The sequence below is a fragment of the Streptomyces sp. TBY4 genome (assembly GCF_024213195.1).
Taxonomy (GTDB): Bacteria; Actinomycetota; Actinomycetes; order Streptomycetales; family Streptomycetaceae; genus Streptomyces.
Genome location: NZ_JANAVF010000006.1, coordinates 399,931 through 455,330 on the forward strand (window position 1 = coordinate 399,931; position 55,400 = coordinate 455,330).

At 72.8% G+C, this 55,400-nt stretch carries 55 protein-coding genes and 1 riboswitch (2 of these 56 only partly in view); of the genes, 31 read left to right on the forward strand and 24 right to left on the reverse strand.

Going from position 1 to position 55,400, the window contains the following annotated elements; translation table 11 throughout:
- Nucleotides 1-800: the start of a transketolase gene (tkt, locus tag NLX94_RS17645; RefSeq protein ID WP_254383805.1), read on the reverse strand. It extends 1,288 nt beyond the left edge of the window; the window shows 800 of its 2,088 coding nt (coding positions 1-800); its start codon is at nt 798-800; the stop codon falls past the left edge of the window.
- A gap of 279 nt (nt 801-1,079) precedes the next feature.
- On the opposite strand from tkt, the gene NLX94_RS17650 reads away from it, so the two are divergent.
- The 3 genes from NLX94_RS17650 (at nt 1,080) to NLX94_RS17660 (ending at nt 3,748) form a co-directional block, all read left to right on the forward strand.
- Entirely contained in the window at nt 1,080-2,027 is a 948-nt protein-coding gene (locus NLX94_RS17650) for a heme o synthase (RefSeq protein ID WP_254383973.1), read from the forward strand.
- 65 nt (nt 2,028-2,092) lie between these two features.
- Complete coding sequence (locus tag NLX94_RS17655; protein ID WP_254383807.1) at nt 2,093-2,443, forward strand: hypothetical protein; 351 nt, start codon at nt 2,093-2,095, stop codon at nt 2,441-2,443.
- Nucleotides 2,444-2,632: 189 nt separating this feature from the next.
- Complete coding sequence (locus NLX94_RS17660) at nt 2,633-3,748, forward strand: amidohydrolase (protein WP_254383808.1); 1,116 nt, start codon at nt 2,633-2,635, stop codon at nt 3,746-3,748.
- A gap of 36 nt (nt 3,749-3,784) precedes the next feature.
- Here the strand turns inward: NLX94_RS17660 and NLX94_RS17665 are convergent, their stop codons facing one another.
- The 4 genes from NLX94_RS17665 to NLX94_RS17680 form a co-directional block, all read right to left on the reverse strand.
- Nucleotides 3,785-4,774 carry a heme A synthase gene (locus NLX94_RS17665; protein ID WP_254383809.1) on the reverse strand — a complete coding sequence of 330 codons (990 nt, stop codon included), beginning with the start codon at nt 4,772-4,774 and terminating at the stop codon, nt 3,785-3,787.
- A gap of 4 nt (nt 4,775-4,778) precedes the next feature.
- A complete protein-coding gene (locus tag NLX94_RS17670) occupies nt 4,779-5,915 on the reverse strand; it encodes a hypothetical protein (protein WP_254383810.1) in 1,137 nt (378 codons plus the stop codon).
- 79 nt (nt 5,916-5,994) lie between these two features.
- The gene (locus NLX94_RS17675) at nt 5,995-6,762 is read right to left on the reverse strand and encodes an ABC transporter permease (RefSeq protein WP_254383811.1); all 768 of its coding nucleotides are present in this window, start codon (nt 6,760-6,762) and stop codon (nt 5,995-5,997) included.
- Nucleotides 6,759-7,685, reverse strand: a complete 927-nt coding sequence (locus tag NLX94_RS17680) for an ABC transporter ATP-binding protein (RefSeq protein ID WP_254383812.1) — start codon at nt 7,683-7,685, stop codon at nt 6,759-6,761. The genes NLX94_RS17675 and NLX94_RS17680 overlap by 4 nt, the downstream gene beginning before the upstream one ends.
- A gap of 133 nt (nt 7,686-7,818) precedes the next feature.
- Between NLX94_RS17680 and NLX94_RS17685 the strand changes: the two genes are divergently transcribed.
- The 11 genes from NLX94_RS17685 (at nt 7,819) to NLX94_RS17735 (ending at nt 18,339) form a co-directional block, all read left to right on the forward strand.
- Nucleotides 7,819-8,610, forward strand: coding sequence for a formate/nitrite transporter family protein (locus NLX94_RS17685; RefSeq protein WP_254383813.1), 792 nt, complete (start codon nt 7,819-7,821; stop codon nt 8,608-8,610).
- 119 nt (nt 8,611-8,729) lie between these two features.
- A complete protein-coding gene (locus NLX94_RS17690) occupies nt 8,730-9,491 on the forward strand; it encodes a metalloregulator ArsR/SmtB family transcription factor (protein WP_254383814.1) in 762 nt (253 codons plus the stop codon).
- Complete coding sequence (sufB, locus tag NLX94_RS17695) at nt 9,488-10,903, forward strand: Fe-S cluster assembly protein SufB (RefSeq protein WP_254383815.1); 1,416 nt, start codon at nt 9,488-9,490, stop codon at nt 10,901-10,903. Before NLX94_RS17690 ends, sufB begins: the two co-directional genes overlap by 4 nt.
- A gap of 59 nt (nt 10,904-10,962) precedes the next feature.
- Nucleotides 10,963-12,141, forward strand: coding sequence for a Fe-S cluster assembly protein SufD (gene sufD / locus NLX94_RS17700; RefSeq protein ID WP_254383817.1), 1,179 nt, complete (start codon nt 10,963-10,965; stop codon nt 12,139-12,141).
- Nucleotides 12,141-12,458: a bifunctional 3-phenylpropionate/cinnamic acid dioxygenase ferredoxin subunit gene (locus NLX94_RS17705; protein ID WP_214952732.1), complete on the forward strand. Its 318-nt coding sequence runs from the start codon at nt 12,141-12,143 to the stop codon at nt 12,456-12,458. Before sufD ends, NLX94_RS17705 begins: the two co-directional genes overlap by 1 nt.
- A gap of 7 nt (nt 12,459-12,465) precedes the next feature.
- Nucleotides 12,466-13,242: a Fe-S cluster assembly ATPase SufC gene (sufC, locus tag NLX94_RS17710; RefSeq protein ID WP_254383819.1), complete on the forward strand. Its 777-nt coding sequence runs from the start codon at nt 12,466-12,468 to the stop codon at nt 13,240-13,242.
- Entirely contained in the window at nt 13,239-14,510 is a 1,272-nt protein-coding gene (locus NLX94_RS17715; RefSeq protein ID WP_254383820.1) for a cysteine desulfurase, read from the forward strand. The genes sufC and NLX94_RS17715 overlap by 4 nt, the downstream gene beginning before the upstream one ends.
- Nucleotides 14,511-14,539: 29 nt before the next feature.
- Complete coding sequence (gene sufU / locus NLX94_RS17720) at nt 14,540-15,001, forward strand: Fe-S cluster assembly sulfur transfer protein SufU (RefSeq protein ID WP_243338411.1); 462 nt, start codon at nt 14,540-14,542, stop codon at nt 14,999-15,001.
- Entirely contained in the window at nt 14,998-15,342 is a 345-nt protein-coding gene (locus NLX94_RS17725; RefSeq protein WP_030009139.1) for a metal-sulfur cluster assembly factor, read from the forward strand. The genes sufU and NLX94_RS17725 overlap by 4 nt, the downstream gene beginning before the upstream one ends.
- Before the next feature lie 184 nt (nt 15,343-15,526).
- Nucleotides 15,527-16,951, forward strand: a complete 1,425-nt coding sequence (locus NLX94_RS17730) for a hypothetical protein (protein ID WP_374683971.1) — start codon at nt 15,527-15,529, stop codon at nt 16,949-16,951.
- Nucleotides 16,948-18,339, forward strand: a complete 1,392-nt coding sequence (locus NLX94_RS17735) for a hypothetical protein (protein WP_254383822.1) — start codon at nt 16,948-16,950, stop codon at nt 18,337-18,339. Before NLX94_RS17730 ends, NLX94_RS17735 begins: the two co-directional genes overlap by 4 nt.
- On the opposite strand, the gene NLX94_RS17740 is transcribed toward NLX94_RS17735, so the two are convergent.
- Nucleotides 18,326-19,216 carry a hypothetical protein gene (locus NLX94_RS17740; protein ID WP_254383823.1) on the reverse strand — a complete coding sequence of 297 codons (891 nt, stop codon included), beginning with the start codon at nt 19,214-19,216 and terminating at the stop codon, nt 18,326-18,328. The genes NLX94_RS17735 and NLX94_RS17740 overlap by 14 nt on opposite strands.
- Before the next feature lie 172 nt (nt 19,217-19,388).
- Here NLX94_RS17740 and NLX94_RS17745 point away from each other — a divergent pair, with 172 nt between their 5' ends.
- Nucleotides 19,389-19,712, forward strand: coding sequence for a multidrug efflux SMR transporter (locus tag NLX94_RS17745; protein WP_254383825.1), 324 nt, complete (start codon nt 19,389-19,391; stop codon nt 19,710-19,712).
- Complete coding sequence (locus tag NLX94_RS17750) at nt 19,712-20,260, forward strand: TetR/AcrR family transcriptional regulator (protein WP_254383827.1); 549 nt, start codon at nt 19,712-19,714, stop codon at nt 20,258-20,260. Before NLX94_RS17745 ends, NLX94_RS17750 begins: the two co-directional genes overlap by 1 nt.
- A gap of 75 nt (nt 20,261-20,335) precedes the next feature.
- Here the strand turns inward: NLX94_RS17750 and NLX94_RS17755 are convergent, their stop codons facing one another.
- Nucleotides 20,336-21,208: a winged helix-turn-helix transcriptional regulator gene (locus tag NLX94_RS17755; RefSeq protein ID WP_254383828.1), complete on the reverse strand. Its 873-nt coding sequence runs from the start codon at nt 21,206-21,208 to the stop codon at nt 20,336-20,338.
- 136 nt (nt 21,209-21,344) lie between these two features.
- On the opposite strand from NLX94_RS17755, the gene dapD reads away from it, so the two are divergent.
- Nucleotides 21,345-22,325, forward strand: a complete 981-nt coding sequence (gene dapD, locus NLX94_RS17760; RefSeq protein ID WP_254383830.1) for a 2,3,4,5-tetrahydropyridine-2,6-dicarboxylate N-succinyltransferase — start codon at nt 21,345-21,347, stop codon at nt 22,323-22,325.
- A gap of 111 nt (nt 22,326-22,436) precedes the next feature.
- Here dapD and NLX94_RS17765 read toward each other — a convergent pair whose 3' ends face one another.
- The 3 genes from NLX94_RS17765 to NLX94_RS17775 all read right to left on the reverse strand — a co-directional run bounded on the left by NLX94_RS17765 (nt 22,437) and on the right by NLX94_RS17775 (nt 25,241).
- Complete coding sequence (locus NLX94_RS17765; protein WP_250742297.1) at nt 22,437-22,691, reverse strand: hypothetical protein; 255 nt, start codon at nt 22,689-22,691, stop codon at nt 22,437-22,439.
- A 164-nt stretch (nt 22,692-22,855) separates the two neighbouring features.
- Nucleotides 22,856-23,317, reverse strand: a complete 462-nt coding sequence (locus NLX94_RS17770) for a GNAT family N-acetyltransferase (protein ID WP_254383832.1) — start codon at nt 23,315-23,317, stop codon at nt 22,856-22,858.
- 76 nt (nt 23,318-23,393) lie between these two features.
- Complete coding sequence (locus NLX94_RS17775; RefSeq protein WP_254383834.1) at nt 23,394-25,241, reverse strand: endonuclease/exonuclease/phosphatase family protein; 1,848 nt, start codon at nt 25,239-25,241, stop codon at nt 23,394-23,396.
- A gap of 331 nt (nt 25,242-25,572) precedes the next feature.
- On the opposite strand from NLX94_RS17775, the gene NLX94_RS17780 reads away from it, so the two are divergent.
- Nucleotides 25,573-27,114, forward strand: coding sequence for a hypothetical protein (locus NLX94_RS17780; protein WP_254383836.1), 1,542 nt, complete (start codon nt 25,573-25,575; stop codon nt 27,112-27,114).
- Between the two features lie 166 nt (nt 27,115-27,280).
- Complete coding sequence (locus NLX94_RS17785; protein ID WP_254383838.1) at nt 27,281-28,744, forward strand: alkaline phosphatase PhoX; 1,464 nt, start codon at nt 27,281-27,283, stop codon at nt 28,742-28,744.
- 88 nt (nt 28,745-28,832) lie between these two features.
- On the opposite strand, the gene NLX94_RS17790 is transcribed toward NLX94_RS17785, so the two are convergent.
- The 3 genes from NLX94_RS17790 to NLX94_RS17800 all read right to left on the reverse strand — a co-directional run bounded on the left by NLX94_RS17790 (nt 28,833) and on the right by NLX94_RS17800 (nt 30,676).
- Nucleotides 28,833-29,000: a hypothetical protein gene (locus NLX94_RS17790; protein WP_243338429.1), complete on the reverse strand. Its 168-nt coding sequence runs from the start codon at nt 28,998-29,000 to the stop codon at nt 28,833-28,835.
- A 102-nt stretch (nt 29,001-29,102) separates the two neighbouring features.
- Nucleotides 29,103-30,365, reverse strand: a complete 1,263-nt coding sequence (locus NLX94_RS17795; protein ID WP_254383840.1) for a TerD family protein — start codon at nt 30,363-30,365, stop codon at nt 29,103-29,105.
- An 83-nt stretch (nt 30,366-30,448) separates the two neighbouring features.
- Nucleotides 30,449-30,676, reverse strand: a complete 228-nt coding sequence (locus NLX94_RS17800) for a hypothetical protein (RefSeq protein ID WP_254383842.1) — start codon at nt 30,674-30,676, stop codon at nt 30,449-30,451.
- Between the two features lie 126 nt (nt 30,677-30,802).
- Here NLX94_RS17800 and NLX94_RS17805 point away from each other — a divergent pair, with 126 nt between their 5' ends.
- The gene (locus NLX94_RS17805; protein ID WP_254383844.1) at nt 30,803-31,249 is read left to right on the forward strand and encodes a DUF6325 family protein; all 447 of its coding nucleotides are present in this window, start codon (nt 30,803-30,805) and stop codon (nt 31,247-31,249) included.
- A 12-nt stretch (nt 31,250-31,261) separates the two neighbouring features.
- Complete coding sequence (locus NLX94_RS17810) at nt 31,262-31,624, forward strand: SHOCT domain-containing protein (protein WP_254383846.1); 363 nt, start codon at nt 31,262-31,264, stop codon at nt 31,622-31,624.
- Between the two features lie 29 nt (nt 31,625-31,653).
- Here the strand turns inward: NLX94_RS17810 and NLX94_RS17815 are convergent, their stop codons facing one another.
- Nucleotides 31,654-33,177, reverse strand: a complete 1,524-nt coding sequence (locus NLX94_RS17815) for an aldehyde dehydrogenase (NADP(+)) (RefSeq protein ID WP_254383847.1) — start codon at nt 33,175-33,177, stop codon at nt 31,654-31,656.
- Between the two features lie 157 nt (nt 33,178-33,334).
- Between NLX94_RS17815 and NLX94_RS17820 the strand changes: the two genes are divergently transcribed.
- From NLX94_RS17820 to NLX94_RS17850, 7 genes are all read left to right on the forward strand, one after another.
- Complete coding sequence (locus tag NLX94_RS17820; RefSeq protein WP_254383848.1) at nt 33,335-34,120, forward strand: IclR family transcriptional regulator; 786 nt, start codon at nt 33,335-33,337, stop codon at nt 34,118-34,120.
- Between the two features lie 115 nt (nt 34,121-34,235).
- Nucleotides 34,236-35,225: a hypothetical protein gene (locus NLX94_RS17825; RefSeq protein WP_254383849.1), complete on the forward strand. Its 990-nt coding sequence runs from the start codon at nt 34,236-34,238 to the stop codon at nt 35,223-35,225.
- Between the two features lie 74 nt (nt 35,226-35,299).
- The gene (locus NLX94_RS17830; protein WP_254383850.1) at nt 35,300-36,580 is read left to right on the forward strand and encodes a histidine kinase; all 1,281 of its coding nucleotides are present in this window, start codon (nt 35,300-35,302) and stop codon (nt 36,578-36,580) included.
- Between the two features lie 41 nt (nt 36,581-36,621).
- Nucleotides 36,622-37,245 carry a response regulator transcription factor gene (locus tag NLX94_RS17835; RefSeq protein WP_302169832.1) on the forward strand — a complete coding sequence of 208 codons (624 nt, stop codon included), beginning with the start codon at nt 36,622-36,624 and terminating at the stop codon, nt 37,243-37,245.
- A gap of 62 nt (nt 37,246-37,307) precedes the next feature.
- Entirely contained in the window at nt 37,308-38,762 is a 1,455-nt protein-coding gene (locus tag NLX94_RS17840; RefSeq protein ID WP_254383852.1) for a penicillin-binding transpeptidase domain-containing protein, read from the forward strand.
- Nucleotides 38,747-39,340: a GNAT family N-acetyltransferase gene (locus NLX94_RS17845; protein WP_308402446.1), complete on the forward strand. Its 594-nt coding sequence runs from the start codon at nt 38,747-38,749 to the stop codon at nt 39,338-39,340. Before NLX94_RS17840 ends, NLX94_RS17845 begins: the two co-directional genes overlap by 16 nt.
- An 81-nt stretch (nt 39,341-39,421) precedes the next feature.
- The gene (locus tag NLX94_RS17850) at nt 39,422-40,132 is read left to right on the forward strand and encodes a DsbA family oxidoreductase (protein ID WP_254383854.1); all 711 of its coding nucleotides are present in this window, start codon (nt 39,422-39,424) and stop codon (nt 40,130-40,132) included.
- 85 nt (nt 40,133-40,217) lie between these two features.
- Here NLX94_RS17850 and NLX94_RS17855 read toward each other — a convergent pair whose 3' ends face one another.
- On the reverse strand, nt 40,218-41,306 hold the full coding sequence (locus NLX94_RS17855; RefSeq protein WP_254383856.1) for an aminotransferase class V-fold PLP-dependent enzyme: 1,089 nt from the start codon (nt 41,304-41,306) through the stop codon (nt 40,218-40,220).
- A gap of 115 nt (nt 41,307-41,421) precedes the next feature.
- Between NLX94_RS17855 and NLX94_RS17860 the strand changes: the two genes are divergently transcribed.
- Nucleotides 41,422-42,537, forward strand: a complete 1,116-nt coding sequence (locus tag NLX94_RS17860) for an amidohydrolase family protein (RefSeq protein WP_254383857.1) — start codon at nt 41,422-41,424, stop codon at nt 42,535-42,537.
- A gap of 37 nt (nt 42,538-42,574) precedes the next feature.
- Here NLX94_RS17860 and NLX94_RS17865 read toward each other — a convergent pair whose 3' ends face one another.
- Nucleotides 42,575-43,123, reverse strand: a complete 549-nt coding sequence (locus tag NLX94_RS17865) for a hypothetical protein (protein WP_254383859.1) — start codon at nt 43,121-43,123, stop codon at nt 42,575-42,577.
- Between the two features lie 369 nt (nt 43,124-43,492).
- On the opposite strand from NLX94_RS17865, the gene NLX94_RS17870 reads away from it, so the two are divergent.
- Nucleotides 43,493-44,416 (forward strand): SCO1860 family LAETG-anchored protein, encoded by a 924-nt coding sequence (locus tag NLX94_RS17870; protein WP_254383860.1) that lies wholly within the window; start codon nt 43,493-43,495, stop codon nt 44,414-44,416.
- 15 nt (nt 44,417-44,431) lie between these two features.
- On the opposite strand, the gene NLX94_RS17875 is transcribed toward NLX94_RS17870, so the two are convergent.
- Together NLX94_RS17875 and cobC are read right to left on the reverse strand one after the other, a co-directional pair.
- Entirely contained in the window at nt 44,432-45,661 is a 1,230-nt protein-coding gene (locus tag NLX94_RS17875; protein ID WP_254383861.1) for a CapA family protein, read from the reverse strand.
- 206 nt (nt 45,662-45,867) lie between these two features.
- The gene (cobC, locus tag NLX94_RS17880; protein WP_254383862.1) at nt 45,868-47,292 is read right to left on the reverse strand and encodes an Rv2231c family pyridoxal phosphate-dependent protein CobC; all 1,425 of its coding nucleotides are present in this window, start codon (nt 47,290-47,292) and stop codon (nt 45,868-45,870) included.
- Nucleotides 47,293-47,426: 134 nt separating this feature from the next.
- Here cobC and NLX94_RS17885 point away from each other — a divergent pair, with 134 nt between their 5' ends.
- Complete coding sequence (locus NLX94_RS17885) at nt 47,427-48,173, forward strand: ZIP family metal transporter (RefSeq protein WP_254383863.1); 747 nt, start codon at nt 47,427-47,429, stop codon at nt 48,171-48,173.
- Between the two features lie 26 nt (nt 48,174-48,199).
- Here the strand turns inward: NLX94_RS17885 and NLX94_RS17890 are convergent, their stop codons facing one another.
- The 6 genes from NLX94_RS17890 to NLX94_RS17915 all read right to left on the reverse strand — a co-directional run.
- Nucleotides 48,200-49,621: a cobyrinate a,c-diamide synthase gene (locus NLX94_RS17890; RefSeq protein ID WP_254383864.1), complete on the reverse strand. Its 1,422-nt coding sequence runs from the start codon at nt 49,619-49,621 to the stop codon at nt 48,200-48,202.
- Nucleotides 49,615-50,214 (reverse strand): cob(I)yrinic acid a,c-diamide adenosyltransferase, encoded by a 600-nt coding sequence (gene cobO / locus NLX94_RS17895; protein ID WP_254383865.1) that lies wholly within the window; start codon nt 50,212-50,214, stop codon nt 49,615-49,617. Before cobO ends, NLX94_RS17890 begins: the two co-directional genes overlap by 7 nt.
- Nucleotides 50,214-52,307: a putative cobaltochelatase gene (locus tag NLX94_RS17900; RefSeq protein ID WP_254383866.1), complete on the reverse strand. Its 2,094-nt coding sequence runs from the start codon at nt 52,305-52,307 to the stop codon at nt 50,214-50,216. Before NLX94_RS17900 ends, cobO begins: the two co-directional genes overlap by 1 nt.
- Nucleotides 52,308-52,389: 82 nt before the next feature.
- Nucleotides 52,390-53,913 (reverse strand): cobyric acid synthase, encoded by a 1,524-nt coding sequence (locus NLX94_RS17905; RefSeq protein WP_254383868.1) that lies wholly within the window; start codon nt 53,911-53,913, stop codon nt 52,390-52,392.
- Nucleotides 53,910-54,872, reverse strand: a complete 963-nt coding sequence (locus tag NLX94_RS17910; RefSeq protein ID WP_254383869.1) for a cobalamin biosynthesis protein — start codon at nt 54,870-54,872, stop codon at nt 53,910-53,912. Before NLX94_RS17910 ends, NLX94_RS17905 begins: the two co-directional genes overlap by 4 nt.
- 58 nt (nt 54,873-54,930) lie before the next feature.
- Nucleotides 54,931-55,019, reverse strand: a riboswitch (cobalamin riboswitch).
- Between the two features lie 164 nt (nt 55,020-55,183).
- On the reverse strand, nt 55,184-55,400 hold the 3' portion of the coding sequence (locus tag NLX94_RS17915; RefSeq protein WP_254383871.1) for a hypothetical protein. Its footprint extends 5 nt past the window's final position; the window shows 217 of its 222 coding nt (coding positions 6-222); the start codon falls outside the window, past its right edge — the gene reads right to left on this strand; it ends in the stop codon at nt 55,184-55,186.

Sequence of the window (55,400 nt, forward strand, 5' to 3'; positions counted from 1 at the left end):
GCGATGATCGAGCGGGCCGCGATGAAGGAGGGGCGCTCCGTCTCGGCCTTGGCGGCCTGCAGGGCGGCGAACAGCGCCTTCGGGTCGAGGTCGCCGTTCTCCTGCTGCGCGACGCGCTGGACGTGCCAGCCGTACGCCTCGTAGCGCTTCAGGGTGTCCTCGGAGACGGCCGTCTCCGTGTCGCCCTCGATGGAGATGTGGTTGTCGTCCCACAGCAGCACGAGGTTGCCGAGCTTCTGGTGGCCGGCCAGCGCGGACGCCTCGTGGGAGATGCCCTCCTGGAGGCAGCCGTCGCCCGCGATCGCGTAGACCATGTGGTCGAACGGGGAGGCGCCCGTGGGGGCCTCGGGGTCGAACAGGCCGCGCTCGTAGCGGGCGGCCATGGCCATGCCCACCGCGTTGGCGATGCCCTGGCCCAGCGGGCCGGTGGTGGTCTCGACACCCGCGGTGTGGCCGTACTCCGGGTGGCCCGGGGTCTTCGAACCCCAGGTGCGGAAGGCCTTCAGGTCGTCCAGCTCCAGCCCGAAGCCACCGAGGTAGAGCTGGGTGTACAGGGTCAGCGAGGAGTGACCCGCGGAGAGCACGAAACGGTCGCGGCCGACCCACTCCGGGTCCGCCGGGTCGTGCCGCATCACCTTCTGGAAGAGGGTGTACGCGGCGGGGGCCAGGCTCATCGCCGTACCGGGGTGGCCGTTACCGACCTTCTGGACCGCGTCGGCGGCCAGGATCCGGGCGGTGTCGACAGCACGCTGGTCCAGTTCGGTCCAGTCGAGCTCTGTGGTCGTCGGCTTGGTGCTCACCGTGGGTCAGGGCTCCTCTCCACATGTCTGGTTCCCGGTGACGAACGGTGCACCGGCGCGATTCCGAGCCTACCCCCGCCACAGCGTGCAGCTATTCGAGTACCCGCGGTCCGCGCGTGACGTCTCAGCGCCGATCGGACCAACACGGGGCGACGGGGGGTGACCCCCGCGCGGGGCGAGCCAATGGCTACGTCTAGAGTGGCGTGGTACGCGCAAGCCTTTACGCGACCTTCATGTTTAAAAGGTTCACGTCGGAGCTTGCTGGATTCTCTGTCAGGGGTGTGCGTGACGGCCGTCGAATCCCGTCCAGCGGGGGTGCTCGGGACGAGCCCCGGTCACCGGCCGTTCGGGGCCCGGGCCATGGCTTTCGTGGCACTGACCAAGCCGCGGATCATCGAGCTTCTGCTCATCACGACCGTGCCGGTGATGTTCCTCGCCGAGCAGGGCGTGCCCTCGCTGTGGCTGGTCCTCGCCACCTGCTTCGGCGGTTACCTGTCCGCGGGCGGCGCCAACGCGCTGAACATGTACATCGACCGCGACATCGACGCGTTGATGGACCGGACCTCCGGACGCCCGCTGGTGACCGGCATGGTCAGCCCGCGCGAGTGCCTGGTCTTCGGCATCACCCTCGGGATCGGGTCCACCCTGTTCTTCGGGCTGCTGATCAACTGGCTCTCCGCGGCGCTCGCGCTCGGCGCGCTCCTCTTCTACGTCGTCGTCTACACGATGCTGTTGAAGCGGCGCACCTCGCAGAACATCGTCTGGGGCGGGATCGCCGGCTGCATGCCGGTGCTCATCGGCTGGTCGGCCGTCAAGAACGAGGTCTCCTGGGCCGCCGTCATCCTCTTCCTCGTCATCTTCTTCTGGACGCCGCCGCACTACTGGCCGCTGTCGATGAAGGTGAAGGACGACTACGCGCGGGTCGGCGTGCCGATGCTGCCGGTCGTGGCGGGCAACAAGGCCGTGGCCAAGCAGATCGTCCTCTACAGCTGGGTGATGGTGGCGGTCTCGCTGCTGCTGACCCCGCTGGGGTACACCGGCTGGTTCTACACCTCGGTCGCCCTGGTGGCCGGCGGCTGGTGGCTCTGGGAGGCGCACGGGCTGAGCGCGCGCGCCAAGGCGGGCGTGACGGGCGCGAAGCTCAAGGAGATGCGCCTGTTCCACTGGTCGATCACCTACGTGTCGCTGCTCTTCGTCGCCGTCGCGGTGGACCCGTTCCTCCGCTGATCCTCCGCGGTGATCCTTTGCCGGTGAAGCTTCCTCCGTTCATTACCGGCCGGTAGCATGCCCTCATGGCAGACACCGAGGAGACCGCCGCCACGGCGGACAAGAAGCAGGAGCGCCGCGCCGCGAAGCTGGCCAAGCAGATCGGCGCGTTCGCCGGGCAGCACGGCGGCGTCGAGGGCCACCTCGCGCACATCGGCCAGGCCGGTACCCGGATCGTCCTCGTCGGCACCGACGGCGAGTGGGGCGACCTGGTGGCCCCTACGTACGACACCGCGCGGCTCGCGGCCGAGAAGGCCGGGCTGACCCTCCACGATGAGTTCGACGGCGAGTTCGCCGCGCGGGTGCGGACGGGGCCGTACGAGTGGACCCGGATGGCGGGCATGCAGCTCGGCGGAACCGCGAACCCGGCGGCCTGATCGAGCTGCCTGGTCCGACCGGTCGACGCGGCCGCCCGGCCCGGTCGATCTTGGCCTGATCATTGGCTCGATCGTTTCCGTGTCGTGGGCGTCACCCGCTCGGTCAACAGCGCGAGCAACACCTCACACCCCGCTCACCCGTTAGGACGTGTGGAAGCCCCTTCCTCACGTCCGCAACGGGATGCCCGGATGATCGAAACGCCGCCCCTGGTGGACCAGTACTGCCAGGGAGTGCTCCGCACGGAGCTGGGCCTCGCCACCTTCGAGGCCCAGCTGATCCCCACGGCCGGCCCGCCCGCCGCCGGCACCACCCTCTTCGACACCCAGGCCGGCTTCGCCGTGCGCCGCTGGTGCCCGCCGCTGCTCGGGCTCGAACCGCACTGCACCCCCGTCCGCTACCTCGCCCGGCGGCGCGAACTGGGCGGCGCCGAGTCGGCCCGCCGGCTGCTGCGCGGCTGCGGGGTCGGGACCAGGCTCGTCGACACCGGGGTGCCCGGGGACCTCACCGGGCCCAAGGAACTGGCCCTGGCGGGCGGGGCGGAGGCCTTCGAGCTGGTGCGGCCGGAGCTGCTGGCCGAGCAGGCGGCGGACACCTCCGGGACCGTGGCCGCCTTCCTGGCCAACCTCGCCGGGGCGGTCCACCAGGCCGCCGCCGGGGCCGTGGCCTTCACCTGCGGGGCCGGAGCCGGGCCGGGGGCCGGGGCCTGGGTGGCGGCCCTCGAAGCCGCGCCCGAGCCGCCCGGCCCGGGCGAGGTGCGGGGCGCGGCCGGGCGCTGGCTGGCCGGACGGGCCGCGGGCGGGGCCGTACGGGACCCCGTACTCCTGCGGCACCTGGCGTGGAGCGCGGTGTCCCGCGGGCTCCCGCTCCAGCTGCACACGGGAGGGGAGTCGGGGGAGCCGGAGCGGCTGACCGGGTTCCTGCGGGCGACCGGGGGGCTGGGGGCGCGGCTGGTCCTCCTGGGCGGGTACCCCCACCACCGGCAGGCTGCGCTGCTGGCCGCGGCCTTCCCGCACGTCCACGCCGACCTTGGTGCGGCGCTGGGGCACACGGGGGCGCGGGCGGCCGCCGTGCTGGCGGAGTGCCTGGAGGCTGCGCCGTTCGGGAAGCTGATGTTCTCCGGCGGCGGACGGCAGCTGCCCGAACTGCACGCCGTGGGCGCGCTGGTCTTCCGCGAGGCGCTCGGCCGGGTGCTCGGCGGCTGGGTCGCCGAGGGCTCCTGGTCCTGGCGGGACGCGGAGCGGGTAGCGGCGATGGTCGCGGCGGGCAATGCCCGCCGCGTCTACCGGCTGGACGAACGGGGCTGACGGCCGGGCCTCCCGCGCGGGACCCGGCCGGCGGGGCTAGACCGCGGCGAGCCGGGCGTCGCCCTGGGCCGGGATCCCGGCCTGGTCGGCCGGACGCTCGCGCAGGCTCAGCGCCACCCGGAGCACCGAGATCCACACCAGGCAGGAGCCGAGCATGTGGGCCGCCACGAGGAGCTCGGGCACCTCGGAGAAGTACTGGACGTAGCCGATGCCGCCCTGGGCGAGCAGCACGATCAGCAGGTCGCGGGCGCGCGCCCGGGTGTCCAGGGGGGCGTCGACCACGCGCAGCACCAGCCACATCGCGACGGCGAGCGCGCACACCAGCCAGGCGGTGATCGCGTGGACGTGGGCGGTGGCCGACCAGTCGAACGGCATCCGCTTGATCTCGCTGCTGTCACCGGCGTGCGGGCCGGAGCCGGTGACCACCGTGCCCGCCGCGATCAGCACGACGGTGGCCGCGAGCAGCGCCCACGAGAGCTTGCGCACCGGAGCGGGCACGCGCGGCCGGGCCGGGCCGTCACCCTCGCGGGTGCGCTGCCAGGTGATCACCGTCACGGTGATCAGCGAGGTGGCGAGCATGAAGTGCCCGGCCACGCTGTAGGGGTTGAGCCCCGTCAGCACGGTGATGCCGCCGAGGACCGCGTTGCCCATCACGATGGCGAACTGGAGCCAGCCGAGCCGGGTCAGCGAGCGGCGCCACGGCTTGGCGCAGCGGGCGGCGGTGATCGCCCAGCCAACGGCCGCGCAGAGCACGTACGTCAGCATGCGGTTGCCGAACTCGATGGCGCCGTGGAAGCCCTGCTCCTGGGTCACGATCAGGCTGTCGCCGGTGCACTTGGGCCAGGTGTCGCAGCCGAGACCGGATCCGGTCAGCCGCACCGCGCCGCCGGTGACGACGATGACGACGCTCATGAGCACCGCTGCGAACGCGGCCCGCTGGACGGTCCGGGGTGACGGCGTCCAGCGGCTGGCGAGATAAGAGAGGGGGGTCAACACGGCCCTTATCGTACGCGGACACTTGTGCAAAGTTTCACGAGGGGGTGGCGCCGACTCCCTCCGGGCCGATGACCAGCCGGAACCGGGCCCCGGCGGGGTCGCCTTCGGCGTGCCACCACACGCGGATCCGCCAATGCGCCGACGCGCCCGGGTAGTCGGCCGAGGCCGCGAAGCCGTGTACCAATTCGGCCCCTACGTCCTCGGCTGTCCTGTTCCGCACTTCCGCCCCGCTGTGCCAGGGATGTGGCTGTACGTTCCACAGTCCGTCGGCGCCGCGCACCTCGACGCGCCACACCGCGACCCAGGGGGTCACCTCCAGCATCGTGTGGACCTGGTCGGGATCCAGCCCCAGCAGAGCGGCGATCTCCACCTCCGGGAGGCCCTGGATCCGGGCGGCCACCACGGCCTGGGGCAGCAGCCGTTCGGGCAGCAGTCCGCGCGTGCGCAGGCCGGCCAGGGAGGTGAAGGAAAGGAAGCGCAGCCGCAGTTCGAGCTGGCGGCCGATGTGGTCCAGGGCCTCTTCGGCCTCCAGTGACTCCTCGGCGCCGGGATCGGTGAGGAGCAGCCGCCGGAAGGAGCCCTCCGCGTCGACCGCCCAGGCCACGGACTCCTCGGCCAGGCCCAGCTCGGCGAGCCGGTCGCCGAGGAACACCTTCGCCTGCGCGAGGCCCCGCTGATTGACCGGATCCTCCTGGTCCAGGGCCGCCCAGACCTCCACCGCGCCGAGCGTCAGGTCCCGGGCCCGCTCGCCCGCGGCCCGCTCCATGGGGCTCGGGCCGCTCTCGGCGCCGGGGCCCAGCGGGTGCTTCGGCAGCCGGTCCCCGTCACTGAGGGGCCAGGCCAGCCAGACCCCCTGGTTGATCAGGCCCCGGGCGTACCAGCGGGCGTACTCGGCTGCGTGCCCGGCCGCCTGCTGCGCGAACCGCAGCCCCTCCTCGATGGCGGCCAGGGCCCCGGCCCGGTCCCCGCCGGCGAACCGGCGGGCCGCCAGGTCGCCCAGGCGCAGACCCAGCCGGGCCGCGCACTCGGCGTCGGCGTGGGCCGGCTCGCGCAGGGCTCCGATCAGCTCGGCCAGCAGGGCGTCGGCCTCCGCGGGCTCCGCGTGCGCCGCGCCCGACCGGATCCGTGCCCACTGTTCGTCCAGCCGCAGAACGGCCTCCCGCTGCGCCATGCCGCCCCCCGGCGTCTGTGGTGCGCTCCCCTGTGGAGGCGTCCATCCTCCTGCCAGGCCAACGCTCGGGGGAAGGGATTCACTCCCAGCGGAACCAGCGCGCCGCGGCCCCCAGACCGAGTACGGCCCAGGCCGCCAGGACCGCCGCGTCGCCCCAGGGCAGCGCGGCGCCGTGCTGGAGCACCTCGCGCAGCCCGTCGGAGAGCGCGGAGATCGGGAGCAGGCCGAGGACGGACTGGACGGCTCCGGGGAACTTGTCCAGCGGCACGATCACCCCGCCGCCGACCAGGAGCAGCAGGAAGACCAGGTTGGCGGCGGCCAGCGTGGCCTCCGCCCGCAGGGTGCCGGCCATCAGCAGGCCGAGCCCGGAGAAGGCGGCGGTGCCGAGCAGGATCAGCAGGGCCACGGAGAGCGGGTTCCCGTGCGGGGACCAGCCCAGGGCGAAGGCGATCACCGTCAGCAGCGCGATCTGGAGCACCTCGGTGACCAGCACGGACAGCGTCTTGGCGGCCATCAGCGCCCAGCGCGGCAGCGGGGAGGCCCCGAGCCGCTTGAGGACCCCGTAGCGCCGGTCGAAGCCGGTGGCGATGGCCTGGCCGGTGAAGGCGGTGGACATCACGGCCAGCGCCAGGATGCCGGGGGCGAGGAAGTCCACGGACTTCCCCGTGCCCACATCGATGATGTCGACCGCGGAGAACAGCACCAGCAGCAGCGCCGGGATGATCACCGTCAGCAGCAGCTGCTCCCCGTTGCGCAGCAGCATCCGCGTCTCCAGCGCGGTCTGCGCCAGGATCATGCGGGACACGGGCGCGGCCCCCGGATTCGGGGTGAACGTACCGGCGCTCATGCGCGCAGCTCCTTACCGGTCAGTTCCAGAAAGACGTCTTCGAGGGTGTGCCGCTCGACCGCGAGGCTGTCGGGCATCACCCCGTGCTGCGCGCACCAGGAGGCGACGGTGGCCAGCAGCTGGGGGTCGACGTCGCCGGTGACCCGGTAGACGCCGGGGAGGAGCTCGGCGGCCTGGGTGCCGTCGGGCAGGGCCTTCAGCAGCGAGGCGAGGTCGAGCGCGGGGCGGCCGGTGAAGCGCAGGGTGTTCTCGGCGCCGCCGCGGCACAGCGCGTCGGGGGTGCCGTGGGCGATGACCCGGCCCGCGTCGACGATGGCCACCTCGTCCGCGAGCTGCTCGGCCTCGTCCATGTGGTGGGTGGTGAGGACGACGGAGACCCCGTCGGCGCGCAGTTCCCGTACGAGGTCCCAGGTCGCGCGGCGGGCCTGCGGGTCGAGGCCCGCGGTCGGCTCGTCCAGGAAGACCAGCTCGGGGCGGCCGACGACGGCCATGGCGAGGGCCAGGCGCTGCTGCTGGCCGCCGGAGAGCCGGCGGTAGGAGGTGCGGCCGCAGCCGCCGAGGCCGAGCCGTTCCACCAGGGTGGGGACGTCCAGGGGGTCGGCGTAGAGCTTGGCCATGTGGCGCAGCATCTCGACGGCGCGGGCGCCGGAGTAGACGCCGCCGGACTGGAGCATCACGCCGATGCGCGGGCGCAGCGCCTCGGCCTGCGCCACGGGGTCGAGGCCGAGGACGCGGACGGATCCGGCGTCGGGGCGGCGGTAGCCCTCGCAGGTTTCCACAGTGGTCGTCTTGCCCGCGCCGTTGGGACCAAGGACTGCGGTGACCGAGGCCCTCCGGACGGTGAGGTCCAGGCCGTCCACCGCTGTTTTGGGGCCGTACCGCTTCACCAGTCCGCGGATTTCCACGGCGGGGTCGTTGCTCATGGGGAGTGAGTCTACGGAGCCGTGGGGGGTGACCGGGGTGGGGTCGTAGGTCCCGCCCCCGAAGGGTCACGGACCTGCGCTTTCGTGACTTTATCGTCCGCTCGGGGAAGCGGCCGGAACCTAACGTCGAATGGTGAACAGCATCGCTCAGAACGTCGAAGCCACCTCGGGGCAGGCCGAGCACAAGGCCCATGACCTCGGGCATCCGCCGCGCTACTTCGTCTCGGCGATGCTCGCGGGCGCTTACATCGCCATCGGTGAAGTGCTGCTCCTGGTGGCCATCTCGCCGTTCGTGGCCAAGGGCTCGCCGGCCGTGAAACTGCTGGAGGGCGCGGTCTTCCCGATCGCCCTGACCATCGTGATGTTCGCCGGCGCCCAGCTCTTCACCAGCAACGTGATGGTGATGCTGGTCGGCGCCCTGTCGGGGCGGACCGGCCCCAGGGACCTGATCCTCTCCTGGACGCTCTCGCTGGCCGGGAACCTGGTCGGTGCCTTCGCCTTCGGGGCCATGGTGCACGCCTCGGGCGTGGCCTCCTCGGCCTCGGCGCGGTCCATGCTCACCGAGATGGTGCACGGGAAGATGGCGCTGAGCGGCGGGCAGCTGTTCTGGCGCGCGGTGCTCTGCAACATGCTCGTCTGCCTGGCCATCTGGATGTTCACCCGGGCCCGCGGCGATGCCGCCAAGATTTTCGTCCTGTGGCTGCCGGTGGCTGTTTTCGTCGCCGTCGGATTCGAGCACTGCGTGGCGAACATGGCAGTTTTCAGCCTCGCGATCCTGGATGGCTCAGCCGGGTTCGGTGATCTTTTCCGGAATCTGATGTTCACGGTGCCGGGGAACATCGTGGGCGGGGGATTGCTGGTCGGAGCCGTTTACTGGTTCACCGGAGGGGCTCTTCGCGAGGCCGGAGCGTCGGCTTCCGTATAACGCTCCGTAGATAAATAAGGTAACCCTTAGTGATGGAGGCCACCAGAGGTGGCCTCCATCACGGCTTGTCGGAGCCAGGCTAATTACGCAACAATGGCGTTGTGAAATACGGCGAACGGATGAGCGAGGCCCCCCAGGGCGAACTCGCGACCGGGGAGCGGTCAACCCGCAACCGGGTCGCGCGGTCGATCCTGGACCACGGTCCTTCCACCGTCGCCGACCTCGCCCAGCGCCTCGGCCTCACCCAGGCCGCCGTTCGCCGCCACCTCGACACCCTCGTCGCCGACGACGTGGTCGAACCCCGTGAGCAGCGTGTGTACGGTGCGCGGACCCGAGGGCGGCCCGCCAAGGTCTTCGCGCTGACGGCCTGTGGCCGTGATGCCTTCGACCAGTCCTACGACTCGCTCGCCGCCGACGCCATGCGCTGGATCGCGCAGGCCGCCGGGGGCGGGGAGCAGGGCGAGGCGGCCGTGGCCGCCTTCGCGAAGGCCAGGCTGACGGCGCAGGCGGAGACCTACCGCGCAGCCGTGGAAGCGGCCGACCCCGCGGAGCGCACCGAGGCCCTTGCCCGGGCGTTGACCGGGGACGGGTACGCTGCTACGGCGAAGAGCGCTCCCGGTCCGCACAGCGGTGAACAGCTCTGCCAGCACCACTGCCCGGTCGCACATGTCGCCGAGCAGTTCCCGCAGCTCTGCGAGGCGGAGACCGAGGTCTTCTCCCGCCTGCTCGGGACGCACGTGCAGCGTCTCGCCACGATCGCCCACGGCGACGGGGTGTGCACGACGTTCATTCCACGCAGTGGAACGGGCGCCGGTGCCGCAGGCGCCTCACAACCCGACATTTCAGTATCTGCAAGTACGGCCGGGAGGAACCCCGCATGACCACGGAGACTGCTCACCCTGAGCTCGATGGCCTGGGCACCTACGAATACGGCTGGGCCGACTCCGACGCGGCCGGTGCGGCTGCCAAGCGGGGTCTGTCCGAAGAGGTCGTCCGCGACATCTCGGCGAAGAAGTCCGAGCCGGAGTGGATGCTGAACCTCCGCCTCAAGGGCCTCAAGCTGTTCGGCAAGAAGCCCATGCCCAACTGGGGTTCCGACCTCTCGGGCATCGACTTCGACAACATCAAGTACTTCGTGCGCTCCACCGAGAAGCAGGCCGCTTCGTGGGAGGAACTGCCGGAGGACATCAAGAACACGTACGACAAGCTCGGCATCCCGGAGGCGGAGAAGCAGCGCCTCGTCGCCGGTGTCGCGGCCCAGTACGAGTCCGAGGTCGTCTACCACCAGATCCGTGAGGACCTGGAGGAGCAGGGCGTCATCTTCCTCGACACGGACACCGCGCTCAAGGAGCACCCGGAGCTCTTCCAGGAGTACTTCGGCACGGTCATCCCGGTCGGCGACAACAAGTTCGCCTCGCTGAACACCGCCGTGTGGTCGGGCGGCTCGTTCATCTACGTCCCCAAGGGCGTCAAGGTCGACATCCCGCTCCAGGCCTACTTCCGCATCAACACGGAGAACATGGGCCAGTTCGAGCGGACGCTGATCATCGTCGACGAGGACGCCTACGTCCACTACGTCGAGGGCTGCACCGCCCCGATCTACTCCTCGGACTCGCTGCACAGCGCCGTGGTCGAGATCATCGTGAAGAAGGGCGGCCGCTGCCGCTACACGACCATCCAGAACTGGTCGAACAACGTCTACAACCTGGTCACCAAGCGCGCCGTGGCGTACGAGGGCGCGACCATGGAGTGGATCGACGGCAACATCGGTTCCAAGGTCACCATGAAGTACCCGGCCGTCTACCTGATGGGCGAGCACGCCAAGGGCGAGACCCTCTCCATCGCCTTCGCGGGCGAGGGCCAGCACCAGGACGCCGGCTCCAAGATGGTCCACATGGCGCCGAACACCTCCTCCAACATCGTCTCGAAGTCGGTGGCCCGTGGCGGCGGCCGCACCTCGTACCGCGGTCTGGTCGAGATCGGCGAAGGCGCCCACGGCTCCAAGTCCAACGTGCTGTGCGACGCGCTCCTGGTCGACACCATCTCCCGCTCGGACACCTACCCCTACGTGGACGTCCGCGAGGACGACGTGTCCATGGGTCACGAGGCCACCGTCTCCAAGGTCTCCGACGACCAGCTCTTCTACCTGATGAGCCGCGGTCTGACGGAGTTCGAGGCCATGGCGATGATCGTGCGCGGCTTCGTCGAGCCGATCGCCCGTGAGCTGCCGATGGAGTACGCGCTGGAGCTGAACCGGCTGATCGAGCTGCAGATGGAAGGCTCGGTCGGTTAGTCCCGGCCCGCCAGACGTCCCGCAGCAGATTCTTTAAGGAAGAGAGCAACACGACAGCCATGGCTGAGGCTCAGAACATTCCGGCGGGTTCCACCACCGCCGGCGCGATCGCGGTGGCCGCCGAGTCCACCGTCGCCACCCGGATGAGTGCACCCCCGTCCTTCGACGTGGCGGACTTCCCCGTGCCCAACGGCCGCGAGGAGGAGTGGCGCTTCACGCCGCTCGCCCGCCTCAAGGGCCTGCACGACGGCACCGCGGTCGCCGACGGCACCATGAAGGCCCAGATCGACGCGCCCGACGTGGTCACGATCGAGTCCGTGGAGCGCGGCGACGCGCGCATCGGCAAGGCCGGCACCCCGGTGGACCGGATCGCCGCCCAGGCGTTCTCGTCCTTCGCCAAGGCCACGGTCGTGACCGTGCCCAAGGAGGCCGTGCTCACCGAGCCCGTGCGCGTCTCGCTGCACGGCGAGGGCGGCACCACCTTCGGCCACACCGTCTTCGACGTGCAGGCCTTCGCCGAGGCCGTCATCGTCATCGACCACACCGGTGACGGCGTGCGCGCCGCCAACGTCGACTTCCTCGTCGGCGACGGCGCCAAGCTCACCGTCGTCTCCGTGCAGGACTGGGACGACACCGCCGTCCACTGCTCCCAGCACAACGCCCTGGTCGGCCGCGACGCGACCTTCAAGTCGATCGTGGTCACCTTCGGCGGAGACGTCGTACGCCTCCACCCGCGCGTGAACTACGCGGGCCCCGGTGGCGAGGCCGAGCTCTTCGGCCTGTACTTCACGGACGCCGGCCAGCACCAGGAGCACCGCCTCCTGGTCGACCACAAGGCCCCGCACTGCAAGTCGAACGTGGTCTACAAGGGCGCGCTCCAGGGCCAGGACGCCCACGCCGTCTGGATCGGTGACGTGCTCATCGAGAAGACCGCCGAGGGCACCGACACCTACGAGATGAACCGCAACCTCGTCCTCACGGACGGCGCGCGGGTCGACTCGGTGCCGAACCTGGAGATCGAGACCGGCGAGATCGTCGGCGCCGGCCACGCCTCCGCGACCGGTCGCTTCGACGACGAGCAGCTCTTCTACCTCCAGGCCCGCGGTATCCCGGCCGACGAGGCCCGCCGCCTGGTCGTGCGCGGCTTCTTCGGCGAGCTGGTCCAGCAGATCGGTGTCCCCGACATCGAGGAGCGGCTGCTCGCGAAGATCGAGACCGAGCTGCAGGCGTCCGTCTGATGACCTACGTCAAGGCCTGTGCGCTGAGCGAGCTGGAGGAGAACACCCCCAAGCGGGTGGAACTCGACGGCACGCCGGTGTCCATCGTCTCCGCCGAGGGGGAGGTGTTCGCGATCAACGACATCTGCTCGCACGCGAACGTCTCCCTCTCGGAGGGCGAGGTCGAAGACTGCATGATCGAGTGCTGGCTGCACGGCTCGGCCTTCGACCTGCGCACCGGCAAGCCTTCCGGTCTGCCCGCGACGCGCCCCGTCCCCGTATACCCCGTAAAGATCGAAGGGGACGACGTGCTCGTCTCCCTCACCCAGGAGTCCTGAGGTATCCATGGCAACGCTTGAAATCCACGACCTGCACGTCTCCGTCGAGACGGGCGACTCGGCGAGTGGCACCCGCGAGATCCTCAAGGGCGTCAACCTCACCATCAAGCAGGGTGAGACGCACGCCATCATGGGTCCGAACGGCTCCGGCAAGTCCACCCTCGCGTACGCGCTCGCCGGTCACCCGAAGTACACCATCACCAGTGGCACCGTGACCCTCGACGGCGAAGACGTCCTGGAGATGTCCGTCGACGAGCGCGCCCGCGCCGGCGTCTTCCTCGCCATGCAGTACCCGGTCGAGATCCCCGGCGTCTCGGTCTCCAACTTCCTGCGCACCTCGGCCACCGCGATCCGCGGCGAGGCGCCGAAGCTGCGCACCTGGGTGAAGGAGGTCAAGTCCGCGATGGAGCAGCTCCAGATGGACCCGGCCTTCGCCGAGCGCAACGTCAACGAGGGCTTCTCCGGCGGTGAGAAGAAGCGCCACGAGATCCTCCAGCTGGAGCTCCTGAAGCCGAAGATCGCGATCCTCGACGAGACCGACTCCGGCCTCGACGTCGACGCCCTGCGCCAGGTCTCCGAGGGCGTCAACCGCGTCCGCGACACGGGCGAGGTCGGCACCCTGCTGATCACGCACTACACGCGGATCCTCCGCTACATCAAGCCGGACTTCGTCCACGTCTTCTCCGAGGGCCGCATCGTCGAGTCCGGCGGCGCCGAGCTCGCCGACAAGCTGGAGGCCGAAGGCTACGAGTCCTACAGCACGAAGGGTGGCGCGACCGCGTGACACAGCTGCCTGGCCTCCTCACTGGGTCCCAACTGCTTGGCGAGGCGATCCGCAAGGACTTCCCCCTTCTGGATCGTGTGGTCCACGACGGGAAGAAGATCGTTTACCTGGACAACGCGGCGACTTCGCAGAAGCCCCGCCAGGTGCTCGACGCGCTGAACGAGTACTACGAACAGCACAACGCCAACGTCCACCGTGGCGTGCACGTGCTGGCGGAGGAGGCCACGGCGCTGTACGAGGGCGCCCGCGACAAGGTCGCCGCCTTCATCAACGCGCCGAGCCGCAACGAGGTGATCTTCACCAAGAACGCCTCGGAGTCGCTCAACCTGGTCGCGAACATGCTCGGCTGGGCGGACGAGCCCTACCGGGTCGACCGCGACACCGAGATCGCCATCACGGAGATGGAGCACCACTCCAACATCGTGCCGTGGCAGCTGCTCTCGCAGCGCACCGGTGCGAAGCTGAAGTGGTTCGGTCTCACCGACGACGGCCGGCTCGACCTGTCCAACATCGAAGAGGTCATCACGGAGAAGACGAAGATCGTCTCCTTCACGCTGGTCTCCAACATCATGGGCACGGTCAACCCGACCGAGGCGATCGTCCGGCGCGCGCAGGAGGTCGGCGCGCTGGTGCTGATCGACGCCTCGCAGGCCGCTCCGCACATGCCGCTCGACGTGCAGGCGCTCGGCGCCGACTTCGTGGCCTTCACCGGCCACAAGATGTGCGGCCCGACCGGCATCGGCGTCCTCTGGGGCCGCCAGGAGCTGCTCGAGGACCTGCCGCCCTTCCTGGGCGGCGGCGAGATGATCGAAACCGTCTCGATGCACTCCTCCACCTACGCCCCGGCGCCCCACAAGTTCGAGGCCGGTACGCCCCCGATCGCCCAGGCCGTCGGCCTCGGCGCGGCCGTGGACTACCTGACCGCGATCGGCATGGACAAGATCGCCGCGCACGAGCACGCGATCACCGAGTACGCGATCAAGCGGCTCTCGGAGGTCCCGGACCTGCGCATCATCGGCCCCACCACGGCCGAGGACCGCGGCGCAGCGATCTCCTTCGTGCTCGGCGACATCCACCCGCACGACGTCGGCCAGGTACTGGACGAGCAGGGCATCGCGGTCCGCGTGGGACACCACTGCGCCCGCCCGGTCTGCCTCCGGTACGGAATTCCGGCGACGACGCGAGCGTCTTTCTATCTGTACTCCTCTCCGGCGGACGTCGACGCACTGATCGACGGGCTGGAGCACGTACGGAACTTCTTCGGATAAGACGAAGCGACGAGGGCGACGAGGGCGCAGTGAAGCTGGAATCGATGTACCAGGAACTGATCCTGGACCACTACAAGCACCCGCGCGGGCGAGGCCTGCGCGACGGCGACGCCGAGGTGCACCACGTCAACCCGACGTGCGGTGACGAGATCACCCTGCGCGTGAAGTACGACGGCGAGACCCTTACGGACATCTCGTACGAGGGCCAGGGCTGCTCCATCAGCCAGGCCGGCGCGTCGATACTGAACGAGCTGCTCGTCGGCAAGGAGCTGGGCGAGGCGCGGAAGATCCAGGAAGTCTTCCTGGAGCTGATGCAGTCCAAGGGCAAGATCGAACCCGACGAGGCCATGGAGGAGGTGCTGGAGGACGCGGTCGCGTTCGCCGGCGTCTCCAAGTACCCGGCCCGGGTGAAGTGTGCTCTGCTGAGCTGGATGGCGTGGAAGGACGCGACCGCCCAGGCACTGGGCGACGCCGAGAGGAAGACGGCATGACCGAGAACGCGACGCCCGAGGCGTCCATCAAGCCGGCCACCGAGGAAGAGGTCCGCGAGGCCCTCTATGACGTGGTCGACCCCGAGCTGGGCATCGACGTCGTCAACCTGGGCCTGATCTACGGCATCCACATCGACGACGCCAACATCGCGACCCTCGACATGACGCTCACCTCCGCGGCCTGCCCGCTGACGGACGTCATCGAGGACCAGGCGAAGTCCGCCACCGACGGCATCGTCAGCGAACTGCGCATCAACTGGGTCTGGATGCCGCCGTGGGGCCCGGACAAGATCACGGACGACGGCCGCGAGCAGCTCCGCGCGCTCGGGTTCAACGTCTGATCGAGGCCCGGTCCGAGAACGACGGCCGTCCGACGGCCGAGTGAACGGACGACCCCCGGCACGGGTGTGCCGGGGGTCGTCTGTTTTCCCGGCGGACCGCCCGTGTGCACCGGGAGTTGGCCGGGGTGGCCGAATCTTCTCGACGGCCCGTCACAACGTGACGGCGCAGACGAGAGGACCTCCGTTGACCGTTCGACCTTCGCAGGCACGCCGACTCGGTGCCGTGGGAGCCGCCGGGGCCGCCGCCCTGCTGGCCGCGGGCCTTGCCGCGCCGGCCCACGCCGCGCAGGGAACCGCCGCCGAACCGACCATCGCGCTCTCCGCCGGGCACCTGTCCGGGGCCGTCGGCGCGATCGGCGACCCCGCCGTCACCGTGGACGTCGCGCAGGAGGGGATGCCCGCCGCCTTCCTCAAGGTCGAGGTCCTCTCCTCCAGCAACCCGGCGGTCGCCGCCCCCGGCGACGTCCGCATCGACCGGACCTGGCACGGTGACCGCGCGCTGACCGTCCGCCCGCGGGCCCAGGGCTACACGGACCTGACGCTCCGGGTGACCGGCCGCGGCGGCAGGACCGCCACGGCCACCCTCTCCTACGCGGCTTCGGCGCGGGTGGGCGCGAGCGCCCACTCCACCCGCTACCTCACGGGCTCCGCCGACTCCTCGGCCGCCGTGGACGTCGGCGGCGGCTACGCGCTGGTGGCCGACGACGAGACCAACGTGCTGCGTCTGTACGACCGTTTCCGCTCGGGCGCCCCCGTGAAGAGCTGGGACCTCGGCCCCGCGCTCGGCATCAAGAAGGAAGCCGACATCGAGGCCGCCGCCCGGGTCGGCGACACCGTCTACTGGACGGGCTCGCTCGGCAACAACAAGGACGGCAAGTACAAGGCCGAGCGCAACACCGTCTTCACCACCCGGATCACCGGAACGGGCGCGGACACGGAGATCGTCTTCGGCTCCGCCTACAAGGGCCTGCGCGAGGACCTGATCGCCTGGGACACGGCGAACGGGAACCGCTACGGCTTCGCGGCGGGCACCGCGGCCGGCCGGATCCCGAAGAGCATCGACGGGTTCAACGTGGAGGGCCTGGAGTTCGCCCCCGGCTCCACCACCACCGCCTACCTCGGCTTCCGCGCCCCGCTGGCACCCGCCGTGCCCGGCGGCAAGGCACTGGTGGTGCCCGTCACCAACATCGACCAGGTCGTCGCCGGAACCGCCAAGCCCGTCTTCGGCGAGCCGATCGAGATGGACCTCGGCGGGCTCGCGATCCGCGACATCCGCAAGAACGCCGCGGACCAGTACCTGGTCCTGGCCGGCTCCTGGGCGGCGGACGACAACTCCGACCCGTACGCCCTCTACCAGTGGGACGGCATACCGGGCCACGCCCCGGTCAAGCGGGCCGACCTGCCGACCACCGACCCGGGCGGCTGGGAGGCCGTGGTCTCCGTACCCGACCTGCGGGTGCCCGGCGCCCGCGTCCAGCTGATCACCGACAGCGGCTCCGCCGACCTGTACGGGGACGGCACCGAGGCCAAGGACCTCGACCACCCGGAGTGGAAGAAGTCCCGGTCCGGATGGTTCGTGCTCGGCCCGACTCGCGGAGACCACCGATGAAGACGCAGCATGTGAAGACGATGAAGAAGACCTGGCTCGGGGCGGCCGGCATCGCCGCGCTCCTCGTCGCCGCCACGACGCTGCCCGCGCAGGCGGTGACCTACGGAACGCCGACCATCTCGCTGTCCGCCTCCGCGCTCTCCGGGGCCGTCGGGGCGGTCGGTGATCCGACGGTGAAGGTGACCGTGGCGCAGAGCGGGGCGGACGTGTCCGCGCTGACCGTCAGCGCCTCCGCCTCCAGCAAGGCTTCGGTCGCCGGGACGGGTGACGTGAGCGTCACCGGGGCCGGGGCGGTGCGGCAGCTGGCCGTGACCGCGCGGGGTCGCGGCTACACCAACCTCACCGTCAAGGTGACGGGGCTGGGCGGCAAGACCGCCACCAAGACGCTGTACTACGCCGCCTCCGGCGCGGTGCAGAACCCGGCCGACGCGCGTTACTTCACCGGCGCCTCCGACTCCTCGGCCGCCGTGGACGTCGGTGGCGGCTACACGGTCGTCGCCGACGACGAGAGCAACGTGCTGCGGTTGTACGACCGGGCCAACTCCGCGGCCCCGGTCAGGACCTGGGACTTCAGCGCGCAGCTCGGCGTCACCAAGGAGGTGGACATCGAGGGCGCGACCCTGATCGGCAGCACCATCTACTGGACGGGCTCGCTCGGCAACAACAAGGACGGCGAATACAAGGCGCCCCGGAACACGGTGTTCACCACCACGCTGAGCGGCTCGGGCTCCACCGCGCAGCTCGCGTACGGGCGTTCGTACAAGAAGCTCCGTGACGACCTGGTGGCCTGGGACACGGCCAACGGGAACCGCTACGGCTTCGCGGCGGGTACGGCGGCCGGCGAGGCGCCGAAGCAGATCGACGGGTTCAACGTGGAGGGCCTGGAGTTCGCCCCCGGCTCCACCACCACCGCCTACCTGGGCTTCCGCGCCCCGCTGGCCCCGGCGGTGCCCGGTGGCAAGGCGCTGGTCGTGCCGGTGACCAACTTCGACAAGGTGCTCTCCACCGGAGCCAAGGCCGTCTTCGGCGCGGGCATCGAGCTCGACCTGGGCGGGCTCGCGATCCGCGACATCCGCAAGAACGCCGCGGACCAGTACCTGATCCTGGCCGGCTCCTGGGCGGCGGACGACAACTCCGACCTGTACGCCCTCTACCAGTGGGACGGCATACCGGGCCACGCCCCCGTCAAGCGGGCCGACCTGCCGACCACCGACCCGGGCGGCTGGGAGGCCATCGTGGCGGTGCCCGACCTGTCGGCCGCGGGCGCGCGGGTGCAGCTGATCACCGACAGCGGCTCCGCCGACCTGTACGGGGACGGCACCGAGGCCAAGGACCTCACCCGCCCGGAGTGGAAGAAGTCCCGCGCGGCCTGGTTCACGCTGAACTGAGCCCCTCGGTCCGGGCCTGCCCGGTGAGCTCCGCCGCCAGGTCCTCGCGGCGGAGCCGCCGGTCCGCGTAGAGCAGGCCGGCGGTGAGCTGCGGGAAGCAGAGCAGCAGCGTCTGCGCGACCATTCCGCCCAGGGCGGTGAGGAGCGCGTGCACGAAGCCGCCGTCCACCGCCGGGATCAGGCTGAGCGCCCCGGCGAAGGCGAAGGGCAGCTGGACGGCGTACGCCCCCGCGGCGGCGAGCACGGCGGTGAGCCCGGTGAGGACGAGCGTGCGCCACCAGGCCCCGCGCACCAGGCGGGCCGAGCGGCGCAGGGCGCCCAGCGGGCCGAGCCCCTCGTGGACGGCGACCGTGGGTGCCAGGGCGAACAGGACCCCGAGAACGAGCGCCGCCGGCAGAGTGGCCGCCGCCACCAGCGGGGGCAGCCCGGCGGCCAGCAGGGCGGCGCCCGGTCCGGCCAGAGCGCCGAGCACCAGGAGCTGGGTGCCGAGGACGGCCGCGAAGCGGGGGCGGGCGGCGCGCAGCAGCGTACGGGCGGTGGCGGGGCGGCCCAGGAGCGCCGGGCCGAGCACGGCGCCCGTCAGGGCGGAGGCCAGGGCGCAGGTCAGCAGGAGGGCCAGGGCCGCCGCGGGAACCAGGGCGTCGACGGGCCGGGCGTCCAGAGCCAGGGCGGACAGGGCGGCCCCGGCGACCAGCAGCAGCGCGCCGAGCTGGCCGAGGAGCATGGCGCCGGCCAGCGGGACCCCGTACCGGGCGAGGGCGGCGCAGGCGCCGCCGAGTATGTCGCCGGAACTCAGCGGCCGCAGGAATATGACGCCCGGCCGGGGCGGCGGGGGCGACAGCCAGCCACCGCCCCAGTGGGTCCACTGCTCCGTCATGCGGATCCCCTCCCGTCCCCGGTCGCGGCGCACACCGTAACCCCGGGCGCGGGGGAAGTCCCGCAGCCGCGCGGAAATGACCGCGCCCCGCCGGGAAGCGGGGAAGGGGGCGTGCGGATGAACGCCCCCTGTGTGTGTACAGGCGTACGCATCGTTGTGTACGGTCGTACGCATGCCCTATCTCCTGCTCGCCGCCGCCATAGCCGCCGAGGTCGCCGGCACCACCGCCATGAAGTACAGCGAGGGCTTCACGAAGCTGTGGCCCTCGCTGATCACGCTGGTGGGGTACGTCATCGCCTTCACGCTGCTCGCGCAGACGCTGAAGTCGATGTCGGTCGGGACGGCGTACGCGATCTGGGCCGGCGTCGGCACGGCCGCGATCGCCGCGATCGGCATGGTCTTCATGGGGGAGGCCGCGACGGCCGCGAAGATCGGCGGCATCGCGCTGGTGATCGCCGGGGTCGTGCTGCTGAACCTCGGCGGGGCGGCGCACTGATGGCCGGCTCGGTGCGACGCTACGACCCGGACCGGCGGGAGCGGATCATCGCCGCGGCGATCCGGGTGGTGGGGGCCCGCGGGATCGCCGGGCTCAGTCACCGCAGCGTGGCGGCGGAGGCCGACGTACCGCTCGGCTCCACGACCTACCACTTCAAGACCCTGGACGACCTGCTGGTCGCGGCGCTGCGGCAGGCCAACGAGGGCTTCGCCCGCGCGGTGGCGGACTCCGCGGCGCTGGCCGATCCGGACGCGGACCTGGCGGGAGCCCTGGCCGCCCTGCTGGGCGAGTTCCTGGGGGCCGACCGGTCGCGGGCGGAGCTGGAGTACGAGCTCTACCTGGCTGCCCTGCGCCGCCCCGCGCTGCGCCCCGTGGCGGCCGAATGGTGCGAGGCCGTCTCGGCGGAGCTGTCCGCGCGGACGGACCCGGCCACGGCCCGGGCGCTGGTGGCGGTGATGGACGGGATCAGCCTGCAGGTGCTGCTGACGGGGGCGGAGTACGAGGAGGCGTACGCCTGCGAGATCCTGCGCCGGGTGCTCCGCGCCTGACGGCGGCCGTGGTGGCCCCGTAGGCCCGGGCGGCCTCCTCGGTGGCCTCGCCGGCCTCGGAGGCCGCGGCCGGGGTCAGCCGGTGCGGACCGCCGCCAGGGCGGCGGCCACGCTCGCCTCGATGTCCGGGATCGGGTAGAAGACCTCGCGGACGGTCCGGTCGCGGTCCACGACCAGCGTCAGGCGCTTCAGGCGGCTGATGCCCCCCGCGCGGAACGTCGGCAGCCGCAGCGCCGTCACGAGTCCGAGCTCTGCGTCCGAGAGGAGCGGGAAGCGGAGCCCCTCGGCCTCCGCGAACTCCCGCTGCTCGTCCGGTCGCTGGGTCGACACCCCGTGCACCGTCGCGCCCGCCGCCGTGAACTCCGCGAGCTGGTCCCGGTAGGTGCACGATTCGAGGGTGCACCCCCGCGCCCCGGGGATCCCGGCCCACCCGGGCGGGTAGGACTCGGAGCGGGCGAACGCGCCCGGGAAGCAGTACAGGACGGTGAACGGCGTGTCCGCCACCGGGTCGCGGAGCTCGCCGAAACGGTCCGGCAGCACCAGCTCCGGCAGCCGGGTGCCGCGCAGCGCGTGGACCCGTACCGCCTCGCGCGAGGTCTCGTCCGCCGTCGCCGTCATCTCTCCCTCTCCCAGGATCCAGGTGTCCCCCCAGTCCTGGAGGGCGACCAGGACCGGCAGCAGCCCGCGGCCGCGCGGGGTCAGCCGGTACGCGTGGCGCACCGGGCGCTCCTGGTAGGGCTCGCGGGTCAGCACGCCCGCCTCGACGAGCAGCTTCAGCCGTTCCGCCAGGACCTTGCGGGACATGCCCAGTTCGCGCTGGAACTCGTCGAAGCGGTGCACGCCGCGGGCGGCGTCGCGCACGATCAGCAGCGTCCACCAGTCGCCCACGACGTCGAGGGCCTGGGCGATGGAGCAGTCCGCGTCGTCGAGGTGCGTGCGCTGGGCCATGGGCACTCCTTATGTCCGTTGACCCGAGGTTGTCATGCTGACATAGCCCATTCCCAAAGGGAACTCACGGCGACGCGTACGACCGGCACATGAGACCGGTTCGCGACCGCGGGCCGTCGTTGGTTAGGTTTCGGGCATGACTGCTACGCGTACCACCGGCGCCGTCGCCGCCGGACTTGCCACCATCACCGCCGACGGCACCGTCCTCGACACCTGGTTCCCCGCCCCCCAGCTGATCGCCGAGCCCGGCCCGGCCGGCACCGAGCGCCTCACCGCCGAGCAGGCCGTGGAGCTGCTCGGGGCCACCGCGCCCAAGGCGATCCGCCAGGACGCGGTCCGCGGCGTCGAGGTCGTAGCGGTCCGCACCGTGATCGCCTCCCTGGAGGACAAGCCGCTGGACGCGCACGACGCGTACCTGCGCCTGCACCTGCTCAGCCACCGCCTGGTCAAGCCGCACGGCCAGAACCTGGACGGCGTCTTCGGCCTGCTGGCCAACGTCGCCTGGACCTCGCTCGGCCCGGTCGCGATCGACCAGGTCGAGACGGTCCGCCTGAACGCCCGCGCCGAGGGCCTGCACCTCCAGGTCACCTCGATCGACAAGTTCCCGCGGATGACTGACTACGTCGCCCCCAAGGGCGTGCGCATCGCCGACGCCGACCGGGTCCGCCTGGGCGCGCACCTCGCCGAGGGCACCACCGTCATGCACGAGGGCTTCGTCAACTTCAACGCCGGCACCCTCGGCACCTCCATGGTCGAGGGCCGGATCTCCGCGGGCGTCGTGGTCGGCGACGGCTCCGACATCGGCGGCGGCGCGTCCACCATGGGCACCCTGTCGGGCGGCGGCAAGCAGATCATCTCGATCGGCGAGCGCACCCTGATCGGCGCCGAGGCGGGCGTCGGCATCGCGCTGGGCGACGAGTGCGTCGTCGAGGCGGGCCTCTACGTGACCGCGGGCACCCGCGTCACCCTGCCGGACGGCCAGATCGTCAAGGCCCTGGAGCTCTCGGGCGCCAGCAACATCCTCTTCCGCCGCAACTCGGTCACCGGCGCCGTCGAGGCCCGCCCGTACAAGGCGGCCTGGGGCGGCCTGAACGAGGTCCTGCACAGCCACAACTGACCGGCCCCGGTCCGGTCTTGCAGGCGCCCTCCCACCCCGTCGGGGTGGGAGGGCGCCGTGCGTGGTGCGCCCCTCCCGCCCCGAGCGGGGGAGGGGCTGCGCGCACGCGGGTCAGTGCAGGGGGATGGTGCGGACCAGGCCGGCGAAGGCCTGCTGTTCCGCCTCGGTCAGTTCCACCGACTCCATCGGGTGGACGGAGGTGCCGCGCTGGGCGGGGATGACCGAGAGGCCTTCGAAGGCGCCTGGCTCCGGGTGGTGGAAGCGGCTGTCCCACAGCATGTGGCCGAGGCCGATCAGCCATACGACGGCGGCCACGAGCAGGACGGCGATGCCGATTTCCTGAGCGAGGGAGATGGAGGGGAACACGCGGTCCTCCAAAGGAGTGCTGGAGTGCGGTACAAGATCGGGCGTGGGGACACTCAACACCAGAACCGCCCGAATGGGTAGGGATGTGCTGAGCGTCACGCCAGGGCCAAAGGTCCCTTCCTCGGCTCCGGGGGTCCCGACCGCCGCCCGGCCGTCCCTTCCGGCTAGGGCAGCGGCAGCTTGAAGCCCTCGTGGCTCCGGGCCCAGCCCAGCCGCTCGTAGAAGCGGTGCGCGGCGGTGCGCCGCTTGTTGCTGGTGAGCTGCATCAGGCCGCAGCCGCGCTCGCGGGCCCGGTCCGCCGCCAGCTCCATCAGACGGGCCCCGAGCCCTGCGCCGCGCCGGTCCGCGCGGATCCGTACCGCCTCCACGAGGGCCCGCTCCCGGCCGCCCTGGCCGAGACCGGGGATGTACGTCAGCTGCAGGCAGCCGAGGAGGTCCCCGGCCTCCTCCAGGACCAGCATCTCGTTGCGCGGGTCCGCCTCGATCGCCGCGAAGGCCCGCTCGTGGGCCTCCGTGACCTCGGGGACTTCGGGCACCTCGGGGCTCTCCGTGCCGGCGGCCTCGTCCTGGGCGAGCAGGGCGAGTACGGCGGGCAGGTCCTGGCGGGTCGCGGTACGGAAGATCATGCCGCGATCATGCCAAAGGGGACGGCATGCCAAAGGGGCCGGGCGGCGGTGCGGCCCGGCCCCTTCGGCGCCGCCGCTACGGGCGGAAGCGCACGACCTGCGGGTCGTGGTCGCTGTTCTGGTCCGAGAACTCCGCGTTGATGTGCACGCTGTCGTACGTGAAGTGCTTGATGCCCGGGCTCGTCAGGATCTGGTCGAGGACCTGCGCGTTGCCCTGGAAGACGTAGGAGTAGCGTTCCGACCTCGGCAGCGACTTGATCGCCGCGTACAGGGCCCCGCCGTCCTCCAGCGCCTTCGTCGTGTTCGAGAACTCGAAGTCGTTGATGTCGCCGACCACGAGGACCGCGGCCTTCTTCTCCACCGCCAGGATGTCCTTGACGAAGCCGTTCACGGCCTGCGCCTGCAGCAGCCGCTTGGCCTCGGAGGAGCGCACCGGAGGCTGGATCGAGGAGGTCAGGCCCTGGTCGCCGCCCTTCGAACCGAAGTGGTTGGCGATCACGAAGACCGTCTTGCCGCGGAAGACGAACTCGCCGGCCAGCGGCTTGCGGCTGTCCGCCCACGCCGGGTTCGCCGGGTCGATCCGGCCGGGGGAGTGGGTCAGGGCGGCCTTGCCGTTCTGCTTCACCACGCCGGTCGCCGTGACGGCGTCGCCCGGGGCCCGCTCGGTGAAGGAGACCCGCGCCGGGTTGAAGAGGAACACCTGGCGGATGTTGCCGCCGGGCTCGCCGCCGTCCTTCTTGTCCTCCGGGTTGATGGTCCGCCACTGGTAGGCCGGGCCGCCCGCGGCCGTGATGGCCTGGGTGAACTTCGTCAGGGTGGCCTCGGCCGAGACCGTGCCGTCGTTCTTGGCGCCGTTGTCGTCCTGGATCTCCTCCAGGGCGAGGATGTCGGGGGAGGCGAGGTTCTCGACGACCGCCTTCGCCAGGTTGTCGAACTTCTCCTGCGGGTCGGTCGGGTCGAGGTTCTCGACGTTGTACGTGGCCACCGCGAGCTCGTTCGAGGCCTGGGCCCGGGTCTTCTCCGGGGCGATGCCGCCCGACGCGACCGTGCCGAGGGTGCGGGCCACCAGGGTGTAGCCGCCGAACTGGTTGAAGTCCAGCGGGCCTTCGGTGGTGCCGGTCAGCCTGTCGCCGACGTTGGCCACCGGGAACGGCTGCTGCGCGAGGGGCGCGAGCTGCTGGATCTGGAGGCGGCCGGTGTTCTGGGACTCGTACGAGCCGTAGACCGTGCCGCCGCGCTGGGCGCGGTTCTCCCAGCTCTTCACCGTCACCCACATCGCCGCGTACGGGTCGGTGGCGCCGACCACGCGCGAGGTGCCGATCGCGATGTTCATGCCCTCCAGGGACTCGTAGTAGTCCAGGGCGTAGCGGGAGGGCTCCAGGGTGAGGCCGTTGATGCTGCCGGCGGCGGCCGCGTCGCCCTCCGGGGCGTACGCGCAGGGGACCGAGTACGCGTCCACGGAGGCGGCCGCGGGCAGCGCGTTGCCGGAGGAGACCACGGTCACCACGGGCTTGGAGATCTGGGTGACCGACTGGTTGCCGGAGGAGACGCCGCCGGGGATGTACTCGCCGACCAGACCGGAGACCGTGACGGCGTCGCCGACCGCGACGGTCGGGACCGAGCTGGTGAAGACGAACACGCCCTCACTGGTGGCTTCGTCGGTGTCGGCGTCGGCCTCGGCCGACTGGATCCAGAAGCCGCGCGAACCGTACGTGCGCACGCCCGTGACGATGCCCGCCACATCGGTGACCTGCTTGCCGACCAGCGGGGATATCCGGGTGGTGCCCTGAATGTCGTGGATGCGTGTCGGATCGGCGGACGCGGCGCCTTCGGCCGCGTCGGCGGTGCCCGCGAGCAGGCCGGTGGCCAGCGCGGTGGCGACGAGGGCCGCGACGGCGGCGGAACGGGGATGCGAGGAGCGCATGGGCGGGAACTCCGGTGTGTGGAGGGGGAGGCAGGTATCTACGCGCGTCAATTTCCTTCGTGACCGGCAAAGTTGTCAAGCCCTACAGGGAATACGGAAGCTGACTGTGGGATGAACCAAAGGGGAGGGGCCGCCGGGCACGCCCGAAATGCGTCTACTCTGGGGCGCCGTGCGGTGCGTGGTCGCATGCCCGTGGCCCAAGGGCCCGAAGCCGCACCACCCGTAGCCGTGCGACCCGTAGCCGTACCACCAGAATCCGTACGACCCGAAGCCGTACGACCCGTGCCCGACCCGTGTTCGACCGATCCGTGCCCGCGAGGAGAACCGCCCCATGTCCGCAGACTCGCACCCCATGCTGCCGCCGGTACGGCTGCTCCCCGACGCGGAGCTGGCCCGCGAGGCCCTGGCCGCCCCGCTGTTCGCCCGCGCGGTGCGCCTCGCCCGCTGGGCGGGACCGGACACCCGCGTGGACACCGGCGGCGAGCTCGTCCCCGGGCAACTGCCCGAGGCCGTCGCCCTGCTGGGTCTCGACCCCGAGGACGAGGACTCCGCCGCCCACGCGAGCCAGGCCTGGCGGGTGGCCGTGGACACGGGCCTCGTCGACGTCACCGAACCGGAGGAGGACGGCTCCGCCGCCGGGGAAGCGGCCGGGGGCGACCGGGAGTTCGGCACCGCCGAGCCCGGCGAGGACCTGGCACTGGTGACCGGCGGAACCCCCGGCGACGTGCTCGACCTGTGGCTGGCGGCCCTGGACACCGTCCTCGCGGACGCGGCCGTGCCCGCCCTGGACGACCTCGTCGACGCCCTCGACGCGGGGGGCGAGATCGACTTCGACCAGCTCGACTGGAACCCGCGCCGCGAGGCCGACTTCCTCGACGGGGTCCTCGCCAACCTCTACCTGCTCGCCGTCGCCGAGGGCGGCACGGCCGACGGACCCGTGCCGCTCCCGGTGCTGGCCGCCTCGATGGTGGTGCCGGACGACATGGGCGACCCCACCGACGCCGTACTGGAGCAGGTCTCGGACGCGATGATGCGCCTCGACGACCAGTTCCGGCAGCTGGAGCCGATCGGGCTGGTCGAGTTCCGCCCCGTCGACGAGGCGCTGATGGCGGAGGCCGACGACGAGGAGCTGGCGGCGGGCGGCGCCGGCGCGCTTCCCGACGAGGAGGACGTCTCCCGGTACGGGCTCGTACGCCTGACCCCGCTCGGGCTGTACGGGATCCGGGCGCGCATGCTGGAGGCGGGCGTCCAGGCCCCGGCCGTCGGCGAGCTGGCCGGCAAGGGCGCGGACGTCCTGCTCGACGTGGTCTCCCACTACTCCGAGGCCGCCGCCCAGGCCGAGATCGAGCACTGGCTGGCCGGCCGCCCCGTACCCGGGGCCGTCACCGAGCTGCTCGCCGCCGCGCGCGGCGCCGACGCGGGCGGCCCGCTGCGCCGGCTGCGCTGTCAGCAGGCCCTCGCACCGGTCGGAGCCGAGGCCGAGCCCGCCGTCCGGTCGGTCCTGGACGACGCGGAGCTCGGCGGCCTCGCCCGGGTCTGGCTGGCCGAGCGCGGGGTGACCGACGTACCGGCGCCGGACGAGGAGATGGTGTTCTGGCTGACGGTCGACACGATCGCGGCGCAGCTCGCCACGGGCGGCGCAGCGGCCGGGGGAGCCGGGGGAGCCGGCGGCGGGGAGGAGGCCGAGGCGGAGCTGCCGCTCCTGATCGAATCGCTGACCGCCCACCACGCCGGGTTCTTCGACCAGGCCTGGCGGGTGGAGCACCCGGCGACGGCCCACGTGCTGGAGGCGATGGGGCGGCTGCACCCCGACAAGAAGGCCGCCAAGGAGGCCCGGAAGGCCGCGTTCAAGGCGCGTTCCCGGGGCGTGTGAGGCGGCGGTAACCAGCCGTTCCCGCACGGGAGTCGGCCAACGGGCGCGGCGGTCAAGGGGTCGATTCGTCTTCCGGGGTAGTTCAGTCGGCGTTCATGTGCGGGCGGGAGCGTGTGCGCCGACGACCGCACGACAGGCGCACCACCTCCCCACCCCTGGAGACCCGATGCCGCTCAGCCGCAGAGATTTCACCACCCGCACCGCACTCGCGGGTGCGGGAGTCGCGCTCACCGGAACGGTCGGAGCCCTCGCCACCGCCCCCGGCGCCCTCGCCGCGGACGAGGGCGCGCTGTCGGACGCCGACCGGGAAGCGGCTCAGGGCGACCACGGCCACGGCCGCGGCCCGGGCTACGGCCCGCTCGTGCCCGACCCGGCCGGCATCCTGGCCCTCCCCGCCGGATTCGCGTACCGCGTGATCACGCACAGCGGCGTCACCACCCTCGACTCGGGCGAGAGCACCCCGTCCAACCACGACGGCACCGCCGCCTTCGAGGGGCACCGGGGCGTCACCCTCCTCGTCAACAACCACGAGCTGAAGGGCCCCCGCACCAACTGGACGCACCCCGTCCCGCTCACCGAGGGCCTCGTCTACGACCCGGCCGCGGCGGGTGGCTGCACGGTCGTCGAGGTCCGGCGGGGCGGCGAGGTCGCCGAATGGGTGGGCATCGCCGGTACGTCGACCAACTGCGCGGGCGGCTCCACCCCCTGGGACACCTGGCTGACCTGCGAGGAGAACTCGGACCTCGCCGGCAAGAACGGCATGACCAAGGACCACGGCTACGTCTTCGAGGTCGACCCGCACGACCGCCGCGCCAACCGGGACCCGAAGCCGGTCAAGGCCTTCGGGCGCTACGACCACGAGGCCGTGGTCATCGACCCCCGGCAGGGCCACGCCTACCTCACCGAGGACGCCTCCAACCCCAACGGGCTGCTCTTCCGCTGGACCCCGCCGAGCGGCTTCCGCCACGGGCGCGGCAGGCTCCGTACGCTCGCCGACGACGCCGGTGTGCTGGCGGCCGCCAAGTGCTTCGACAGCTCCGGGCTGTTCGTCGACGACCTGTCGCGCGCGACGAGGATCGGGACCACCTACGGGGTGGACTGGGTGCCGGTCCCGGACCGCGACGCGCGCACCGTGGCGGTGCGCAAGCAGTTCGGCGAGGCGGCCGTGACCCGCGCGCGCAAGCTGGAGGGCATGTGGTGGGCCGACGGCGGCGCGTACTTCGTCTCCTCCTACGCCCGTGAGGAGAGCCCGGGCGCGGCCCACGACGGCCAGGTGTGGTTCTACGACCCCAAGCGGCGCACGGTGCGACTGCAGGTCCTGCTCGGGGTGAACGCCGATCCGTCGGTGGAGGGCGGCTACGACGGCCCGGACAACATCACGGTCTCCCCGTACGGCGGTCTGATCATCGCCGAGGACGGCTCGGGGCTGCAGCACCTCTTCGGCGCGACCGAGTCGGGGCGCACGTACCCGCTGGCCCGCAACGAGATGAACCTGGGGACGGCCGAGGAGCCGGAGTACTCGGAGTTCGCCGGCATCTGCTTCTCGCCGGACGGGCGGACGCTGTTCGCCAGCATCCAGGACCCGGGCATCATGCTGGCCATCACGGGACCCTGGCGGCGCCGGCGCTGATCCGGTCGCGGAGCGGCGGACATGAGAAGAGCCGCCGGGCCCTCGGGCCCGGCGGCTCTTTCCGTCGTCTCTGTCTGTCGCTTTTCGTCTACTGAGCTTCGGCGCGGCTGGCCGCGGCCCACTCTTCGAGGAGGAACTCGTACGCCTCGGAGGGCCACTCGCCGTCCACCCGGCTCTCGACGAGCTGCCGGATCGCCTCGTTCGCCTCGGCGGCGGACGGGCGCGCGGGGCCCGCGGGCTGGAGTGTCTGGTGCATGCTTCCAAGGCTACGGGCGGGCACTGACAGCCACCTCCGTATTAAGGGTGGAACAGATCACCTGCGGAGGGCGTCCGTCGCTCCATGTGCCCGCCCACCTGCTCAGAGTGCCTGCGCGGCCGGCTTGACCATGCCCCGCACTGTGCGCGACTTCACAAACTCGCCCATGGCCGTCATCTCCCATTCGCCGGAGAACTGCTTGATCAGCTTGGCCATCATCACGCCGGTCTGCGGCTCGGCGCTGGTGAGGTCGAAGCGGACCAGCTCCTCGTTGGTCGCGGCGTCGATGAGGCGGCAGTAGGCCTTGGCCACCTCGGTGAACTTCTGGCCGGAGAAGGAGTTGACCGTGAAGACCAGGCCCGTCGCGTCCGCGGGCAGCCGGCCCAGGTCCACGACGATCACCTCGTCGTCGCCCGCGCCCTCGCCGGTGAGGTTGTCACCGGAGTGCTTGATGGAGCCGCCGAGGATGGACAGCTTGCCGAAGTAGCAGCTGTCGAGGTGGTTGCGCTGCGGGCCGTACGCGATGACCGAGGCGTCCAGGTCGATGTCCCGGCCGCGGAAGGCGGGCTCCCAGCCGAGGCCCATCTTGACCTGGGAGAGCAGCGGGCGGCCGCCCTTGACCAGGGACACGGTCTGGTTCTTCTGGAGGCTGACCCGGCCCTTGTCCAGGTTGATCTTCCCGGCGCCGGGGGCGGGGGTCGGGACCGGTGCGGGGGCGACCGGGGCGGGTGCCGGGGTCGTGCCGGGCGCGCCGCTGGTGAGCCAGGGGGAGGCCGCGTACGTGGGCGGCGCCGGGGGAGCCGGGGGCGCGGGCGGGGCGGGCGTGGCCACGGGGGCCGGGGCGGCGGCCGCCGGAGCCGGCTCGTCCTCGACCGAGACCCCGAAGTCGGTCGCGATGCCGGCGAGGCCGTTCGCGTACCCCTGGCCGACCGCGCGCACCTTCCACGCGCCGCTGCGCTGGTAGACCTCGACGACCACCAGGGCGGTCTCCGTGGCGAGCTGCGGCGGGGTGAAGGTGGAGATCACCGCTCCGCTGCCGGCGTCCCGCACGGTGGCGGTGGGCTCGATGCCCTGGAAGGACTGACCCGCGGCGTCGGGGCTGGCGGTGATGACGATCCGCTCGATGCCCGGCGGGACCGCACCGGTGTCCACGGTGATCGAGTCCGGTGCCGTGCCGCCGCCCGAACGGTAGGTGACACCAGGGCCGGACGGCTGGTTGAAGAAGATGAAGTCGGCGTCGGAGCGCACCTTGCCGTCGGCGGCGAGGAGCAGCGCGGAAACGTCGAGCCGCACCGGGGCAGCCACGTCCACCGTCACGCGGACGGCATTGAGCGGCAGGTTGGAACCAGGGGTCATAGCGGTCATGCCGGGAGAACGACCGAGGTGGCTTTGCCGTTCCCTTGCTTTCACCCGGTTTCCCCGTTCTTCACTCCCGCCTCCCCCGTGCCTCAGACGCGGCCGCGGTTGCGGGGGTGGTTCCTGGCCGTCCGCTCGTTGCCGAACTTGTACGAGCCGGTCCAGCGCGCCATCACGAGCTGCGCGTCACCGGCCTCGACCTCGGCGAGGAAGGCGGCGGCCCGCCCGCCCCGGAGGGTGGCCGCGGACCGGCCCTGATGGGTGATGACGACGCTCTGGTCGCCGCGCTGTTCGTACGAGAATCCGTGAGGTCTGGGCATGGGGCCGAGCGTGCCGTCCCCGGGCGGTGGACCGCAACGCAATATGCGCCTCGCGATGCGGTCTCAGCCGTGCCGAGTAAGATCCTTTTTGCGGTGTTTTCGTGCGCTATGGAAGAGGTCTTGCTCATGCCTGCTGGTGCAGCTCTCACAGCCGAATCGATCGGCCCGGTGGACGTCGCCGTGGTCGCCTTCGACGGCAACCGGTTCAACGGCGACGTGGCCCCCGCCCTGCGCGAGCTCCAGGAGAGCGGAGTGGTGCGCATCCTCGACCTCACGTTCGTCCGCAAGGAGCGGGACGGCGCGGTGTCCGTGGTGGAGCTCGCCGACTCCGAGGTGGCCGCTCAGTTCGAGCGGGTCCTCGGCGAGGAGTTCGACCTGCTGAGCGACGAGGACCTGGAGACCGTCGCGCAGGGCCTGGCCCCGGACTCCTCCGCGCTCGTGGTGGTGTGGGAGAACGCCTGGGCCACGCGGCTGGCTTCGGCGCTGCGGGGGTCCGGAGGAGAGGTGCTCTTCATGGAGCGCATTCCACGGGACAGCGTGGAACGCGCCGTCGCCGCACTGGACGAGAAGTAGGGGAGGACGGTCATGCCTCGACGTTTCGGGCGCCCCGGTCTGCTGGGCGCGATGGCCCGTACCGCAGTGGTGGCGGGTACGGCCACCGCGGTCTCCGGCCGGGTTCAGCGCAGGCAGGCCGAGCGCGGCATGCAGCAGCAGGCGGCTGCCGATGCCGAACAGCAGGCCCTCGTCGACCAGGCGGCGGCCCAGGCGGCCGCGCAGCAGCAGGCCTGGCAGGCCCAGCAGGTGCAGCAGGCACCGCCGCCCGCCGCGGCGCCGGCTCCCGCGGTGGACAGGGTCGGCCAGCTCACCGCGCTGGCCGAGCTGAAGGCCCAGGGCCTGCTCACCGACGAGGAGTTCGCGGCGGAGAAGGCCCGGGTCCTGAGCGGCTGACCCCGCCGCCGCCCCGCCTGGCCGCCCCCCTAGCCTCCCGTGACCCGTCGCGGGAGGTTCAGGGGGTTGGCCTCGCGGAGTTCCGCCGGGAGCAGGGCGTCCGGCACCGACTGGTAGGCCACCGGGCGCAGCCAGCGCTCGATCGCCGTGCCGCCGACCGAGGTGGAGTGGGAGGTCGCCGCCGGGTAGGGGCCTCCGTGGTGCTGGGCCGGGGCCACCGCCACACCGGTCGGCCAGCCGTTGACCACGACCCGGCCCGCCAGCGTCGTGACCTGGGAGATCAGCTCCGCCGCCGGACCCGGGCCGCCGTCCGCCTCGGCGGCCGACAGCTGCAGGGTCGCGGTGAGGTTCCCGGGGAGCCGCCCGAGCACGGCGGAGGCCTCGTCCTGGCCGGCGTACCGGGCCAGCACGGTGACGGGGCCGAAGCACTCCTCCAGGAGCACCTCGTAGGGCCCGCCCTCCAGCAGGGTCCGCGCCGGGACGCTCAGGTAGCCCGCGCCGACGGTGTGCTCGCCGCCCGCGCCGGGTGCCACGGGTGCGTCGACCCCGGGGAGTGCGGCGCGTTCGAGGACCCCGGCGACGAAGTTCTCCCGCATCCGGTGGTCGAGGAGCACCCCGGGCCCGGTCTCCCCGAGCGCCTTCGTCAGCGCACCCGCGAGCCGGTCCCCGTCCGCGCCCTCGGGTACGAGGACCAGGCCCGGCTTGACGCAGAACTGGCCGACGCCGAGCGTGACCGAGCCGGCCAGCCCGCCGCCGATCTCTTCGGCGCGCTCGGCGGCGGCCGCCGGGGTGACCACGACCGGGTTCAGCGAGCCCAGTTCCCCGTGGAAGGGGATCGGCACGGGCCGCGCGGCGGCGGCGTCGAACAGGGCCCGCCCGCCCCGGATGGACCCGGTGAACCCGGCGGCGGTGACCAGCGGGTGCCGGATCAGCTCCAGGCCCGCGTCGAACCCGTGGACCACGGCGACGACCTCGGCGGGCAGCCCGGCGGCGACGGCCGCCCGGCGCAGCAGCGAGGCGCACAGCTCGGAGGTGGCCGGGTGGTCGGGGTGCGCCTTGACCACGACCGGGCAGCCCGCGGCCAGCGCGCTGGCGGTGTCCCCGCCGGGCACGGAGAAGGCGAGGGGGAAGTTGGAGGCGGCGTAGACCGCGACCACGCCCAGCGGCACCTTGTAGCGGCGCAGCTCGGGGCGGGGCGGGGCGGTGGTGGGGTCGGCGCGGTCGATGCGGATGTCGAGGTAGGAGCCCTCGTCCACGGCGTCGGCGAAGGCGCGGAACTGGCCCGTGGTGCGGGCGAGCTCGCCGGTGAGCCGGCCGGGGCCGAGCGCCGTCTCGGCGTCGGCGGCCTCGACGACCTGGGCGGCGGCCCCGTCGAGCAGATCGGCGGCGGCGCGCAGGAAGGCGGAACGCCTCCCGGCGTCGGCCAGCGAGCCGCGGGCGGCGTGGGCCGCGCGCACGGCTTCGTCCACCTCCCGGGGTGTGGCCTCCACCGCAACCTGCTCGCGGTGCTTCCCGGTGCGGGGGTCCACACTCCAGACTGGTGTTGCTGCCATGGCGAACTGCCTCCTGGATCTACGCTGACCCGCGCGGATGCGTTCAGTATTCTGAACGCCGTTCCGTTGGATGAATGATCACATCCACCGTGGACTCTATTTCCGCGTCTTCCGGGTTGACAAGAGACAGATGAGAGACAGAGGGGCACGAAGGCGGATGACCACCACAGCTGAGTCGGGGGGCTCGGGCGCACCGGCGGCCGTCAAGTCGGCGGTACGCACGGTCCTGTTGCTGGAACACTTCGCTTCCCGGCCGGGGCTGCACAGCCTGGCCGACATCCAGAGCGACCTGTCCCTGCCCAAATCAAGCCTCTACATGCTGCTGCGCACCCTGGTGAACCTGGGGTGGGTGGAGACGGACGCGACGGGCACGCGGTACGGCATCGGCGTACGGGCGCTGCTCGTCGGCAGCTCGTACATCGACGGGGACGAGGTGGTGGCGGCCGCGCGCCCCACCCTGGACCGGCTCTCCGACGACACGACGGAGACCATCCACCTCGCCCGCCTGGACGGGACGAGCGTGGTCTACCTGGCGACCCGGCAGTCCCAGCACTACCTGCGGCCCTTCACCCGCGTCGGGCGGCGGCTGCCGGTGCACTCGACGGCGCTCGGCAAGGCACTGCTGGCCACGCACACGGACGACGAGGTGCGCGCACTGCTGCCGCGCCGGCTCGAAGCCGTCACCGAGCACACCATCACCGACCGGGACCGGCTCATCGAGGACCTGGCACTGGTACGGGAGCAGGGGTACGCGGTGGACCGCGAGGAGAACACGCTCGGACTGCGCTGCTTCGGAGTGGCGGTGCCGTACCGGACGCCGGCGCGGGACGCGGTGAGCTGCTCGGTACCGGTGGCGCGGCTGACGCCGGAGCACGAACGGGACATCAGGGCGGCGCTGTTCGCGGCGCGCGACCGGCTGTCGGTGGTGACGCGGCGGATGTAGCGGCGGGGCATCCGGGGGGCGGTGCGGTGGAGGGCCTGGTTCCTCCCCCGGGTGGGGGAGGCGGTTCCCCTTCAAGGGGGAGGTGGCGGGGGCGCGGAACCGGGACCGTTGAGTCATGACCACACGAGCGGTTCGACAGAGTGACACGGCGTACGACACGAAGCCGTCGGCCCCCGCGCTGGGGACCGGGCACAAGATCCTGCGGGCAGTGGCCCTGGCCTCCGCCGTCCCGTACCTGGCGATGAAGGCCGCCTGGCTGGGCGGGAGCCGGATCGGCATACCGGATGGCAGCGTGCTCCTGGAGCACGGGCTGTTCTTCGCCGTGGCGAACGCGGTCACGCTGGTCATGGACGCCACCGTGATCCTGCTCGTGCTGGTGCTCACCCGCCCGTGGGGCATGCGGGTGCCGTCGTGGCCGCTGGTCGTCCCGGCCTTCGTCGCGACCGGGCTGCTGATCCCGATTTTCACTGGGTTCCCGGGCCAGATCGCCGTCAAGGCGCTGGGCATGGGGGCGGACGAGGCGGCTCAGGCGGCTCAGGAGCCCTTCCTCGACCCGTGGGTGTTCAACATCGTCTACATCGGCTTCATGCTTCAAGGACTCGCTCTGGCCGGGCTGTTCGTGCCCTATGCGCGGGAGCGCTGGGGCACGCTCTGGCAGGGCGTGCTGGGGAAGGGGCTCCCGTCGTCCACGGGGGTGGTGGCGGGAGCCTCGGCGGTACTGGGCCTGGCCGTGGCCGCGGTGCAGCTGTACTGGGCGTTCGGAGGCACGGCCGGGCTGAGCGCGAATCAGATCGCGGTGTACTCCGCGGAGACGGGCGTGGTCAACGCGGTCCACGCGATGTGCGCCCTCGTGGCCGTCGCCGGGGTGCTGCTGCTGGCCAGGGGCGGGCAGCGGGCGGCGCGTTGGCCGCTGGTCCTCGCGTGGACCGGGTCGGCGGCGGCGCTGAGCTGGGGCGCGTGGCTGCTGATCGCCGTGCTGGGCCCGGACCCCGATGGCGAACAGCCTTCCGCGATACTCCACTTGGCCTACGCTGGCCAGATGATCACCGGAATACTCGGCGCCGTCGTCCTCACCCGGTTCCTCGCCTCCCGCCGCACGGTGTGACGCGGGTGGGGCCGACGGCGAGGGGGAGGGCCGGCCCGAGCCGGCTGCTGGGGGCGCGGGCCCGGCTGCGGTGGGTGCACCTGATACTCGGCGGGGCCCTGCTGATGCCGTACTTCCTGCTCACGCAGGTGGTGGTCGGAGCCCTCGGTGGCGGGAGCGACGCACGTACCTCGCTGCTGCTCAACTTCGCCGCCTATGCCCTGGCCCTGCCGATCGTCGCCGTGAGCGGACTGTTCGGACTGGTCCGGCCGATGTCGGTGGCCGCGGTGCGGGCCATGTGCGCGGTGCCGGGAGAGGGGCTGGCCGAAGGGCCGGCCCGGAGCTGGGCGGCCCGGGGGCGGGCCTCGGTCTGGTGGACCCTGCACCTGGGGGTCGGCGCCCTGGTCAGCGGGATGAGCCTGGCGGTACCGCCCATGGCGGTGGTGCTGCTCGCCCTGCCGTTCGTGGGCGCGCTGCGGAAGCTGCCGGTCGGGCTCGGCCCGGTCGACGCACAGGCCCAGCCGTACCTGGCCCCCCTGCTCGGGATCGGGCTGCTGGCCGGGCTCGTCCTGTGCGCCGCGGCGGCGGGGGCGCTGCTGGCCCGGCTGGCGCCCGTGCTGCTGGGGCCGACGGCGGCGGACCGGCTGGCGGCCGCCGAGGAGCGCGCGGCGGACCTGGCGGTCCGCAACCGGCTGGCCCGGGAGCTGCACGACGCCGTCGGGCACGCCCTGAGCGCGGTCACCCTCCAGGCGGGCGCCGCCCGCCGGGTGCTCGACAGCGACCCCGGCTTCGTCCGGGAGGCGCTGGCCGCGATCGAGGAGACCACCCGGCGCACGGTGGGGGAGCTGGACGCCGTGCTCGGCCTGCTGCGCGAGGGCGACGGGGCCGGCGACGCTGCGGGCCCCGGGGGCGCCGGACCGCTCGCCGCCCCGACGCTCGCGGCCGACCTCGACGGGCTGCTGGCCCGCAGCCGGGCCTCGGGGACCCCGATCACCACCCGCCAGGACCCGGGACCGGCCGGCGACTGGGGGCGGCTTCCGGCGATCGCCTCCCGTGAGGCGTACCGGATCGTGCAGGAGGGGCTGAGCAACGCACTGCGGCACGGGACGGGCCCGGTCGATCTGCGGATCCTCGTACGGGAACGCGGGGAACCGGGGGAACCGGGAGACCGGGGCGCATCGGGTGGGCATCAGGAACTGGAGATCATCATGACGAACGATCCGGCGGACGCTCCGCCGGCCCGCACCACCGGGGGCCGGGGGCTGCGCGGCGCCGCCGAGCGGGCCGCGCTGCTCGGCGGGCGGGTCGAGGCCGGCCCGCACGGGGGCCGCTGGCGGCTGCGGGCCGTCCTCCCGCTCGGCGGGGGCGCCCGGTGACCCGGCCGCCGCTGCGGGTGGTCGTGGCCGATGACGAGCGGATGGTCCGGACGGCCCTGCGGGTCATCCTCGACGCCGAGCCCGACATGGAGGTCGTCGGGGAGGCGGCGACCGGAGCCGAGGCGGTGGCCGTGGTCCGGGCGCTCGCCCCGGACGTGGTGCTGATGGACGTGCGGATGCCGGAGATCGACGGCATCCGGGCCACCGAGCGGATCCTCGCCACCATGGCCGGGCCGCCCCGGGTCGTGGTGGTCACCACCTTCGAGAACGACGCCTACGTGTACGACGCGCTGCGCGCGGGAGCCTCCGGCTTCCTCCTCAAGCGGGCCGACCCCGACGAGCTGGTTGCCGCGGTGCGGCTCGTGGCGCGCGGGGACTCGCTGCTCTTCCCGGCGGCGGTCCGTTCCCTGGCCGCCGCCCATACCCCGCCGGGGGCCGCTCCGGCCGCCGCGCCCTGGGTCGCGCGACTCACGGAGCGGGAGGCCGACGTGCTGCGCCTGATGGCCACCGGGCTCTCCAACCAGGAGGTGGGGGAGCGGCTCGGAGTCGGCCCGCAGACGGTCAAGACGCACGTGGCGGCGGTGCTGGCCAAGACCGGCTCCCGGGACCGGACCCAGGCGGTCATCGCGGCGTACGAGGGAGGGTTCCCCATGAAGAAAGGCTGAGAACTCCGCCACAATCGGGGCAGAGCGGAACGGCTGGGGCGGCTGGGGCGTCCTTCTGGGGGATGAACAAGACGATCAGGCGTGCGTCGGTCTTCTGTCTGCTTCTGGTGCTGGCCCTCTTGGTGCGGGTCACCTGGGTGCAGGCGTACCAAGGCCAGGCCCTCGCAGACAACGACAACAACCGGCGCAACCTCATCGGGAAGTACGAGAACCCGCTGGGGAACATCATCGTGGGCGGGGAGGCGATCACCGGCTCCCAGGACACCGGCGGGAAGGACTTCCGGTACAAGCGGACCTACACCGACGGACCGCTGTACGCGCCGATCACCGGCTACAGCTCCCAGGCCTTCGGGTCGACCATGTTGGAGGGCATCTACAAGAACATCCTCAACGGCTCCGACAACCGGCTCAAGACGATGATGGACACGCTCACCGACAAGCGGGCCGCCCCCGGCAACGTCCTCACCACGATCGACAAGAACGTCCAGAAGGCGGGCTGGGACGCGCTCCAGGGCAAGCAGGGCTCGGCCGTGGCGATCGACCCGGCCACCGGCGAGATCCTGGCCATCGTGAACAACCCGTCCTTCGACCCGGGCAGCATCTCCGGCGCGGGCACCGCGGAGCAGAAGGCGTGGGACGCGCTCAACGCCGACGGCGGCAAGGCCATGGTGAACACGGCGCTGCGCAACCCGCAGGCGCCCGGCTCCACCTTCAAGCTGGTCACCCTGGCGGCGGCCATCGAGAACGGCCTGGTCACGAACATCGACACGCCGACCTCCGTGCCCGGCGACTACACGATCCCCGGGACCAAGATCAAGCTCAGGAGCGAGGTCACCGACGCGCAGTGCAACAACGTCAGCCCCCGCACTGCGCTCAAGCTCTCCTGCAACAACGTCTTCGCCGACTTCGCGCACAAGCTGGGCCAGGACAAGATGCGGGCGATGGCGGAGAAGCTGGGCTTCAACGTGGTGCAGAAGCTGCCCGTCTGGACCGACCCCGCGAGCAAGTACCCGACGAAGAAGATGTCCGTCGACCAGGTCGCGCAGACCGGTATCGGCCAGTTCGACGTCCAGGCCACCCCGCTCCAGATGGCGATGGTGAGCGCCGCGATCGAGAACGGCGGCAAGCTCGTCGCCCCGCACGAGGTCTCCGAGGTCACCGACTCCAACGGCAACGTGCTGGAGAGCTTCAAGAACCCGAAGTCCACGCAGGTGATGAGCGGTAAGACCGCCTCGATGCTGCAGGACGCCATGAGGACGGTCGCCACCGAGGGCGGCGGCCGGAACGTCCAGATCCCCGGTGTCGAATCGGGCGCCAAGACCGGTACCGCCCAGCGCGGCGTGGACAACAGCCTGCCGCCGCTCGCCTGGTACACCACGTACGGCAAGGCGGGCGGCAAGCAGATCGCCGTCGCCGTGGTGATCGTCGGGTCCGACACCGACCGCTCCGAGATCGCCGGCGGCAAGCTCGCCGCTCCCGTCGCGCAGAAGATGATGGAGGCGTGGCTGAAGAAGTAGCCCCGCCGGGCACGCGGGACGCACGGGAGCCGCGGGAGGAGCGCGCCGGGAACCGCGGGGGTTCCCGGCGCGTTTCCCCCTCCATGATCAGAGCCGCGCGCCCCGCCGATCTCGACGCCATCGCAGCCCTCCACACCCGCGCCCGCGCCACCTACTACCAGGGCCGGATCCCGGAGGAGGCCTTCAGCGGCGGGGCGGAGCTCGCGCGGACCCGCGAGGGCTGGTCCCGGGCGGTCGCCCGGCCCGGGGACGCCGGCGCGGTGCTCTGCGCCGAGCGGGACGGAGAGCTCACCGGGGTGGCGGCCTTCAGCACCACCGGCGGCGGGACCACCCTCACCCAGCTGCACGTGGACCCCGCGCACTGGCGCCGGGGCACGGGGGCGGCCCTGCACGCCGCCTGCCTGGACGCCTGGCGCCGGGCGGGCGTCCGCAAGGTCCGACTGGAGGTCTACGAGCACAACCTGCGCGCCCAGGCCTTCTACGCCACCCACGGCTGGCTCCCGGAACCCGCCGGAACCCGGACCGCGGGCTCGCACCGCGTCCTGTGGCTCGCGGTGGGGGACCCGTCCGGGGAATGAGACGGGCCCCCGGATGGTTGAAGGCGGAACAGTCGATTCCGTAGAGGGAATCCACAGAGGGAAGCAGAGGGAACAGGGAACATGCGCGTCGAGATCTGGAGCGACATCGCCTGCCCGTGGTGCTACATCGGCAAGGCCCGGTTCGCCAAGGCGCTGGCCGGCTTCGCGCACCGCGAGGAGGTCGAGGTGGTCCACCGCTCCTTCGAGCTCGACCCGAACGGCCCCAAGGGCCAGGTGGCGCCCGTCCTGGAGATGCTGGCCAAGAAGTACGGCCGCACCCTCGACGAGGCCCGCGCCATGGAGGAGCACGTCGCCGCGAGCGCCCGCTCCGAGGGGCTGACGTACCGGACCGAGGGCCGTGACCACGGCAACACCTTCGACATCCACCGCCTGCTGCACCTGGCCGCGACCCGCGGCCGCCAGGAAGAGCTGCTCGACCTCGCCTACCGCGCCAACTTCGGCGAGGAGCGCTCCGTCTTCGAACCCGAGGTCCTGGTCGCCCTCGCGGTGGAGGCCGGACTGGACGAGGCGGAGGCCCGCGCGGTGCTGGCCGACGAGTCCGCGTACGCCGCCGAGGTGCGGGAGGACGAGCGCGAAGCGGCCGAACTGGGCGCCAACGCCGTGCCGTTCTTCGTGCTCGACCGCCGCTACGGGATCTCCGGCGGGCAGCCCGCCGAGGTGTTCGCGCAGGCGCTGGAGCAGGCCTGGGCCGGCCGCGAGGTCACCTCGCCCGCCGCCCCCGAGGGCGAGGCGTGCGAGCCCGACGGAGCGTGCGCGGTACCGACCCCGTAAGGATGCGCCCCGGGCCGGCCGACCGGACCTGCCCAAGGCCCGGCCCGGCCTGTCACGGCCCGGCCCGGCTAGGCCCGGCTCCGGCTCAGGCGGTGGGCAGGGCCGCCGACCAGGCCGAGTCCGCCGCCGCGAGGGCTCCGGCCGGGTCCAGCGACAGGGCCCCTGCCAGGGCCGTCAGGCAGGCGCCGACGGTGTCCCGGGAGGCCGCCGTGCCGTAGTGGTTGACCCGGACCATCTCCCGGGCCAGCGCGCCGCCGCCCGCCGCGAGGGGGGCCGCCGGATCCGCCGCGAGGGCCTTCGCCACCACCAGGGAGGCCTCCGGCACCCGGAGGGTGGTGGCCACCGGGGCCGCCGCCGCGTCCAGGCCGACGTACGGGGCGATGCCCAGCGCCACCGCACCCGCGCGGGTCGCCGCCGCCGCGGCCGCGTGGCGGGCCGTCACCGACGGCAGGCCCTCCGCCGCGATGCGGTCGAGGCAGGCCTCCAGCGCCAGCATCTCCAGCTGCGCCGGCGCGTGCGGCAGCGCCGTGCGGCCGCCGTCGATCCAGCGCTCCTTCCAGTCCAGCAGGGAGAGGTAGGAGCGGCGCGGCGCCGAGGCGTTCTCCGCGAAGCGGGCCCAGGCGCGGTCCGAGACCGACACCGCCGAGACCCCCGCCGGTCCGCCCATGGCCTTCTGCGCGCCGATCACGCACAGGTCCACGCCCCACGCGTCCGGCAGCAGCGGCTCCGCGCCCACCGAGGCCACCGCGTCCAGCATGAACAGTGCCCCGTGGGCCCGTACGGCCTCGCCGATCTCCGCCACCGGGTTGGTGTTCCCGGTGGCCGCCTCCGCGTGGACCAGGGAGACGAAGTCGATCTCCGGGTGCTCCGACAGGGCCCGGTCCACCTGGGCTCCGGACACGGCGGTGTCGAAGGGGACCTCCAGGTCCACGACGTGCGCCCCGCAGTCGCGCAGCCAGTTGCCGAAGGTGGTCCCGTAGGGGCCGGTCACCACGTTCAGCGCGGTCGAACCGGGCCGTGCGCCCGAGCGGATGCACCCCTCCAGCGGCAGTAGCGCCTCGCCCTGGGTGATCACCACGTCGGCCCGGGTCCCGAGCAGCTCCGCCACCCCCCGCTCGATCGACGCGAAGCGCGCGGCGGTCAGGGGCGGGAGGTCCAGGAGGGGGTGGTTCACGGCGCCGCTCTCTTCGTTCTCTCGGTCCGGGCTCGTTCTCCCGGTCCGGGGCGTTCGTCCGGAATGCTCCGGACCGGTCTGGAGAGCCTACCGAGCCCCCACATAGAGTGCCGCCATGAGCGACGAGGTCAATGGAGACAACGTGAGCCCGGGGACGCTGCACGTGAAGGGCCGGGTGCTGGTCGGGCCCGACGAGGTCCGTGACGAGCTCTGGGTGGTCGGCGGCCGGATCTCCTACGAGCGCCCGCGCGGCGCCCGCGAGGTCACCGAGGTCGCCGGATGGGTCCTGCCCGGGCTGGTCGACGCGCACTGCCACGTGGGGCTCGACGCCCACGGACCGGTGGATGCGGACACCGCCGAACGGCAGGCCCTGACCGACCGGGACGCCGGCACCCTCCTCATCCGCGATGCCGGATCCCCGTCCGACACCCGCTGGATCGACGACCGCGAGGACCTGCCGAAGATCATCCGGGCGGGCCGGCACATCGCACGGACCCGCCGCTACATCCGCAACTTCGCCCACGAGATCGAGCCCGCCGACCTCGTCGCGTACGTGGGCCGCGAGGCGCAGCGGGGCGACGGCTGGGTCAAGCTGGTCGGGGACTGGATCGACCGCGAGGTGGGGGACCTGACCGCCTGCTGGCCGCGGGCCGAGGTCGAGGCTGCCATCGCCGAGGCCCACCGCCTCGGGGCGCGGGTCACCGCGCACTGTTTCGCCGAGGACTCCCTGCGGGACCTGGTCGAGGCGGGCATCGACTGCGTCGAGCACGCCACGGGGCTCACCGAGGACACCATCCCGCTGTTCGCGGAGCGGGGGGTGGCCATCGTCCCGACCCTCGTGAACATCGCGACCTTCCCGAAGATGGCGGCGGGCGGCGAGGCCAAGTTCCCGCGCTGGTCGGCGCACATGCGCAGGCTGCACGAGCGGCGCTACGACACCGTCCGCGCCGCCCACGACGCGGGCATCGGGGTCTACGTCGGCACGGACGCGGGGGGTTCCCTCCCGCACGGCCTGGTCGCGGCCGAGGTCGGCGAGCTCGTCAAGGCCGGGATCCCGCCGCTGGAGGCCCTCTCGGCGACGGCCTGGGGGGCGCGCGAGTGGCTCGGCAGGCCCGGCCTGACCGAGGGGGCGCCGGCCGACCTCGTGGTCTACGGGACCGATCCGCGGGCCGACGTACGGGCGCTGGCGCAACCGCTGCGGGTGGTGGTGAACGGCAGGGTGGTGGCCTGAGGCCTTACGGACGACACGGCGGGCGGCGTCGGCCCCGTCAGGCGCCCACCGGCAGCAGCCCGTTGATCGCGGCGACGGCGGCCTGCGGTTCGTCGGCGTGGCAGCGGACCGTACGCACCTCCGTGCGCCGCCCCAGCAGGCTCACGGCGGTGACGGGCCGGGTCAGCTCGATGGTGACCGAGGTCTGTGACGCGACGGCCACGTCGAGCACGCCGTCCTCGGCCTTGTTCGCGTCCGGGAAGCGGAGGTCGTAGCGGGCGGAAGCGATCGCTTCCAGGGGTATCCGGAGGTCGAGCCGAGCACCGCGCCGCACCCGCAGTCCGCCCGGCCCGACGACGTGCGGGCGCGTGACGGCGGCCGCGTGCAGCCCCAGGACCAGAAGCACCGTGTAGAGGTCGAGGACCAGCATGACCAGGTGGGGGACCGGGTGTTCGGCGAGCATGAAGGACACCCCGACCGTCTCGACCAGGAAGAAGAAGGCCAGCCCGTACGAGGTCGACGCCTGAGCACGCGCGTACCCGACGGCGATGTCCCCGTCCCCGACCCCGTGCGGGCGCCGGACGACCCACAGCCCGAGGCTCGTCATCCACCGCCCCTCGTGTGCCGCCAGCCGTCGCGTCTTCGTGATGAATGCCCCGCTCCCCATGCGCCTCAGTCAATCAGAGCGGCGGGTGCGGGAGTTGACGGGGCGTGACGTCGGCGGCCGTGTGGTCGTTGTGTATGCCGTGCGCGGTCCGGGGTGGCCCGGACTTCCGGGGTGGGAGGGAACTCCCGTTCCGGATGAGGCGTATGTAATCGAACCTATGCCTGGAAACCACCCTTTGGGGTGAACTCACGCCTGGTTCACCCCCGTTCACTCTCAGTGCGTAAAGATTCCGGGGTCGAGGCCGTCGGCGCGCGCAATGTCCCCCATTGGCGGCGCGACGGCTCCCATCTCCCTGGGGGTTCCACCACCTTGAACAGCAACACCTTCCGCATGCCCGTGGCCGCGCTCGTCGCCACGGGAGCGGTTGCCCTGCTCGCCGCCCCGCCCGCCTTCGCCACCGGCTCCGCCGGCTCCACCGGCTCCCACCCGGGCGGGGGCAAGGCCAGCGCCGTGGTCCTGCGCACCACGCTGGACGTGGGCCTGCTCAACAAGACCGTGCACGTCCCGCTGAACGCGACCCTCAACGAGGTCAGCGCCCCGGCCGACGCCGCGAAGACGGCGCTGACCGTCACCCTCGACGGGGTCGAGGGCGGAGCGCCGGTGAGCGTCCTGCGCGCCGACGTCGCCACCTCCAAGGCCACCGTCGACGACGGCCGCGCCGCGGCGGAGGCGAACCTCGCCAAGGCCCGGGTGCACGTCCCGGGGCTGCCCCTGCTGTCCGTGATCGAGGTGGAGAAGGTCAGCTCCAAGGCCGTCTGCGAGGCGGGCAAGAAGCCGGTCGCGAGCTCCAACGTCCTGGGGACGGTGACCGTCCTGGGCAAGAAGGTCACCCTCTCGGCGGGCGGCCCCACCAAGGTGGAGGTCCCCAAGGTCGGCCTGGTGGGCCTGGAGCTCTCCGCCGACCGGACCACCTCCACCACGGCCGCCGCGACCGCGCTGCGGCTCAAGGTGTCCGTGAACCCCCTCGACCTGAACGTGGCCGAGGTGGACGGCGAGATCGTGCTCGCCGAGGCCCGCTGCGAGTCCCCCGCCGCCCCCGCCCCCAGCGCCAGCGCGTCGAAGCTGCCCGACGTCAAGCCCCAGACGGCCACCACGGGCGGCTCCGGGACCCAGGCCGGCCTCGCCGAGACCGGAGGCGGCTCGCTCACCCCGTTCGTGACGGGCGGTGCCCTGCTCCTGCTCGGCTTCGGCGCCGCCGCACTGGTCGTGACCCGGCGCGGCAGGGCCTCGTAGGACCGTCCCGCAGGGCTACTCCGTCGCGCGCGTCAGGCCCTGCTCACCGGCGCCGCGTGACATCACGGCCTTCGTCACCTCGCGGTCGGCGGCGGCGTACGTGCTGTCGGCGGAGGAGGTGGCGGCCTCGCAGGAGGTGCAGACGACGCGGAACGGCGGCCGCATGTCCGAGAACTGGGTGAGGTACTCGGCCTTCACCACCTCCCAGCGGCCCGGATGCGCGGCCGCCGGGGCGAAGGTGAAGCGGGGGACCGAGGACATGTTGCCGCGGGCCTTCGCCGCCTCGTAGAAGCTGGCCACCTGGTCGCCCATGCCGTACACCACCCAGGTGCCGTTGACCTTCTCGTACGGCTGCGGCACGTGGTTGTGGGTGCCGAGGATCAGGTCGATGTCGGGGAGGCCGTCCGCCCCGCGCGAGGCGGTCAGCGCCTTGGCCAGGTCCTGCTGCTGCTGGTCCGGGGCCGTCTGCCACTCGGAGCCCCAGTGGACGCTGAGGACGACGACGTGCGCGCCGGCCGCGCGCGCGGCGCGGGCGTCGGCGATGATCCGGACCGGGTCGATCAGGTTCACGGCCCAGGGCTTGCCGTCGGGGAGCGGGACGCCGTTCGTCCCGTACGTGTAGTCCAGTTGGGCGACCTTGGCCCCGCCGGCCTCGAGCAGGGCCGGGGCCTGGGCCTCCTCGGCGCCGCGGGCCGAGCCGACGTGGCGGATGCCGACGCGGTCGAGGTGGTCGAGGACGCGGACGAGGCCCTCGTAGCCGGCGTCCAGGGTGTGGTTCGAGGCGGTGGAGCAGCTGTCGTAGCCGGCGTCCTTGAGGGCGTCGGCCAGTTGGTGCGGGGCCTTGAAGAGGGGGTATCCGGTGTAGGGGCCGCCGGGCCGGCCGTACGGTATCTCGTGGTGGCATATCGCCAGGTCGGCGGCGGAGACGAGGGGTTTGACCCCGGCGAATATCTTCCGGAAGTCGTAGCCGCCCCTCTCCCCGGAGTCCGCGGCGGCCCGCTGGATGATCGACGGGTACGGGATGATGTCGCCGGTTCCGACGAGGGTGAACGGCTTCCCGCCGGGGACCGCCGAAGTCGGGGCGGCGGCTGGGGCAGTGGCCGTGGCAGTGGCTGGGGGCGGGGCCGAGGCCGTGGCTCCCGGCTTGGGCCCCAGCCGCTGCCCGGCCGCCGCGCCGTCGCCGTCCTGGCCCGCCAGTTGCGTCACGCCGTAGGCGGCGCCTCCCACCACGGCCAGTCCGGCCACGGCCGCACCTATCCTGCCGACCGTCTTCATCCCCGTACCCCCGGTGTCGCGTGGTGCGCATGGTCACTGCCTGCGGGAATAGTCGCCCACCGGTGGGGGCGCCGCCATGCGCGACGCGGGCAAACGCGTCATTGGGGTGAGATCAGCGGAAACGTGCCCGCGCGCGGGCGGGCCGGCCCCGCCCGGCCGGCCCCCTCCACGCGCGGTCAGCGCGCCGCGAGGGCCAGGTCGAGGGCCTGGAGGAGGCGGCCCGTCGTCGCGCGGTCGCGGACCGCCAGCCGGAGCCAGGAGCGGTCCAGCCCCGGGAAGGTGTCGCCGCGGCGCACGGCGAAGCCCAGCGCGCGCAACCGGGTGCGGATCTGTGCCGCGCCCTCCACCCGGATCAGCACGAACGGCCCCGCCGCCGTACCCGCCACCGTGATCTCCTCGAACTCCGCGAGCCCCGCGAGCAGGTGCTCCCGGTCCACCGCGATCTGCCGGGCCGCGGCCTCCGCCTCGGCCAGCGCCGCGGGCGCCACGCAGGCCTCGGCCGCCACCAGCGCGGGCGTGGACACCGGCCACAGCGGCTGCGCCGCCGCCAGCTTCGCTATCACCCCGGGCTCGGCCAGCACGTAGCCGATGCGGAGCCCGGCCAGGCCCCAGGTCTTGGTCAGGCTCCGCAGCACCACCAGGCCCGGTACGTCCGTCCGCCCGGCCAGCGCCTCGCGTTCGCCGGGGACCGCGTCCATGAAGGCCTCGTCGACCACCAGGATCCGCCCGGGCCGGGCCAGCGCGGCCAGGGTCCGCGCCGGGTGCAGCACCGAGGTCGGGTTGGTCGGGTTCCCGACCACCACGAGGTCGGCGTCCTCCGGGACCGCAGCCGGGTCCAGCCGGAAGCCGTCCGCGGCCCGCAGCACCACCCGCTCCACCCGGTGGCCCGCGTCGCGCAGAGCCGCCTCCGGCTCGGTGAACTGCGGATGCACCACCACGGGCCGTACGGCGCCCAGCGCCCGCGCGATCAGTACGAACGCCTCCGCGGCCCCCGCGGTCAGCAGCACCCGCTCGACCGGCAGCCCGTGCCGCAGGGCCACGGCCGCGCGGGCGGCGCGGCCGTCGGGGTACGCGGACAGGACGTCGAGCGAAGCCGCGATCCGGTCCTTCAGCCACTGCGGCGGCGTGTGGGACCGTACGTTCACCGCGAGGTCGACCAGCTCCGGGCCCCCGTCCGCGACCTCCGCGTCCCCGTGGTGGCGCAGATCGTGCGTGTGGGCCGTGGCGACGGCGCAGGTGGCCGCCACCGACCGCCGCTTGGGTACGAGGAGTTCCCCGCCCCCGGCGAGTGCCGCGGCCTCCGCCACCGACGCGGTGCCGGCCGCCTCGCGGGCGGCGTCGGAGGGGGACGGCACCGGGATCTCGGCGAGGCGTTCGGCGGGGTAGCTCAGCAGGGGCACGCCGAAACGTTCCGCCGCACCCGTGATCCCCGCCTCCAGGGCCTTGCCCTCCACGGTGGCCAGGGCCGTCACCGCCCCCGACGCCAGCCCGGCGCCGCGCAGGGTCTCCTCCACCAGCGCGCACACCTCCGCCACGGACACGCCCGCGCGGCCACCGACCCCGACGACCAGGTGCGTCGCGTACTCGCCCATCAGGTTCATCCGTTCTCCGTCGTCGTGTTCGTGGTGCTGCTCGTGGTGGTGGGTTCCGGCTGCCGCCGGTCCGTCAACCGTCCGTGGTCCGCCACCCGGTCGCGGAAGTGCGCGGGCGGCGCGGAGTCGGTATGCAAGGGCACATGGCCGTGATCGTGGCGTTGGGTGCGTTCCTGATGACCCTGGCAGGCGGATGGACGGCGCAGCGCGTCACCGACCGCCGCCACCTCGTGCTGGGCCTGGCCGGCGGGCTGATGCTCGGCGTCGTGGGCCTCGACCTGCTCCCGGAGGCCATGCACGCCGCCGGCAGGGAGGTGTTCGGGGTTCCGCTCGCCCTGCTGCTCTTCGTCGGCGGCTTCCTCGCCGCCCACTGCGTGGAACGCCTCCTGGCCGTCCGCCAGGCCTCCCACGGGGGCGCGAACGGCGACGGGCACGGGGAGCACGGGGGCCGGGTCCCCCAGGTCGGCCTGACGGCGGCCGCCGCCATGGTCGGCCACAGCCTCGCCGACGGGGTGGCCCTCGGCGCCGCCTTCCAGGTCGGCGGGGGCATGGGCGTGGCCGTGGCCCTGGCCGTCATCACCCACGACTTCGCCGACGGGTTCAACACGTACACGCTGACCCGGCTCTACGGGAACGCCCGCCGCAAGGCCCTGCTCATGCTCTTCGCGGACGCGGCGGCCCCCGTCGTGGGGGCCGCGTCCACTCTGCTGTTCACCCTTCCGGAGGAACCGCTCGGGGCCTACCTCGGCTTCTTCGGAGGCGTCCTGCTGTACCTGGCCGCCGCCGAGATCCTGCCCGAGGCCCACCACAAGCACCCCGCGCTGTCCACCCTGATGTGCACCGTGGGCGGAGTGGCGGGGATCTGGCTGGTGGTGGGCCTGGCGGAGTGAGCCGACCGGCCCCGGGCGTCTCCGGTTCACCGACGGGCTGCCGCGGCCTCGGCGAACCTCAGGGCCACGGAGGGCTCCGCCGCCCAGTGCGTGTGCAGGTAACTGGCGTGCACGCCGTCCGCTACGAACCCCTCGACCCGGCGCTCCGGATGCGTGAAGCCCCACGCCGGCGCGGCGCCGGCCCCCGGCTCGATCACCGTGCGGTGGAACTCGTGCCCGCGCAGCCGGGTTCCGGCCGGTGCGAGGACGCTGTCGGAGACGGCGACCGCCTCGCGGTAGCCGAGCGTGAGCCGCTCCGACATCCGCGCGTCGGCGTCGAGCACCCCGCACATCTCTTTGCCGTCGAGCGAGCGTGCGAGGTACAGCAGCCCGGCGCACTCGGCCGCGACCGGGCCCCCGGCGGCGGCGAAGGCCGCGACGGCCTTGCGCAGCGGCTCGTTCGCCGACAGCTCGGGCGCGTACACCTCGGGGAACCCGCCGCCGATCACCAGGCCGGTGGTGCCGTCGGGGAGCGCCTCGTCCCGGAGGGGGTCAAAGGTGACCACCTCCGCTCCGGCGGCTCGCAGCAGCTCCGAGTGCTCGGCGTAGGAGAACGTGAAGGCGGCCCCACCGGCGACGGCGATGACGGGTGCGGCGCCGCCGCTGGGGCTCCGCCCCAGACCCCGCGCCTCAAACGCCGGCGAGGCTGGATTCTGCCGCTGCGCGGCAGCCAGTTCCGGGGACCACGCCTCGCAGGCCAGCGGCGGGGCCGTCCTGGCCAGGGCCATCAGGGCCTCCAGGTCGCAGCCCTGGCGGACCTGTTCGGCCAGGGCCGTCACGGAGTCGAGGGCATCCCGCCGCCGCTCGGCGACCGGCACCAGTCCGAGGTGCCGCGAGGGCGCCGCCACCTGCGGAGCCCGCCGCAGGACGCCGAGCACCGGCATCCCGGCTTCCTCCAGGGCCTCCCGCAGCATCACCTCGTGCCGGTCGGAGCCGACCTTGTTCAGGATCACGCCGCCGAGCCGCACCTGCGGATCGAAGGAGGCGAAGCCGTGCACCAGCGCCGCCACCGACCGCGACTGCGAGGACGCGTCGACGACCAGCACCACCGGCGCCCGGAGCAGCTTCGCGACCTGCGCCGTCGACGCCAGTTCGCCCCGCCCCGCGGCCCCGTCGTAGAGGCCCATCACGCCTTCGACGACCGCCAGGTCGGCCCCGGCCGCCCCGTGCGCGAACAGCGGAGCCACCAGCTCCGGTCCGCACATGAAGGCGTCCAGGTTGCGCCCGGGCCGGCCCGTGGCCAGCGCGTGGTAGCCCGGGTCGATGTAGTCCGGGCCGGCCTTGTGCGGGGACACGGTCAGGCCGCGCTCCGAGAAGGCCGCCATCAGCCCCGTCGCGACGGTGGTCTTGCCGCTGCCGGAGGAGGGCGCGGCGATGACCAGTCTCGGTACGTTGAACGAGGTCACCACTCGATGCCCTTCTGGCCCTTCTGGCCGGCGTCCATCGGGTGCTTGACCTTGGTCATCTCGGTGACGAGGTCCGCGAACTCCACGAGCTTCGCCGGGGCGTTGCGCCCGGTGATCACCACGTGCTGGGTGCCGGGACGGTTCCGCAGCACCTCGACGACCTCGTCCACGTCGATCCAGCCCCAGTGCATCGGGTACGCGAACTCGTCCAGCACGTACAGCTTGTGCGTCTCGGCGGCCAGATCGCGCTTGACCTGCTCCCAGCCCTCCTTGGCCGCCTGCTCGTTGTCGAGCTGCGCGTCGCGCTGGACCCAGGACCAGCCCTCGCCCATCTTGTGCCAGACGACGGAGCCGCCCTCGCCGGAGGCGCCCAGCACCTTCAGCGCGTTCTCCTCGCCGACCTTCCACTTCGCCGACTTGACGAACTGGAACACCCCGATCGGCCAGCCCTGGTTCCAGGCGCGCAGCGCCAGACCGAAGGCCGCCGTCGACTTGCCCTTGCCCGGCCCCGTGTGCACGAAGACGAGCGGGCGGTTGCGGCGCTGACGCGTCGTGAGTCCGTCGTCCGGAACGACGGACGGCTGTCCCTGCGGCATTACGCGGCCCTCCTGAGGGTCGGGGATGGAGTACGTACGTTCTTGACGAGCCCGGCCAGCGCATCGGCCCGCAGCCCGTCGAGGGTGACGGCCGGGCCGCCCAGATCGGCGGCCAGTACGCCGGCCAGCCCGAGCCGGACCGGCCCCGACTCGCAGTCCACGACCACGGAGGCGACCCCGCCGGCCGCCAGCAGCCGGGCACTCCGCGCCGAAAGGGCGCGCGGGTCACCGCCCACGGCCCCGGCCGAGGTGGCCCGCCCGTCGGTGACGACCACCAGCAGCGGGCGCCGGCTCGGGTCCCGCAGCCGCTCGATCCGCAGCACCTCGTGGGCCTTGAGCAGCCCGGCGGCGAGCGGGGTGCGCCCGCCGGTCGGCAGCTTCTCCAGCCGGGCCGCGGCGGCGTCGACGGAGGAGGTGGGCGGCAGGGCGAGTTCGGCCGTGGAGCCGCGGAAGGTGATCAGGCCGACCTTGTCCCGGCGCTGGTAGGCGTCGAGCAGCAGGGACAGCACGGCACCCTTGACCGCGCTCATGCGCTGCCGGGCCGCCATGGAGCCGGAGGCGTCGACGAGGAACAGCACTAGGTTGCCCTCGCGGCCCTCGCGGGTCGCCTGCCGCAGGTCGTCCTTGCGGACGACCAGCCCGCGCCCGGTGCGCCCGCGCGCCTTCTGGTGCGGGGCGGCGGCGTGCACGGTCGCCGCCAGGTGCAGTTTGGTCAGCTGGCCCCGGGGCCGCTGGGCCCCGGTGGTGCGGCCGTGCGCGGTGCGGGCGCGCGAACGCCGGCCGGAGGCGCCCTCGCCGAGGCCCGGGACGCTCAGCATCTTGGTGCGGAACGGCTCGGAGGCCCGTACGGGAGCCTGCTCGGCCGGACCGGCCGCCGTCCCGTTCTCCGGGGCCTCCTGGGCGGAGGGCTGCGCCTCGGGCTGCTGTTCGGGCTCGGCCGGGGGCTCCGGCTCCGCCTCGGGCGCGTCCGGCCCGGAGCCCTGCGGGGGTACGCCGCCCCCTCCGTCGGGGCCGCCGTCCGGGCCGCCGTCCTCGGGGCCCTCGCCCGGGCCCTCGGGCTCCGGCTCGGGGTCGGGCTCCTCGTCCGGGAACCCGTCCAGGATCCGGTCCAGCTTCTCCTCGTCGAGACCGGGCGCGTCGAAGGGGTTGCGGCGCCGCCGGTGGGGGAGCGCCAGCAGGGCGGCCTGGCGCACGTCCTCCTTGCGCACCTCGGTCCGCCCGGCCCAGGCGGCCAGCGCGGTCGCGGTGCGGGCCATCACGATGTCGGCGCGCATGCCGTCGACCTCGAAACCGGCGCAGGTCGCGGCGATCTGCAGCAGCGAGGTGTCACCGAGGCGCACCTGCGGGAGCAGCGCCCGCGCGGCCACCACCCGGGCGCGCACCTCCTCCTCGTCCCCCGACCAGCGGCCGGCGAAGCCCGCCGGGTCGTCCTCGTAGGCGAGCCGGCGGCGCACCACCTCGACCCGCTGCAGCGGCTCCCGGGAGGCGGCGACCTCGACGGTCAGTCCGAACCGGTCGAGCAGCTGCGGGCGGAGCTCGCCCTCCTCGGGGTTCATCGTCCCGACGAGCAGGAAACGGGCCGCGTGCCGGACCGAGACCCCCTCGCGCTCCACGTAGGAGGCGCCCATCGCGGCGGCGTCGAGGAGCAGGTCGATGAGGTGGTCGTGGAGCAGGTTGACCTCGTCGACGTACAGGATCCCGCGGTGCGCGTCGGCCAGCAGGCCGGGCTCGAAGGCCTTCACGCCCTCGGACAGGGCGCGTTCGATGTCGAGGGCTCCGACGAGCCGGTCCTCGGAGGCGCCGACGGGCAGCTCCACCATCCGGGCGGGCCGCGCGGCGGCCGGTCCCGGCTCGTGGGGGCCGTCGGGGCAGACGGGGTCCGGGGCGGTGGGCGCGCAGCTGAACCGGCAGCCCGGGACCACGTCCACCTGCGGGAGCAGCGTGGACAGGGCGCGGACGGCGGTGGACTTGGCGGTCCCCTTCTCCCCGCGCACCAGGACACCGCCGACCGCGGGGCTCACGGCGTTGAGCAGCAGCGCGAGGCGCAGGTCGGTCTGGCCGACCAGGGCGGTGAACGGGTAGGGCGTGCTCATGCGGTGGCCCCTTCTTGAGCGTGGGTACGGATACGCGTGCGCGGGCGGACGTGGACGGAGCGGCCCCGCAGGGACGGGGACGTCATGGCGCGCCCGGGGGGAGGAAGGGGAGGCCCGACGGGGCTCCGGACTCGATGAGGCGGAGCAGGGCGTCCGTGTCCGCGTGCTCTTCGATCAGGTCGCCGAGCAGGTCCAGCTGATCTTCGCGCAGGGCGGAGAAGGACGTGTCCGGGGCCGGGACGAAGCGGCGCCCCGAGGCCGAGGTGACCTCGCGGAGGAAGGCCCGGCGGAAGCCGTCCGACTCCAGCGAGCCGTGCCAGTGCGTGCCCCACACCGCCCCGACCCGGCACCCGTCCAGGAAGGGCGTCCCGCCCAGGACTTCGGCCACGCCGTGGTGGATCTCGTAGCCGGAGACCTCCTCGCCCAGCGCCGAACCGACCGGCCGCGCCAGGGTCTTCTCCCGCTCGAAGCGGACCCGTACGGGCAGCAGCCCGAGCCCCGCCACGGAGCCGGCCTTCGACTCGACCTCGTCCTCGATGTGTTCGCCCAGCACCTGGAACCCGCCGCAGATGCCCAGCACCGGCCGCCCCTCGGCGGCCCGCCGCACCAGCGCGTCCGCCAGCCCCCGCTCGCGCAGCCAGGCCAGGGCCTTGACCGTGCCCCGGGTGCCGGGGACGACGACGAGGTCGGCGTCGGCCAGTTCCTCGGCCCGGTCCACGAACCGCACGACCACCCCGGGCTCCGCCGCGAGCGCGTCGACGTCCGTGAAGTTGGACATCAGCGGCACCGCGCAGACCGCGACCCGCAGCACGTCCTCGCCCACGGGCGGGGCGACCACGGATTCCCGTACCGCCCCCCGCAGGGAGACCCGGAGGCCGTCCTCCTCGTCGATGCCCAGCCCGTGCTGGAAGGGGAGCACGCCGTACGTGGCCCGCCCGGTCAGGCCCCGCAGCATCTCCATGCCCGGTTCCAGCAGGGTCACGTCGCCGCGGAACTTGTTGACCAGGTAGCCCGCGATCAGCGACTGGTCCTCCGCCGACAGCAGGGCCGTCGTACCGAAGAAGGACGCGAAGACCCCGCCCCGGTCGATGTCGCCGACGACGACAACCGGGAAGCGCGCGGCCCGCGCGATGCCCATGTTCACGATGTCGGTCCGGCGCAGGTTGATCTCGGCCGGGCTGCCCGCCCCCTCGCAGATCACGGCGTCATACGTGCCCCGCAACTGCTCCAGGCAGTCCGTGACGATGCCGAGGAGCTGTTCCTGACGCCCCCCGTGGTAGCCGCGCGCGCTCATCTCGCCCACCGGCTTGCCCAGCAGCACCACCTGGCTGCTGCGGTCGCTGCCGGGCTTGAGCAGCACCGGGTTCATGAGCGCGGTCGGCTCCACGCGGGCCGCCTGGGCCTGCATGGCCTGCGCGCGGCCGATCTCGGCGCCCTCCCTCGTCACGAAGGAGTTCAGCGACATGTTCTGTGCCTTGAACGGGGCCACCTTCACGCCCTGCCGGGCCAGCCATCGGCAGATGCCCGCCGTGACCACGCTCTTGCCCGCGTCCGAGGTCGTACCGGCGACGAGGAGACCCCCGCCGCGCTTCGCGCCGCCGCTCATGCGCGCCGCCCCTTCCTGGTCAGACGGGAAACCAGCGTCCGGGCGGCCACACAGGCCCCCAGCGCCACCCACGTCACCTGGCGCGACAGCCGCACCGCCCGTTCGATGTCGGCGACCTCCACGGGCCGCCCGGTCTCTCCGTTGAGCACGGCCCGGTGTTCGACCCGGCCCGCGTACGCCAGGGTTCCGCCCAGCCGTACGCCGAGCGCCCCGGCGAAGGAGGACTCCACGGGCCCGGCGTTGGGGCTCGGGTGCTTGGCGGCGTCCGCGCGCCAGGCCCGTACGGCTCCCCGCCGGTCGGGCCCGGCCAGTACGGCGGCCAGGGCCGTCAGCCGGGCGCCCGGCCAGCCGGCCACGTCGTCGAGCCGGGCCGAGGCCCAGCCGTAGCGCAGGTGGCGGGGGGACTTGTGGCCGACCATCGCGTCGAGGGTGTTCACGGCGCGGAAGGCCAGCAGCCCGGGGACGCCCGCGACGGCGCCCCACACGAGGGCGCCGACCACGGCGTCGGAGGTGTTCTCGGCGACCGATTCGACGACCGCGCGGGCCATCTGCTGCTCGTCCAGGGCCTGCGGGTCGCGCCCGCACAGGTGGGGCAGCCGCTCGCGGGCCACCTCGGCGTCCCCGGCGGCGAGCGCCCCGCCGATGGCGCGGGCCTCCCGGCCCAGCGAGGTGCCGCCGACGACGGCCCAGGTGGCGGCGGCGGTGAGGGCGATCCGGGCGGCGGCGGGCCGGGAGCGCACGGCGCGGGCGCCGAGCGCGCCGACGGCGGCGGCGCCTCCGGCGCACAGCAGGGTGTGCAGGGCGCCCCGCGCGCGGTCGTCGCGCCACAGGGCGCGTTCGACGGCGGCGGCGGCTCGTCCGAAGGCGGCCACGGGGTGCCCCCGGCGCGGATCCCCGAGGATCCGGTCGCCGATCAGGCCCGCCGTGACGCCGTACGCGAAGACGCGATCGGCACGCATGGTGGCAGGTATGTCCTCACTCAGGGTCCGCGCCCTGGTTCGACGTGTCCGGCGGCGAGAGTTCCTGGCTCCCGGCCGCACCGGCCGAAGGCCGTGTGCGCCGGTGACAGTGGCGGGACCGCGCCGGATTCGCACCGGACTTCCTCTCCATGCCGCCGTAATGGCTCGGGCAGTCCACCACGCAGCGCGAAGGCCCGTCAACTCGCCGTTGACCTGCGCCGGGGTGGTGGGGGAGGGGGCTCCGGGCATGCGAAAGCTCCCCGCGGGACGAACCCGGGGGGAGCCTTCGTACAGGAGTGGTGTCCGGCGCCTCAGGCGACGATCAGGTAGATCCCGTAGGCCACGGCCGCCGTGCAGAGCGCGAAGCAGGCGTACGCGCCGCTGCGGGCCAGGGTGGCGGCGCCGCCCTGCTCGGTGGCGGCCTCGTGCTTGGAGAGCCCCATCAGACCCAGGGTGAACAGGGTCACCAGGACGACGGTGGCGGAGAGGCTGACCCCGAACACGGAGCCGAGCGCTGCCCAGTCGATC

Excerpts from the sequence above, each read along its gene's own strand:
- NLX94_RS17805 (WP_254383844.1), top strand. The coding sequence starts at position 30,803 with ATGCCTGCTGGTGCAGCTCTCACAGCCGAATCGATCGGCCCGGTGGAC.
- sufC (WP_254383819.1), top strand. The coding sequence starts at position 12,466 with ATGGCAACGCTTGAAATCCACGACCTGCACGTCTCCGTCGAGACGGGC.
- NLX94_RS17825 (WP_254383849.1), top strand. The coding sequence starts at position 34,236 with ATGACCACACGAGCGGTTCGACAGAGTGACACGGCGTACGACACGAAG.
- cobO (WP_254383865.1), bottom strand. The coding sequence starts at position 50,214 with ATGCCGCAGGGACAGCCGTCCGTCGTTCCGGACGACGGACTCACGACG.
- NLX94_RS17835 (WP_302169832.1), top strand. The coding sequence starts at position 36,622 with ATGGTCCGGACGGCCCTGCGGGTCATCCTCGACGCCGAGCCCGACATG.
- NLX94_RS17900 (WP_254383866.1), bottom strand. The coding sequence starts at position 52,307 with ATGAGCACGCCCTACCCGTTCACCGCCCTGGTCGGCCAGACCGACCTG.
- NLX94_RS17660 (WP_254383808.1), top strand. The coding sequence starts at position 2,633 with ATGATCGAAACGCCGCCCCTGGTGGACCAGTACTGCCAGGGAGTGCTC.
- NLX94_RS17675 (WP_254383811.1), bottom strand. The coding sequence starts at position 6,762 with ATGAGCGCCGGTACGTTCACCCCGAATCCGGGGGCCGCGCCCGTGTCC.
- NLX94_RS17905 (WP_254383868.1), bottom strand. The coding sequence starts at position 53,913 with ATGAGCGGCGGCGCGAAGCGCGGCGGGGGTCTCCTCGTCGCCGGTACG.
- dapD (WP_254383830.1), top strand. The coding sequence starts at position 21,345 with ATGACTGCTACGCGTACCACCGGCGCCGTCGCCGCCGGACTTGCCACC.
- cobC (WP_254383862.1), bottom strand. The coding sequence starts at position 47,292 with ATGAACCTGATGGGCGAGTACGCGACGCACCTGGTCGTCGGGGTCGGT.
- NLX94_RS17770 (WP_254383832.1), bottom strand. The coding sequence starts at position 23,317 with ATGATCTTCCGTACCGCGACCCGCCAGGACCTGCCCGCCGTACTCGCC.
- NLX94_RS17850 (WP_254383854.1), top strand. The coding sequence starts at position 39,422 with ATGCGCGTCGAGATCTGGAGCGACATCGCCTGCCCGTGGTGCTACATC.
- NLX94_RS17735 (WP_254383822.1), top strand. The coding sequence starts at position 16,948 with ATGAAGACGCAGCATGTGAAGACGATGAAGAAGACCTGGCTCGGGGCG.
- NLX94_RS17910 (WP_254383869.1), bottom strand. The coding sequence starts at position 54,872 with ATGCGTGCCGATCGCGTCTTCGCGTACGGCGTCACGGCGGGCCTGATC.
- NLX94_RS17750 (WP_254383827.1), top strand. The coding sequence starts at position 19,712 with ATGGCCGGCTCGGTGCGACGCTACGACCCGGACCGGCGGGAGCGGATC.
- NLX94_RS17790 (WP_243338429.1), bottom strand. The coding sequence starts at position 29,000 with ATGCACCAGACACTCCAGCCCGCGGGCCCCGCGCGCCCGTCCGCCGCC.
- NLX94_RS17795 (WP_254383840.1), bottom strand. The coding sequence starts at position 30,365 with ATGACCGCTATGACCCCTGGTTCCAACCTGCCGCTCAATGCCGTCCGC.
- NLX94_RS17865 (WP_254383859.1), bottom strand. The coding sequence starts at position 43,123 with ATGACGAGCCTCGGGCTGTGGGTCGTCCGGCGCCCGCACGGGGTCGGG.
- NLX94_RS17810 (WP_254383846.1), top strand. The coding sequence starts at position 31,262 with ATGCCTCGACGTTTCGGGCGCCCCGGTCTGCTGGGCGCGATGGCCCGT.
- NLX94_RS17775 (WP_254383834.1), bottom strand. The coding sequence starts at position 25,241 with ATGCGCTCCTCGCATCCCCGTTCCGCCGCCGTCGCGGCCCTCGTCGCC.
- NLX94_RS17840 (WP_254383852.1), top strand. The coding sequence starts at position 37,308 with ATGAACAAGACGATCAGGCGTGCGTCGGTCTTCTGTCTGCTTCTGGTG.
- NLX94_RS17670 (WP_254383810.1), bottom strand. The coding sequence starts at position 5,915 with ATGGCGCAGCGGGAGGCCGTTCTGCGGCTGGACGAACAGTGGGCACGG.
- NLX94_RS17690 (WP_254383814.1), top strand. The coding sequence starts at position 8,730 with ATGAGCGAGGCCCCCCAGGGCGAACTCGCGACCGGGGAGCGGTCAACC.
- NLX94_RS17815 (WP_254383847.1), bottom strand. The coding sequence starts at position 33,177 with ATGGCAGCAACACCAGTCTGGAGTGTGGACCCCCGCACCGGGAAGCAC.
- NLX94_RS17785 (WP_254383838.1), top strand. The coding sequence starts at position 27,281 with ATGCCGCTCAGCCGCAGAGATTTCACCACCCGCACCGCACTCGCGGGT.
- NLX94_RS17745 (WP_254383825.1), top strand. The coding sequence starts at position 19,389 with ATGCCCTATCTCCTGCTCGCCGCCGCCATAGCCGCCGAGGTCGCCGGC.
- NLX94_RS17885 (WP_254383863.1), top strand. The coding sequence starts at position 47,427 with ATGGCCGTGATCGTGGCGTTGGGTGCGTTCCTGATGACCCTGGCAGGC.
- NLX94_RS17680 (WP_254383812.1), bottom strand. The coding sequence starts at position 7,685 with ATGAGCAACGACCCCGCCGTGGAAATCCGCGGACTGGTGAAGCGGTAC.
- NLX94_RS17725 (WP_030009139.1), top strand. The coding sequence starts at position 14,998 with ATGACCGAGAACGCGACGCCCGAGGCGTCCATCAAGCCGGCCACCGAG.
- sufD (WP_254383817.1), top strand. The coding sequence starts at position 10,963 with ATGGCTGAGGCTCAGAACATTCCGGCGGGTTCCACCACCGCCGGCGCG.
- NLX94_RS17800 (WP_254383842.1), bottom strand. The coding sequence starts at position 30,676 with ATGCCCAGACCTCACGGATTCTCGTACGAACAGCGCGGCGACCAGAGC.
- NLX94_RS17740 (WP_254383823.1), bottom strand. The coding sequence starts at position 19,216 with ATGACGGAGCAGTGGACCCACTGGGGCGGTGGCTGGCTGTCGCCCCCG.
- NLX94_RS17755 (WP_254383828.1), bottom strand. The coding sequence starts at position 21,208 with ATGGCCCAGCGCACGCACCTCGACGACGCGGACTGCTCCATCGCCCAG.
- NLX94_RS17860 (WP_254383857.1), top strand. The coding sequence starts at position 41,422 with ATGAGCGACGAGGTCAATGGAGACAACGTGAGCCCGGGGACGCTGCAC.
- NLX94_RS17780 (WP_254383836.1), top strand. The coding sequence starts at position 25,573 with ATGTCCGCAGACTCGCACCCCATGCTGCCGCCGGTACGGCTGCTCCCC.
- NLX94_RS17655 (WP_254383807.1), top strand. The coding sequence starts at position 2,093 with ATGGCAGACACCGAGGAGACCGCCGCCACGGCGGACAAGAAGCAGGAG.
- sufB (WP_254383815.1), top strand. The coding sequence starts at position 9,488 with ATGACCACGGAGACTGCTCACCCTGAGCTCGATGGCCTGGGCACCTAC.
- NLX94_RS17705 (WP_214952732.1), top strand. The coding sequence starts at position 12,141 with ATGACCTACGTCAAGGCCTGTGCGCTGAGCGAGCTGGAGGAGAACACC.
- NLX94_RS17820 (WP_254383848.1), top strand. The coding sequence starts at position 33,335 with ATGACCACCACAGCTGAGTCGGGGGGCTCGGGCGCACCGGCGGCCGTC.